This window comes from Aeromonas sp. ASNIH1 (assembly GCF_002934285.1).
In the GTDB taxonomy this organism is placed as follows: Bacteria; Pseudomonadota; Gammaproteobacteria; order Enterobacterales; family Aeromonadaceae; genus Aeromonas; species Aeromonas caviae.
Window position 1 is genome coordinate 1,442,501 of record NZ_CP026228.1, and the last position, 56,643, is coordinate 1,499,143.

The window sequence follows — 56,643 nt, forward strand, 5'->3', positions numbered from 1 at the left end:
ATACTCCCGCCCGGCGCCAATAGAAAAGGCCCTGCCAATGGCAGGGCCCCTGATTTTTCAGATCCAGACAAGGGGATCAGAGTGCGTAGTCCACCGTCACATAGTAGGCACGCTCGTCAGCCGGGTAACCCACCGAGGTCTGGTACTCCTTGTCCAGCAGGTTGCTGATCTTGCCGGAGACCTTCCAGGACGGTGCAACCTGATAGCCCACCGCCAGGTTCCAAACGCTGTAACCGCCCAGCTGGGTGGTATTGGCCGCGTCACCATAACGCTCACCCTGGTAGATCCAGCTCAGGGAGCCATCGAACTGCTGCCACTGCGCCTGGCTCACCCACTTGGCCCCCTTGCGGGAGATCAGCTGCAACTGCTTGTCGGTGACCTTGTCCTTGGGATCCTTGTATTCGGCGGAAACGCGATGGCTCAGCCAGCCGGTCTCGAACTCCCCTTCCAGTTCAACCCCTTCAATCCGCGCCTTGCCGACGTTTTGCGGCGTCCACATGCCCTGGCTGTCCGGTGCCCACTGGATCATCTGCTCGAAGTCGTTGCGATAACCGGTCAAGCGCCACTCCACACCAGCGGTCTGTCCGTCCAGCATCAACTCGTGGCTTTTCGACTCTTCCGGCTTCAGATCAGGATTGCCGGACCCCGGGTAGTAGAGATCGTTGAAGGAGGGGGCACGGAAACCGGTGCCGTAGCGGGCACTGAGGCGATAATCCTCAACGAAGCGCCAGCCAGCGCCGGTTTGCCAGGTGTTGTGACGTCCGAACTGCTCGTTGTCATCGCTGCGACCGCTCAGCTCGGCCTGCCAGACCTGGTTGTCAAACTGGGCCAGGGCATAGAGCCCGGTGTTGTCACGCTCATCGGCGTCACTCGGGAAGGCGACGCCAGAGGAGCGGGAACTATCGTCCAGCATGTCGCGCTGCCAGTCGGCGCCGCCCCCCAGGGTCCAGCTCTCGTCCAGTTTGACGCTGTTGACCCAGTTCAGGGTGTATTGACGGGTATAGAGTCGATCAGCGGACTGATCGCGGCCGCTGGTATCCGGGTAGTCGTAGGCATCCTGTTTGGAGAAGGCGCCGCGCAGTTCGCTCAGGTAGCGCTCGTCATGATAGCGGGAGCCGAGCTGGTAGCTCTGGTTCTCGGTCCAGGTCTCGTTGCGTTGATGGAACGCCGGGCCCCAGGCGGAAGCGGCAGAGGATCTGTCGTACTGGGCAATGTTGCGGAACCAACGGGTCGTACCGAACAGATCCCAGTTGCTGGCCAGCGCCTGCTGATAATCCACCATGGCGTTGTAGCCCCGGTGGCCATGCTTGTCGCCATCGTTCACCCCGACGATGGGGTGCACGTTGTAGCCGGTCTCGTCATCGAAACCACCAGCGACCTTGATCTGACCCGCATCACCCACCTGGCTGGCGCTGCTGAAGGCGGCCTGACGCTGCTTGTGGGAGCCCGCACCCAAGTTGAACTTGTGTTGATTGGTCCCCTGATCCGGGCGAGTGATGATATTGATGACCCCACCGATGGCATCGGATCCATAAATGGTGGCGTGCGCACCGCGGATATATTCGATCCGCTCCACCTGGTTGAGGGGCAGGTTGTTGAGCTCGGTCATCCCGGCGGTCAGAGAGGCGCTGCGCACCCCGTCCACCAGCACCAGGGTCTGGGAAGAGGTGCCACCACGTACCCGCAGCGAGCTGAGCTGGCCGCGGCCGCCGTTGCTGACCACTTCCACGCCGGGCAGGGTCTTGACCACGTCGGTCACGGTCTGGGCTTGCAGGCGATCGATCTCGTCACGGGTCACCACGTTGACGGGAGCCAGCACACTGGAGGCAGGCTGGGCGACACGGGTAGCGGTCACCACCATGGTGGGATTGACGGGGATGGTCAGTTGTTGGGCAAAGGCCGCCGTTGGCAACAGGGCAGCCGCCAATAATGTCTTGGACATGAGAGATCCTTAAGTTCGCGTAAGCATCTACTTCGTGGCCGGTTTTTCTCGGCCCGAAATACGAACTTTGGCAGGTCTTCGGGCTTGGGGGCTGATGGCCTACGGCGACGGCTTCCCACCTGACGGCAGTGCCCTGATGTCGCTTCGTTCCCCCTTACCGCTGCGCGCCAGCTCCGGATTCTCACCGGATTCCCTTTTAAGCATGATGCGCCAAAGCGGGGGGATTATAGGCAGAGCTGTCTTGGATGTATAGCCATCTGGATTTCTAATGTCGTTTTTACCCAAAGTCGGTGCCAAGTGGCGCAGATCCTCGCCCCCTCTCGTACCTTGAGGCTCGTTGACCGTCATTCGAGCGGGTCAAACACAAGAAATGTTGAGCCAGATCCCACGGCTTTTTGGTAACATGCGGCAAACGTTTGACATCCGAGGAAGCCGTAATGACGACCCCCCCTATGATCGGCCTGGTAATGGGCTCCGACTCTGACTGGCCCGTGATGCAGGCCGCCGCCCGCATCCTCAAGGAGCACGGCGTGCCCTATGAAGCGCGCGTCGTATCCGCCCATCGCACCCCGGATCTCCTGTTTGAATATGCCGCCAGTGCGCGCGATCGTGGTCTGCGCGCCATCATCGCTGGCGCCGGCGGCGCAGCCCACCTGCCGGGCATGCTGGCCGCCAAGACCACGATCCCGGTGCTGGGCGTGCCCATCCCCACCCGCCAGCTCAAGGGGATGGATTCCCTGCTCTCCATCGTGCAGATGCCCAAGGGCGTGCCGGTCGCCACCTTCGCCATCGGCGAGGCGGGTGCCGCCAATGCCGGTCTGTTCGCCGTGTCCCTGCTCTCTGTCGCCCAGGATGGCGACGCTCCCCGTTATCACCAGCAGCTCGACGGCTTCCGCGCCAAGGAGCGCGACCGGGTGCTGGCACTCACCCTGGAGGAGCCAGCATGATACTGCCCCCCGCCACTTTGGGTATGCTCGGTGGCGGCCAGCTCGGCCGCTACTTCGTGATGTCTGCCCACCGTCTCGGCTACAAGGTGATCGTGCTGGACCCGGACCCCATCAGCATCGCCGGTGCAGCCGCCGACGAGCAGATCGTTGCCGCCTATGACGATGCCGATGCCCTGCGCGATCTGGCCAGCCGCTGCGACGCCATCACCTGCGAGTTCGAAAACGTGCCCGCCGCCTCCCTGGCCCTGCTGGAGCAGTACAAGCCGGTGCGCCCGGCCGCGAGCGCAGTACGTGTCTGTCAGGATCGCCGGGAAGAGAAAGCCTTCCTGACCCGCGCCAGCGTACCGGTCGCCCCGAACCTGACCCTGCTGCCCGGCGAGCCGCTGCCCGCCCTGCCCAGCGACCTCTTCCCCGCCATCCTCAAGACCGCCCGCGAAGGCTACGATGGCAAGGGGCAGTGGACTATCCACAATGCGGGCGAATTGCCAGCGGCCCTGGCCGCCAGCGGTGTCCCTTGCGTGCTGGAGAAGCGCCTGCCGCTGGAGGGGGAGTTTGCCCTCACCCTGGCCCGCAGTCCGAGCGGTGCCATCAGTGCCCTGCCCCTGGTGCAGAACTGGCACAGCGGCGGCATCCTGGATCAGACCCGCTCCCCGGCCAATGTGCCCGCCCTGGAGCGCGAGGCCCAGCGCATCGCCGAGCACATCATCGCCGCCCTCGACTATGTGGGTGTGCTGACGGTGGAGTTCTTCCTAGTCGGCGGTGAACTGCTGGTCAACGAGATGGCCCCCCGGCCCCACAATTCGGGTCATCCCAGCATCGACAACGCCGGTTGCAGCCAGTTCGAGTTGCAGGTGCGCGCCCTGTGCGATCTGCCGCTGCCGGCGCAGGCTGAGGTGCAGCCCGCCATCCTGCTCAACCTGCTCGGGGATCTGTGGCAAGACGGCACGCCGGACTGGGCTAGCGCCCTGGCCCTGCCCGGGGTGCACCTTCACCTCTATGGCAAGGGCGAAGCCCGCCCCGGCCGCAAGATGGGCCACGTCACCGTCACTGGCCGCGACTGGCCCGCCGTCGAGGCCACCGCGCACCAGCTGCGCGCCCTGCTGGGTCTGCCTCCGCGCTGAGTCCACCCCTTGACATGCAAAGACCCGGGCCAAGGCCCGGGTCTTTTTTTATGACTTGAGAAGCGAGAGGGGTCAGGCCCTGTCGACAGCCGCAACGGGAGCCGGCAGGCGGATGGTGAGAGAGAGCACCAGGGCCACCACCAGCAACACCAGGATCAGGTTGAAGGTCGCCATGAAGCCGCCGAACAGGGAGGCCACGATGGAGCCGATGATGCTGCCCAGACCAAAGCCCAGATAGATGACGCCGTAGTTCTTGGTCAGGTTGTTGAGGCCGAAGAAGTCGCTCACCAGCGAGGGGTAGACGGTGATGGTACCGCCGAAGCTGAACGCTACACAGGCCACTGCCACGAAGAACAAGTTGGCATTGAGCGGCGCGAACAGCAGCAGCGCCATGCCCGCCAGGGTAATCAACTGGGCGATGGTGATGACCCGGATACGGGACATCTTGTCGGAGAGGATGCCCAGCACCAGCCGGCCGCCCAGGTTGGCCATGGCGATGATGGCGACGGCGTTGGCGGCGACCACGGCCGGCAGGCCCACCATCTTCTCGCCGATGTCCTTGGCCACGCCGATGACGTAGAGACCGCTCATGCAGGCGGTGAGGAACATCAGCGCCAGCATCCAGTATTGGGGCTTGCGCATCGCCTCGGCCAGGGTGAAGTCGCGGCTCTCGCTCTGCTGCACGGCGGCGGCCTGCTTGGGCGCATCCTTCATCAGCATGCCACCCACCAGCACCATGGACATGGCGATCAGCCCCCACAGCTGGAAGGTGGTCTCAAGCCCGTTGCTCGAAAGCAGCAGCAGGTTGATGTACTTGAAGCCCAGGCTGCCGAGACCGTAGGCACCGATGGAGCAGGCGGAGATGAGCCCCTTGCGCTCCGGGAACCACTTCACGCAGTTGGAGAGGGTCATCAGGTAGCCGGTACCGTCGGCAAAACCGACCAGGATGCCGGCACAGAGGTAGAGCATCGCCAGGTTGCTGGCATGAGCGGTGAGGAAGAAGCCGATGCCGAGCAGCACGCCGGCGCCCAGGGTGACGTTGCGCACCCCGAAGCGCTCCTGCAGCTTGCCCGCCAGGGAGGAGGCCACCGCCAGGGAGAGGCTGAGCAGGCCAAAGGCGAAGGCGACCTGGCTCACCGGCTCGTCCAGCTTGTCGGAAAGCTGGGCGTTGAACAGGCTCCAGGTGTACACGGATCCCAGCGCGAACTGGGTGATGATGGTCCCCAACAGGGTGAGGTAGCGGGTGCGATTCAGATCGATGGTCATGATGCGTCTCGAGGAATGGCCTTAAGGAAACTGGGGCCACTATAGGCAAGACGCCACTCCCGCCGACCGATTAAGGCATGAAATGCAGATCGGCGGGAATGAATGACAATCAGAGCCGCATCAGCTGACGGAATGCCTTGATGTTGCTGCGGCTGACCGGCACCTCGAACGGCAGGTCATGGAGCCGGATGAGATAGGTGCTGTTGAACCAGGGCACTATCTCGCGGATCTTGTTGATGTTGACGCAGTAGGAGCGGTGGCAGCGGAAGAACCCCTCGGCAGGCAACCGACTGACGAACTCGCTGAGGGTCATGGTCATCACGTAGCGATCGGTACGGGTGTAGACATGGGTCAGCTTCTCGTCGGCTTCCGCGTAGTAGATCTGCTCGCAGGGGGTGACGATGATGCGCTCCCCCTTCACCAGATTGACGGTGCGGTTCTGTGGCGTCCCGGACTCCGCACCCTGGGGCTGGGACTTGCCCGCCAGTTCGAGCTTCTGCAGCAGATTGATGAGGCGCGGCTCGTTGTAGGGCTTGAGGATGTAGTCGAATGCCTCCAGCTCGAACGCCTCCACCGCAAACTCCTTGTAGGCGGTGACGAAGACGATGTGGGGCGGGTGACTGGACTTGTGCAGGTTCTTGGCCAGCAGCAGGCCGTCGATGGCGGGGATCTGGATATCCAGAAACACCACGTCCACCTCGTGATCCTGCAGATACTTGAACGCCTCCAGCCCGTCCTCGAAGCTCGCCACTATCTCGATGTTGCTGTGCTGCCCCACCAGAAAGGCCAGCTCCTCGCGGGCCAGATACTCATCTTCCACAATGATCGCTTTCAGCATGACATTGCCCCCATAAGGAGCACAGGAGAGGCCAGCTCCTCCCGTATCAAACATTCGTCTTCCACTATGATGGCTTTCAGCATGGCATTGCCTCCTGATCAGGCAGATAGAAACAGACTTCGGTCCCCGGCTCCAGCCGCTTGAGGTGCAGGCCGTCGCCATAGAGCAGCTTTACCCGCTGATGCACGTTCATCAGACCGATGCTGCGGCTCTCCACCCGACCGGCGGCGACCCCGTCGATCACCGCCTGGCTGATGCCGTAGCCTGTGTCGCGCACCGCGACCCGGATGCCGCCCGCCAGCTGCTTCACCTCGATGGTGACCCGACCCGGCGCACTGCGGGGCTGGATGCCGTGCAGGATGGCGTTTTCCACCAACGGCTGCAACAGCAGGCTCGGCACCTGGATATGCACGTCGTCCACCTCGAACACCACCTCCAGCTTGTCGCCGAAGCGGGCCTGCTCGATGGCCACGTAGTCGCGCACCTGCTGCAGCTCCTCCTGGATGTCGATGAGGGTGTCCCCCTTGTTGAGGTTGTAGCGCAGGTAATCCGCCAGATTGGCAATGAGCTGGCGTGCCTGCTGGGGACGGATGCGGATCAGCGACGAGATGGCATTGAGGGCGTTGAACAGGAAGTGGGGGTTGATCTTGCTCTGCAGCGCGGTGAACTCCGCCTTGCGGGTCATCTCCTTGAGCTGCTCGATGCGCGACACCTCCATCTGGGTGGAGATGAGCTGGGAGAGACCCACCGCCATCTCCTTGAGGGAGCTGGTGATGCTGTGGGTGCGGCGATAGTAGATCTTGAGGGTGCCGCTGACGGCGCCGTTTTCCCGCAGCGGAATAATGATGACCGAGTGAAAATCGGAGAGGTGATACTGGCGCAGATCGTTGTTGATGATGATCTGGTCCAGCAGCACCGCTCTGTGGGTCATGTCGCTGATGGCGTGGTGCTCGTCCAGCTCGTAGTAATCCTTGCCCACCCCCACATAGGCCAGCACGTCGCGGGTATCGGTGATGGCCACCGCATCGGCGCTGATCTCGCTGCGAATGATGCCGCACACCTGGCTCAGGGAGTGGCGATCGATGTTCTGGAAAAACGGCAACGTCTTGTTGGCGATGTCGAGCGCCAGCTTGGCCTGCTTGGCGGCAATCAGCTCCTTCTCGTCGTCCAGGTCCTGCACCAGCTTGATGATGAGCCCGATACAGAGCGCCCCGGCGATCATGGGATAGGCAATATGACTGACTATCTCCACACCTACCGCATGGGGCTCGGTCAGTTGCCAGATAAGCAGCATGGTCAGCCCCTCGCAGGCCATCCCCGCCAGGATGCCATAGAGCCAGAGCCGCGACTTGCGACAGCGCAGGTGCAGCCAGGTGGCAAGCAGGCCGGCGATGATGCTGGTGATGAGACAGGGAATGGAGGTGTGGCCATCCATGTCGATGAGATAACGGTGCAGCCCCGAGATGACTCCGGCCGGAATGCCGACCCAGGGGCCGAACAGGATGCCGCCCGAGATGATGGCGATGATCCGCACGTTGATGAGGGCCCCCTCCACCGGAATGCCGGTGTAGGTGCTGAACACCGCGAACAGACAGAAGATGGCCGCCACCAGCACCAGCTCGGCCGGGGTGTGGTCACGCTTCTGGAACAGTCGCTGGAACGGCCGGGTGCGGGTGAGAAGAAAGAGCGTCATCAGCATCAGCGCCGCCCGCTCAAACACCGCCAACAACATCATCTGATTTTCGAGCATGGCTCTCCTCCGTCAATGGCATGGCGCCAGGGGGCGGATCATACCCCTTATCTGCCGCCGACTCATGGGCGAATCCGGGGAGAGCGGTTCAGCTTTCGGGGAAAACGCCGATAAGAGGAGGCCCTCGCCAAGGAGGGCCCAGTCCGACAAAGGAGATAACTATGTTTCAAAAAAGCATGGTGCTGGCAGTGATGATCGGTTGCAGCAGTGCCGCCGTTCACGCCAATACGCAGGTGAGCCAGCTGAACTGGCAGACCACCGCCAGCAAAGAGACCAACATGGAAGTAGCGCTTACCCACCCAGGCCTCCAGGCCATCAATTCGGATCCGGCACAGGCTCCCGTCCAGATCCTGGCAGCAGACCTGAGCCACCCGGATTTCAACACCACCTATCGTTTGCAAGCCCGCGCACTCTACGGCTCCCTGCCACAGCAGGATGATCTCCGGATCACGCTGGCGCTCAACGGACAACCCCTCGAAGCAAGCCGCGCCCTCCCCCTGGCGCAGGCGACCCGCTATTACCTCAGCTATCAGGCCCCGTCAGCCAGACCGGATCAGGTGGGCGACGCCGCCTATGAGTTGATGGTGTACTGGCTGGGCTGACCACAGGAGCCGAAGGCATGTTCCCATGCCTTCATTCCTCCCCGTCCATCACCTGTAGTTGGGTCGCTGCCAGCCGAACGACCTCGTACTCTTGCTGCAAACGGGCCAGCGCCTCGGGCAGCCTGGCCTGATCGAGCTCCCAGGATTCTATTTCGCTGCAGGTCGCCACCAGTTTCAGAGTGCCCATTATTCTGGCTCCCCCTTTCAGGCGATGTATGCGGTCGATGAACTGGCCAACATGCCCCTCCTCCGCGGCCCGTTGCAATCCCGCGATATCGTCGTCACTGGCCCGCACGAACTCCGCCAGCAGAGGCACCATCAGGGTCGACTGGTGTGCAGTCAGCGGCCCCAGATACCGCCGGATCTCCTCCATGCAGGCGGCCATGTCACTCTGCTCTTCCCGCTGCATGTGCCGACGCAGGCAGTGATCGAGCGCCTCCAGTCCGACGGGCTTGAACAGACAGTCATCCATCCCTGCCGCCTGCCCTTCATTGATCTGCTCCTGCCGCGCATCGGCCGTCAGCCCGAGGATCATGGTGCGTCGCCAGCCGTGCAGCCGCTCCAGCTCACGGCACTGACGAGCCAGCTCGAATCCGTTCATGCCGGGCATGTTGAAGTCGGTCATGACGACATCCACCCTGGCTTCGACCAGCCGCCGCAGCGCCTCTTCTCCCGACTCGACGGCCGTGGCGTCATGACCCAGATAGGCCAGCTGCTGGCTGACCAGCAACCGGTTGGCTGGATGATCATCCACGACCATGATCTTCAGTCGCCGCCCCGGCTCAACCACCGGCTCCTGTGCAGGCGCAGCGGGCATCGCCACGGCATCGGCCACCGGCAGCTTCATCTCGACACTGACCCGGGTTCCCTGCCCGGGCGTACTTTCCAGTTTCAAGGAGCCGCCCATCGTCTCGCACAGGGAGCGGGAGATCATCAGACCCAGGCCTGTACCCGACTGCTGGATTTTCTCGGGTTGGCTGGCCTGGCTGAAGGGCTCGAACAGCCTGGCCTGCTCGGCCTGATCGATGCCGATACCGGTATCCAGAATGGTGAGCTGCACGGTACACCAGCCATCGCTGACCCGGGAAGCCAGCGTCACCGTGACCGATCCGCAATCGGTGTACTTGATGGCGTTGCTGATCAGGTTGGAGACGACCTGCTTGTAACAAAGACCATCGATCTGCACCCAGGACGGATCGCCCGTGACGAGCTCCAGCCGCAGGTTTTTCTGCCTCGCCAGCGCAGTGAATACGGTGATGACCGACGCTGTCAGGGTCACGATGTCATGGGGCTCGGGGGCCAGTTCAAACCGGCCAGACTCGATCTTGGAAATATCCAGGATGTCGCCGATGAAGCTCAGCAGATCGCTGGCAGAGCCATGGACAATGGCGAGGGAGGCCTGATCCTCCTCATGCAGCCGACCCCGCTTGAGCGCCAGTTCCAGCAAGCCGATGATGGCATTCATGGGGGTACGGATCTCGTGGCTCATGGTCGCGAGGAAGGTGCTCTTGGCACGGTTTGCCTCCTGGGCCTCCTGGCTGGCCACCGCCAGCTCATCGAGCAGGCGTACCCGTTCGCTGACGTCAATCCAGCCTCCCACCCCCCCTGCACATTGCCGTCCAGATCGTAGTAAGGCTGAACCCAGTGATAGACGTCGACCCCGCCCGTCGGCAGGAGCAGACGGTGATCCCCCTCCTGGGCGAGGCGGCTGTCACAGGAAAGCACCAGATCCCCGTGCAGGGGAGCAAGAAAGGGCCAGCGCGTGCGCGCGTCGTCCAGGCCCGTGCCGAGCAGACCGACCTTGGGCTCGCCAAGGAAGCTGGCATAGCTGCTGTTGCACAGTACCAGGATCCCGTTCAAATCCCGCGCATAGATGGGGTGAGGTGTCCCGTCCACCAGATCGGCGATGAACTTGAGCTGGGTGCTCAACGCCCCCTCCACCAGCCGCCGCTCGCGGATCTGCTTGCGCAGGGACAGGCCCCACAGGCCAACCCAGATGGTCAGCAGCAAGATCAAGGCGATAAAGACCCCGAACTCCTGAATCAACTCCTGCCAGGAGACACTCTCCTGTTTGACATTGACCCGCCAGCGGTTGGAGAGCCCTTCCAGCTCATCCGGCGGAATGATGGCAATCACCTTGTCCAGAATGTCCCTCAGTACGGGATGCGCGGGGGTGACCGCAAACGCGGCACCGATGGGGATGGAATCGAACAGCTCTCCCGTGATGAGCAGGCTATCGGGGAATTTGCTGTTCACGTAGTACTTGGCCACCCGCAGCGGCAGTATGGTCACATCACACACTTCCGTCGCCACACAACGCATGGCGTCTTCAATCGTATCGAACTGCCGCGACGTCAGCTTGCCGTATTCCGCCTCGATGGCCTGGGTCGAGATAAAGCCTCTGACCATGGCCACGGTGCCGGTCTTGAGCAGCGATGCAGGGGGGACCTCCCGGTGGCGCAGCCCCACCACATAGGAGAGGGGATCGAGGACAAAGGCCCGGCTGAACAGATAGCGGTTCCTGCGCTCGGCAGAGGGGCTCAACACCCCCGCATCCACCTGGCCACTATCCAGCAACTGGGTCATCTGCTCCGGCGTCTTGGCAGGCACCACCTCGAGCTCCACTCCCAGCTTGGCTCGCATGACCTGCAGCAGATCGGCGACCACGCCGTGCATGGTACCGGTGACGTCATAGAAACTGAGGGGCGGGATGCCGCTGTTCACCGCAATCCGGATCTTCTCCCGTTTGCTCAGCCATTCCCATTGCTCGCGGCTCAGGTCGATTCTGCTGGCACCGATGGAGAGGCCCCCCCATTCCAGCGCTTGGCCACTTCCGCCCGCTTGCCCTCGAGGATCTCCCCCAGCGCGATATCCATGATCCTCTTGAGTCGCCGCTCCTTGGGATTGAGGGCAAAGGCAAAACCGGCGGTATCGATATAGAGCGGCTTCAATAATTGAATGCTGCTCTGATAGGGAAGGTGCGAATAAGCGGGGAAATTCTTCTCGGCTGACTCAGTCATTTCATTTTTTCAGTTTGAGCCGATCTTTTCTCCCGTAAATGCCTTGAATCAGCCTATTTAGACCGTTTCTTCGCCATTTAAGGCGTTATTCCCAGTTTTTAGTGAGATCTCTCCCACTGACGTATCATTTGGTCCGCCCGAAACAGGTTGGCCAGCGTGAATAACATCGCCAGTTGGTTATCGTTTTTCAGCAACCCCTTGTATCTGGCTTTCACGAAGCCGAACTGTCGCTTGATGATGCGAAACGGGTGCTCCACCTTGGCCCGGATGCTGGCTTTCATGTATTCGATGTTGATGGCCGTTTTGTTCTTGCGTGGATGCTGTTTCAAGGTTCTTACCTTGCCGGGGCGCTCGGCGATCAGCCAGTCCACATCCACCTCGGCCAGCTCCTCGCGCTGTGGCGCCCCTTGGTAGCCGGCATCGGCTGAGACAAATTGCTCCTCTCCATGCAGCAGATTACCCAGCTGATTGAGGTCATGCTCGTTGGCCGCGGTGGTGACTAGGCTGTGGGTCAGGCCACTCTTGGCATCGACACCAATGTGGGCCTTCATGCCAAAGTGCCACTGATTGCCTTTCTTGGTCTGATGCATCTGCGGATCGCGTTGCTGCTCTTTGTTCTTGGTCGAGCTGGGTGCCTCAATGATGGTGGCATCGACCAAGGTGCCTTGAGTCATCATGACGCCTGCTTCGGCCAGCCAGCGATTGATGGTCTTGAACAATTGGCGGGCCAGTTGATGCTGCTCCAGCAGGTGGCGGAAATTCATGATGGTGGTGCGGTCCGGCAAGGCGCTATCCAGGGATAACCGGGCAAACAGACGCATGGAGGCGATTTCGTACAGAGCATCTTCCATCGCGCCATCGCTCAGGTTGTACCAATGCTGCATGCAGTGAATGCGTAGCATGGTTTCCAGCGGATAAGGTCGCCGGCCATTACCAGCCTTGGGATAAAACGGCTCGATGACTTCCACCATGTTTTGCCATGGCAGAATCTGCTCCATGCGGGACAAGAAAATCTCTTTTCTGGTCTGACGGCGCTTACTGCTGAATTCACTGTCGGCGAAGGTGAGCTGATGACTCATGATGAACCCTTTTTCATGGCTCCAGATGACAAACATGATCTCATATCAGGGACTTGTTCGCACCTTCCCTTTCTATCCGGCAGGCTCCTTCGCACCTGAACAGGCCGTCCCCATCCCTACCAGGCTGGTATTCGATTCGGTGGTTCATGGCGCGGGTTCACGGCACGCCATTCGCTGCGATCGCACACCGGTGGATATTCGCACCCTCGGAATACAGGACAATCAACCACCGCAGGAGTGGAATGATCCCGTCAACGGCCAGGGCATCACCCGGTTTTACAAACTGGCGCTGGAATTCGACCTGACCGATCCCATGGTGCAGCGCACCATGGGCGACGAGATGTGGGAAGGCGAGGTGGAACAAAGCGGCACCATCACCATCAAGGGGACCTGGCGCTGACCATGGAGTACAACATGCATCGTCTACTTTGGCCCTTGCTGGGCGGCTTGCTGGCCTCACAGGCCGCCGCCCTCGACATCGGCGCCATGACTCTTGCCATGGCGCCAGAGCAGGAGTTCATTACCAGAACCCTGACCAACAACAGTGCTTCACCCAAGCTGTACGACATACAGATGGAAAAAATCAGCGATCCCACGGCCAGAGGCAGAACACTGCCCACCGTCCCCGGTGAGCTGCTGTTTGCCCCCAGGCGCTTCACCCTGCACGCCAGACATGCCCAGAACGTCAAGTTCTACTACAAGGGGCCCGCCGATGACCATGAGCGTTACTACCGCATCACCTTCACCGAGTCACCGGCAGCCCAGGTGGATGAAGGCAGCCAGACGCAGCACCGGGGAACCGTCGAGGTGAAGCTGGCCCTGCAGTCCATCCTGGTGGTGCGTCCGCGTCAGTCACGTTTTGCATACCAGCTGGACCCGGCACAGAGCACCATCACCAATACCGGCAACACCTATTTCGAGTTCATGGTGAAACGGGGCTGCCAGCAGGCGGACAGCGAGGCGGACAGCAAGTACCTGCTGCCCGGGGAGACCTACCACAATCCCGGGATCAATCAGCCGGGCAACCAGAAGCTCATCGTCTACCAGTCCCGCTTCATCCCCGTGGGCAAGGATTGCTGGCCAGACTAGGTGCCCGACACCGGACGGTCAGCAATCCCCAGGGTCAGGAGGAGAGCGTCGCCAGCCTGGCCGCAAACCCCATGAAGAAGAGGCCGATAAGGCCGTTGCCGAGACGGGCCGCCGTCTGGCGCTGACGGAAAAAGCGGGCCATCAGGGTACCGCCGAAGATCAGCAGGGTCAGGTAGACGAAGCTCATCGCTTCCAGCATGCCAGCCAGCACCAGGTAGGATATCCAGGTGTGGGCATAGCTGAAGTCGATGAACTGCACGAAGAAAGAGACGTAGAACAGAATCGCCTTGGGATTGGTGAGGCTCAGGGTGAGGGCCTTGGTAAAATAGCGCTCACCGGGATCCATCTCGGACGCCGGTCCCGCCTTTTTGGCGATGAAGTTCGCGTGCAGGATCTTCACCCCCAGATAAAGCAGGTAGATGGCGCCCAGATAGCGCACCAGGGTAAACAGTAATGGGGTGGTGCGAATGAGGGACGCGATCCCCAGATAGGCGCAGAAAATGAGGATGGCATCGCCGACGAAGACGCCGAGGGCGGCGCGATAACCCGGGCCTATGCCGCGCACGGCACCGGTTCGCAGCACGTAGAGGGAGTTCGGGCCCGGGGCGATGATGATGAAGAAGAGACCGACCAGATAGGTCCAGACGTTGATGACACCCAGGCTTTCGAACATGTTCCCTCCATGGCGGGTGATGGGCCGGATAACGGCGGCAGGCCTTCTATACTAATCCGCCCCGCGCCAAGCACAAGATCTGACCAGCCATCCACACGCCGTCAGCATGAACGGCCTGCGCGCCACGCGAACGCAATCCGGGCGTTCGCCCACTTTGGTTATGTCCAGATACGCCGGGATAGGGCATGGTAGAGGGAGTGATACCCCAGCCATGGACAAAACCTTGAGTACCGACACCCCGATCACCGCCCCGCCCGCGGTGGACAACTCGACTACCACCGCTTATCCGGTGATCGCCGCCATCAGCTTCTCGCACCTGTTGAACGACATGATGCAGTCGGTACTGCTGGCCATCTATCCCCTCCTGAAGCTGGGGCTCGATCTGTCGTTCACCCAGATAGGTCTCATCACCCTCACCTACCAGTTCACGGCCTCGCTGCTGCAACCCCTGATCGGCCTCTATACCGACCGCAGACCCATGCCCTACTCCCTGCCTCTGGGCATGGGCTTCACGCTGGTGGGGCTGCTCTACCTGTCGCAGGCAGGCAGCTTTGGCGCCGTGCTGTTGTCGGCCATGCTGATCGGCATGGGCTCCTCCGTCTTCCACCCGGAATCCTCCCGGGTCGCCCGCATGGCGGCCGGCAACCAGCCCGGTCTGGCCCAGTCTCTGTTCCAGATCGGCGGCAATCTGGGATCGGCCATCGGCCCCCTGCTCGCGGCGCTCATCATAGTGCCGAAGGGACAGGGTAGTGCGGCCTGGTTCTCGTTGTTCGCACTCATCGGGGTCATCGTGCTCAGCTTCGTCGGCCGCTGGTCCAGCCACCATGCCGCCAGCTTCCATCGGCGGATGAGGGCCCATGCCGGCACCGGCCTGAGCCGCCGCCAGATTGGCTGGTCACTGGCTATCCTCGGTCTGCTGATGTTCTCCAAGTTCTTCTACATGGCCAGCCTGAGCAGCTATTACACCTTCTACCTGATGGACAAGTTCCACCTGTCGCTGGAGAGCGCCCAGCTCTATCTGTTCGCCTTCCTGTTTGCCGTCGCGGCAGGGACAGTGCTCGGCGGGCCGCTCGGCGATCGCATCGGTCGCAAGCGGGTGATCTGGATCTCCATCCTCGGCGTCGCTCCCTTCACCCTGCTGCTGCCCCACGTCGACCTGTTCTGGACCTCGGTGCTGTCGATCGTCATCGGCCTCATCCTGGCGTCGGCCTTCTCCGCCATCCTGGTCTACGCCCAGGATCTGGTACCCGGCAAGGTCGGCACCATTTCAGGCCTCTTCTTCGGCTTCGCCTTCGGCATGGGAGGGATAGGGGCCGCCCTGCTGGGCAAATTGGCCGATGCCACCAGCATCGAAACCGTCTATCAGGTCTGCGCCTATCTGCCCCTTATTGGCCTGCTGACCGCCTTCCTGCCCAATATCAGGAGAGGCTAGAGGCCAACCAGCGACCGACCATAAAAAACGCGGCCTGAGCAGGCCGCGTCTGGTTCCATCACTCGGGCCGCCTGACACGGCCCGATCCGCTCGGACTCATCCGCTGAGCCTCTTTGTCAGCAGTACGGCCTCTCCCCCAGCCCGACGACCGGGCCCACTGGAAGTTGTCACCCGAGAGGCCGCTGACGGGACTATTCACAGCAAGGATGCGGCATCCCTCAGCAGTACTGGCCTGCCACCCAGCCCGACGACCAGGCCCACTGGAAGTTGTAACCACCGAGCCAGCCGGTCACATCGACCACTTCGCCGATGAAGTAGAGGCCGGGCACGGTGCGCGCCTCCATGGTCTTGGAGGAGAGCTCGTTGGTATCCACTCCCCCCAGGGTCACTTCGGCGGTGCGATACCCTTCGGTGCCGTTGGGCAGGATCTGCCAATCCCCCAGCAGGGTGGCCACCGCCTCCAGCTCCCGTTCGTTGTACTGGCGCATCGGCTTGCTCACCAGCCATCCCAGCTCCACCAGCTTGTCGACGAAGCGCTTGGGCAGCTCGCGCCCCAGCACGGTTTTCAGCTCCTGGGCAGGATGGGCCTGGGCCCAGGTCTTGAGGGTCTCTGGAATGTCGAGATCCGGCAGCAGGTTGATGTGAATCTTCTCCCCCGCCAGCCAAAAAGAGGAGATCTGCAGGATGGCGGGGCCGGAGAGGCCGCGATGGGTGAACAGCATGGCCTCCTTGAAGCGGGTGCCGTCCTCGGCGGTCACCGCCACCGGCAGGCTGACCCCCGCCAGATCGGCGAAGGCCTCCTTGTCGGCCTGATGCAGGGTAAAGGGCACCAGCCCGGCGCGAGTCGGCAGCACGGTGAGGCCGAACTGCTCCGCCAGCTTGAAGCCGTAAGGGGTAGCACCGAGTTTCGGCATGGAGAGGCCGCCGGTGGCGACCACCAGCGACGAGCAGGCGATCTCCCCCTTGCTGGTGTCGAGCACGAAGCCTTCATCTGTCTTGCTGACGGTGAGGATCTCGGTCTGGAACTGCAGGGTCACGCCAGCCCAGTCGCACTCGGTCAGCAGGATGTCGACGATATCCTTGGCGCTGTCGTCGCAGAAGAGCTGGCCCAGCGTCTTCTCGTGGTAGTTCAGGCCATGCCTGTCCACCAGATCGATGAAATCCTGCTGGGTATAGCGCGCCAGCGCCGATTTGCAGAAGTGGGGGTTGGCCGAAAGGAAGGCATGGGGACCCGCCTGATGATTGGTGAAGTTGCAGCGACCGCCGCCGCTGATGAGGATCTTGCGGCCCGGCTTCTTGGCGTTGTCGAGCACCAGCACGGAGCGACCCCGGTAGCCAGCCTGGGCCGCACACATCAATCCGGCCGCCCCGGCACCGATCACCACCACATCCACCTGTTTCATCGTCACTCACCCATCAAAAGAAAAACGGCCCCTTTACCTTAAAGGACCGTCATTGTACCCGGCAGACACCAGCACAGCGGTACAAGGACACCTGCAAATAGAAAACGGCCCCTTTACAAGGGGCCGTCATTGTACTGACTGAACACTAAGTGTCCACGACTATCAGGCGTTGCCGTCCATGATGCTGGCCGGGGCGCCCTTGGCCAGCTCGGCCAGCTCCTTGTCGATGAAATAGAGGCCCTTGCCATCCTCGCCCACCAGGCTCAGACGGTCGACGATGCTCTTGAACAGCTTCTCCTCTTCGTGCTGCTCGGCCACGTACCACTGCAGGAAGTTGAAGGTGGAGTAATCCTGGGTGGTGAAGGCGACGTGGGCCAGACCGTTGATGCACTTGGTGATGTGATACTCGTGCTCCAGGGTGGTGCGGAAGATGTCACCCAGGGACTTGAATTCGTGGGGAGGCGCTTCGATGGCCCCCAGCACCGGCATGGCGCCGGTCTCGCTCACGTAGGTGAACAGGCGCTCCATGTGCTGGCGCTCCTCGACCGCATGCTGGCGCAGGAAGGTGGCGGCCCCCTCGAAGCCCTTGTCCTCGCACCAGGCGCTCATCTGCAGGTAGAGGTTGGAGGAATAGAATTCAAGATTAATCTGCTCGTTCAACTTCTCGATCATGGCTTTGGCCAACATGATGATTCTCCACTGTGATTTGCCCACGATTGTCGCCACTGTTGCATCCTGACGCAACCAGAGACAACCGACGCACCCCGCAGTTGCGACGACTTTTCACCTCATCCTCTCCCCCATACGGTTATAGAGAAGCAAAGAAACATGGTGTAGATGACATCAGCCATTATGATGGCGCCATTGGTCGGGGAAAGGATTCAATGAGATTCATAATGGCACTGGCGCTGCTCTGGATGACCCAGTTGCAGGCAGCTCCCTCCTTGCTGAAAGAGGCTGAATTGCAGGCGGCGCGCGATCCCGTCGGCTATCTGCAGCGCCTCGACGCCAGTCCCCAGCAGGATATGGAACTGTTCTACGCCAGGTCCCTGGCCCAGGCAGCCCTTGGCCGCTATCCCCAGGCACAGCGCGACAATGCCCGCGCCCGCGGTCTGGCCAATGCCCAGCAGGAGACCCTTCGCCTGCTCGACTTCCGGTTGCAGCAGATTGCCCTGACCCTGGATGCCGATACGCCGGATCAGGCGCTCGAGCTGCTCACCCAGCTCTGGCCGGCGGTCCGGCATCACCCCAGGCAGGTCTCGGAGTGGCATGCCCTCAACGGGCTCGCCCTCTACCGTACCCAGCAGATGAAAGAGGCGATCCTCGAGCTCAAGACCGCCTATCACCTCAAGCAGAAAGAGCCGGGTTCCGTCCTCTCCACCTTGCAGTGCGGCCGTCTGCTGATGACCCTCGGCAATCTCTATGCGGACCTCAATCTCTACCGTGAGGCCGAGACCTATTATCAGGATGCCCTCGGCCAGATGGTGCAGCTCAACGAACCCAACAGCCAGGCCATCATCCGGGCCAACATGGCCAGGCTCTACATCGACATGGGCCAGCCTGCCAGAGCCAGCCAGTTGCTCGATACCCTGCTGGCCACGCCGAGCCTGTCACCCCACTATCGTGCCATCGTCCTCGGCTACCAGGCCATGGTGTTCAACGCACGGGCGGACTGGCACTCAGCCTGGCGCAGCCTGGAGGAGGCACAAGCCATCTATGACAGGCTGGATAGCCCGCAGGCGGCCTCCCGTCTGACCGAGATCAGGGCAAGAACCCTGCTGGGTCGTGGCGAGAAGCAGCTGGCCCTGCAACTGCTGATGGAGCACACCGCCCCTCTCTCCATGGATGGTCGGGCGATGCAGGCCAGGTTACTGGCCGATCTGGGCCGCTACCCCGAGGCCTACGGGGCCATGACCCGCTACATGCAGTACTACAAGCAGCACTTCAACCAGACCCTGAGCCAGCACGCGGCCGCCTTCCAGGTCGAGATGGATCTGGCTCGCAGCGAGGCCAGCAATCGCGCGCTGCAGCAGGAGAACGAGAACAAGCGCCAGCAACTGCTCTACCAGCAGAGTGCCCGCTACTACCAATTGCTGCTGCTGGTGCTGCTGGCCGTCGCCCTGATCCTGCTCGGGCTCACCACCCGCAGGCTCCACCGCAGCTCGCGCCACCTCTACAAGCTAGCCACCTTCGATCAGCTGACCGGGCTGCCCAACCGACGCGCCCTGCTGGAGAGACTGGGTCAACAGTGGCTGCACGAAACGCCCCTGACCCTGCTCATCATCGACATCGATCACTTCAAGCAGATCAACGACAAGCATGGTCACCAGGCGGGGGATCAGGCTATCCGGCAGTTGGCCAGGGAGCTCAAGAACTGGGCACCGGACCAGCAATTGATCGGGCGCTGGGGCGGGGAAGAATTTCTGGTGGCCATGACCCAGGACGGGGCCACCTGCTGGCGGCTGGCGGAGCAGCTGAGAAGCCGGATCGCCTACCTGGCCGCCCCCCACATGACCATCAGCATCGGAGTGGCGGAACGCTCGACGCAGGATGACAGCCTGAGCCAGCTCATCCATCGGGCCGACATGGCCATGTATCAGGCGAAACGCCAGGGGCGCAACCAGACCGTGCTGGCCCAGTCTCCCCACCTTTCCCCTGAACTGGCCTGCAACGTCGCCTGATGCCCCTCGTGCGGGTGTCAGGGCGTCAGCTCAGTGAGTGACGCCACGTTCACCGGCGCACCGTAATCCACCCCCGGCAGCTCGAAGCCGTTGAGCTGCATGAACTCCTGGCGCAACCCGGCAAAATCCCCCAGGGTGCGGAAGTTCTCCGGCGTCACCTTGGGCCAGAGTGCCGAGACGGCGGCCTGCACCGCTGGCTCAAGCTCGTGGTCATCCATCCGGATCAGCCGGTTGCCATCGGCGACGACCCCTCTGGGCCCGTACATCTTGTCGGCAAACAGCCGCTGCATCTGCTCGATGCAGCCCTCGTGGACACCACGCTCCTTCATCACCCCCATCAACAGGCCCAGATAGACAGGCAGCACCGGAATAAACACGCTCGCCTTGGTCACCAGCGCCTTGCAGACCGACACCCAGGCATGACCGCCAATCCCGGCAAGTTGCAGGTTGATGGTCTCGGCGGTGGCGTGCAGGTGCTCCTTGGCATAGCCGATGGTGCCGTCCCGATAGAGGGGATAGGTGGACTCGGGGCCGATATAGGAGTAGGCAACGGTCCGGGCGCCGGGGGCCAGGCAATCCGCCTGCTGCAATGCCTGCATCCAGCGCTGCCAGTCCTCGCCCCCCATCACGGTGACGGTGTCGCGGATCTCCTCCGGGGTGGCTGGCACCAGCGACTGCTGCACCAGCGCATCGTGCTCCAGATCCAGCCCCCAGCCTTGCAGCGGCTGGCCTGTGGTCTTGAGCACCGAGCGTACCTGTGTGCCATCCGGCATCACCCTGACTCCGCTCGCCAGCGAATAGACCACCAGATCCACCTGCCCGAGTCGCTGGCGGATGACGTCGATGGCCTGCTGGCGCATGGTGTCGGAGAAGGCATCTCCGATCAGGTTGACGGCGATGCGACCGGCTTGCTCCGCCGCCTGACGAAACCAGATGTTGTTGTACCAGCCAGCACTGCCGAGCCCCTTGTCGGAGGGACCCCGCTCGAACGAGACGCCCAGGGTATCGGCCCCGGCGCCGAAGGTGAGCGCGATCCGGGACGCCAGCCCGAAACCGGACGATGCCCCCAGCACCAGCACCCGTTTCGGCCCGTTGAACGGCCCCGCCGCCCGCACCTGTTCGATCTGTTGCAGCACGGCGGCGCGACAACCCATGGGGTGGCAATTGCGGGCAACACAACCCTGGATCTGGGGATGAATGATCATGAAGGACTCTCCGGTGCATCGGTGGGACATGAGAAACGGCCATGACAGCGTCACCCGGTTGCAGGTGAGGAGCCCTGGTCGTTTTGCCAAGGGAACTGGCTACAGCATAACCAAGGGGGGCACGATTACCTTGATGTCGGACGGGATATGGACTGGAAGAGGGCAGAAAAACAAAAGGGAGCGCGAGGCTCCCCAAAGCGGTATTCAGATGCTTTTTGTTGTTTTGTGTTCATTGCGAAGCACGGGCACATCCTATTTCCCCACCTTCTCGGGGGCAATAGCACGCCTGTGACCGGCGTCAAACTCCTGTTCAAAATATGCACTCCCCGGCCACCTGCACCTCTACGCCTTCCGGTTCGGGGTCAGGCAAATCCTGAAACTGTGGCGACGATGCCGTTTTAGTTTCAGCAGACATTGGTATAGTGGACCCAGGATCAGTGAGGAGAACTCCCATGAATGGAACCTATTACAAACACGTACTGGCCGCGATCGACCTGTCGGAAGACAACCGCAAGGTGATCGAGAAGGCGGTCGACCGGGCCCGCTCCAACGGCGCCAAGCTGTCGGTGATCCATGTGGATGTGGACCTCAAGGATCTCTACACCGAGATGATCGACATCGACATCGACAACGTGCAGGACCAGGTGATCGCCGAAGCGAAGGAGAAGCTGGAAGCCTTCCTCGCCTCGGTGGACTACCCCATCGAGAAGAAATTGGTGATCTGCGGCGATCTGAGCGAGCGGGTCAACCAGGCGGTCAAGGACTACCAGATCGACCTGCTGGTGTGCGGCCATCGCCAGAGCTTCTGGAGCCTGCTCACCTCGAGCGCACGCCAGCTGATGAATACCGTGCCCTGCGACATGCTGGTCGTGCCCTTGCAGAAGTGATCGAACAGGCGTAGTGTGATTTGCCATGAATATGACCTCATTCAATCACAACTACTGGTGGTGCTGCTTCTAAACAGGCGGCACTGCTTTTCTATGTAAAATTTCCCAAAGAAAACACCGTGACCGCCGAGAGGCGGTCATTGTTTTCATCCCTTTGTCGCCTCCCGGCTCACCCCACTGGAGAGAGTGACATGCACAACCCCGTGATCCTGACCGGCGACCGCCCCACCGGCAAACTGCACATCGGCCACTACGTCGGCTCCCTGCGCCAGCGCGTGGCCGCCCAGCACCATTACCGCCAGTTCGTCATGATCGCCGATCTGCAGGCGCTGACCGACAACGGCCACAACCCGGCCAAGGTGACCGACCACGTGCTGGAGGTGATGGCCGACTACCTGGCCGCCGGCCTCGACCCGGCCAAGACCACCTTCTGCCTGCAGAGCGCCCTGCCCGCCCTCGCCGAACTCACGACCTACTACCTCAACCTGGTCAGCGTCGCCCGGCTGGAGCGCAACCCCACGGTGAAGGCCGAGATCCAGCAAAAAGGGTTCGAGCGCAGCCTGCCCGCCGGCTTCCTCGTCTATCCGGTCAGCCAGGCCGCCGACATCACCGCCTTTCGTGCCACTCACGTGCCGGTGGGCGAGGATCAGCTGCCCATGCTGGAGCAGACCAACGAGATAGTGCGCCGCTTCAACACCCTGGTTGGCAAAGAGGTGCTGACCGAGTGCCAGCCCATCCTGAGCGACACCGGCCGCCTGCCCGGCATCGACGGCAAGGCCAAGATGTCCAAGTCCCTTGGCAACACCATCGAACTCGGCATGTCGAGCGACGAGATCAAGCAGGCGGTGTTCGCCATGTATACCGACCCCAATCACCTCAAGGTGAGCGATCCGGGTCAGGTGGAGGGCAATACGGTGTTCGCCTATCTGGATGCCTTCCACCCTGACAAGGCCCTGGTGGCCGAGATGAAGGCCCACTACCAGCGCGGCGGTCTGGGGGACATGCGCTGCAAACAGGTACTCAACGACTGCCTGCAGGCCCTGCTTGCCCCGATGCGGGAGCGGCGCGAGGCGGCCATCGCCGACAAACGTCAGCTGCTGCGCCTGTTGCAGCAGGGCACCGAGCAGGCCCGGGCCCTCACCGACGAGGTGCTGGCCGAGGTGAAGGGGGCGATGGGGCTGGACTACTTCTCCGGATTGGCGTGATCTGCCCCCTGCGGCGTGGGATGGCCGAGCGCATCCGCGCCGTAGCGCTCCCTCGCCAGCCGGTGCAACAACCCCTTGAACCAGCCGATCGCCTCGTCATGGGCACTGAGCGGGTGGCCCGCCATCAGGTAGACGATGGGGATGGCGGGTTCCAGCTGGTGCAGGCGCAACGGATAGTGGCGACAGAAGTGGCGCCCGATCATCTCGGGCACCACCACCAGGTAACGGCCGGTCGCCATCAGCGGCGGTACCGCCATAAAGCTCGGCAGCCTGACCCCCAGCTCCCGCTCCACCCCGAAACGGGCCAGCCAGAGATCCACCATGGCCTGGCTGTGGCCCCAGCTGGAGGTGTGGATGTGGGGCCGGCTGACCAGTTCTCCCGGCCCCAGCATGTCGGACAGAGCGCTGCCGAGGGGAGACAAACAGACCAGCGGATTGCTGAACCACTCCTCGCGCCACAACCGGGGCGAGAGGTGGTTGGCACCGGCAAACCCGATCACCAAATCCAGTTCCCCCTTCTCCAGCTCCCGCTCGTAGTCGCTGTCCGCCAGCTCGCACACTTCCAGTCGGCAGTGGGGAGCCTGCTGCACCATCCACTCCACCAGCACCGGCACCAGGCCGTGCTCCACCGAGCCCGGGGTGGCGATGCGAAAGATCCGCCGCGCACTTGCCGGGTCGAATCCCTTGGCCTGACGCAGCCCCTGCTCCAGCATGGCCAGCGCCTGGCGCACCGGGCTCGCCAACGCCTTGGCCCGTTCGGTCGGCATCATCTCGCGCCGACTCATCACGAACAGCGGGTCATCCAGCGCCTGGCGCAAGCGCCCCAGCGCATGGCTGACGGTGGACTGGGAGAGGTGCAGCCGTTCGGCGGCACGGGTGACGTTGCGCTCCTGCATCAGCATGTCGAACACGGTGAGCAGGTTGAGGTCGAGGCGGGAGAGGGGCAGTTCCATCGATATTGGCCATAGTTGAATGACGACAATTCATTTTTGGCATAGTAGCAGATTGCATAGAATGCGCAGGCGAATTACATCGGAGATTCAAATGCGTAGCTATCTGTTGTTGCTGGCGATCGGCCTGTTGTGGGGCTCCCAGTTCATTTTCATGCACCAGGCCGTGGCTGAACTGCCCCCCATCATGGTGGCCGCCGGACGCGCCCTGTGTGGCAGCCTGACCCTGGGTCTGCTCTGCCTGTTCATGCGCCTCAAGAGTGAACACACGCCCTGGCGAACCTATATGCTGATCGCCCTGCTCGACGCCACCATCCCCTTCATCATGGTGGCCTGGGGACAACAGTATGTGGACAGCGCCATCGCGGCCGTGGTCATGGGTTGTATCCCCTTTGTGACCATTCTGGCGGCTCCCTTGTTTATTTCTGGTGAAAGAATCACCAAGGGCGGCCTCGTCTCCGTGATCATCGGCTTCATCGGCGTGCTGGTACTGTTCTGGCCCAAGCTGACCAGCGGCATGAATGCCGGCCTGCTCGGTGCCATGGCCATCCTGTTCGGTGCCAGCTGCTTCGCCATCGGCCTGCTGATGATCAAGCGCTTCGCCAAGGACCATCCTGTGGTCGTGGCCCGCAACATCCTGATCTCCTCGGCCATCCAGCTGCTGCTGGCCGCGCCCTTCGTTGCCGACCTGAGTAGCCTCACCCTGCCGAGCCAGCAGGCCATGGGCGCCGTCGCCATGCTGGGGATCTTCTGTACTGGCCTGGTCTACTTCCTCTACATGGCGCTGATCCAGAAGGCGGGCCCGACCTTCGCCTCCTTCAGCAACTACCTGGTGCCGCTGTTCGGCGTCATGCTGGGAGCCCTGTTCCTCGGCGAGCAGATCCAGTCCACCACGGGCGTGGCGCTGGCCCTGATCCTGGGTTCAGTCGCCCTCAACCAGTGGGCACAGCAGCGCCGCCAACAGCGGGAGGCTGCCCTATGTCAGGCATCCTGACCACCCTCTGCGGCGGTCTGGTACTGATAGCCGGCTGGCAGTATCGCCACCGGCTGGCCGGGGTGCTGGGTCTGCTGATGCTGCTGCTGCCCTGGTTCTTCGACAGCAAGCTGCAAGCCATGCTGAACTATGCACTGAATGCCTGAAGACCCTCTCTGCGTGTGTGACGAGAGTGTATCTCTCCTGTTTTTGGGACCGTTTTAACAAAACCTCCGATTTGTCCCCTCTACCGGCGCCCTGCGCCGGTTTTTTTATCTCTGCGCCTCTGCTCCGTAGCGATAACTCAACCACTCGTTCTTGCGCGGCCCCGTTATCTGCCAGGCGAGCAGGAAACCCTCGCCGGTTTCGGTCAGCTCGGCGCTGTAGTGATCCTGCCCGCACAGGTGAGGCTCGGCCGTGACCCAGTGCCCGTCCCCCCGGGGCAACAGCTCGAACAGCATCACCGGCTGCTCGTAGCGCAGGTGGGAGAGCATGATCCCCCGTGCGGTGCGCTGCCACCAGAAGCGGTTGTGCATGGTCAGCTCCCGGCCATGGGGCGTGGTGTAGCGACCCGTCTCGGCATACAGCCACCCCCCATGGTGATCGGTCACCACCACGGCACCCTCCCCGCGACCGCACCAGTCGGTGGCGGATCCGACCCCGTTGCTCGCCTCGAAGGCAAATGCTCCGATCTGTGACAACCCTTCCCATAAACGCTGGATCGCGCCTTCCAACTCGGCCATCATAGCGCCCTCCAAATTGACAACTGACGACAATTCAATCACATGAACTACTTGATAGGGGTTACCCTGCTCTGGTCCTTCTCCTTCAGCCTGATCGGGGTCTACCTCGCCGGTCAGGTGGATGCCTACTTCTCGGTACTGACCCGCATCGTGCTCGCCAGCCTGGTGTTTCTGCCCTTCCTGCGCCGTCGCTGGCTGCGCCCCGATCTGGTGGCCAAGCTGATGGCCCTCGGTGCCATCCAGCTCGGCATCATGTATCTCTTCTACTACCACTCCTTCCTGCTATTGACAGTACCGGAAGTGCTGGTGTTCACCATCTTCACCCCCATCTATGTCACCCTGATCCACGACCTGCTGGAAGGGCGCTTCAAGCCTGTCTATCTGTGGGGGGCCCTGCTGGCGGTGCTGGGGGCGGCCGTCATCCGTTTCGACGGCCTGACCGAAAACTATGTACTGGGATTCCTGGTGGTGCAGGGCGCCAACGTCTGCTTCGCCCTGGGCCAGGTAGGCTACAAGGTGCTGCTGGCCCGGGAGGCTGAGCAGCCGCCCCAGCTGGCGGTGTTCGGCTGCTTCTATCTGGGCGCCCTGGTGATCGCCCTGCCCGCCTGGTGGCTGCTGGGCAAACCTCAATATCCCGCCAGCTCCCTGCAATGGGGCATCCTCTTCTGGCTGGGGGTCGGGGCATCCGGGCTCGGCTACTTCCTGTGGAACAAGGGGGCGACCCTGGTCAGCAGCGGCGTGCTGGCCATCATGAACAACGCCTTGATCCCCGCGGGTCTGCTGGTCAATCTGGTGCTCTGGGGAAAGGATACCGACCTGCTCAGGCTCGGTCTGGGCGCCCTGCTGATGCTGGCTTCTCTCTGGGTCTGCCAGCGTCAGCAGGTCAGTGAGCGCTGACTGAAAACCATTGACGCTGATGGGTCCATCGGCGTCAATGGGTTCGCGGACAGTGACTGGCCATCAGCCGACCACGGCGTTGTGTTCCCGCTTCGCCTGACCGTGGCAGGAGGCCAACCGGGCCAGCAGGTGATCGAGCTGCTCGGCACTCTGGCTCTGCACCAGGCCGATGCTCACGGTCACCGGGCGCTGGGGCAGCAGGCTGGCGTCGGCGATCTCGAGACGCAGCCGCTCGGCAATCTCCAGGCCGCTCAACCGATCGGTCTGGGAGAGCATCAGGATGAAGCCGTCTTCGTCCCAACGGGCGAAGGGATCTTCCCGGCGCAGCTCGCGGCGCACGATGCGGGCCAGCTTGGCCAGCATGGCGTCGCAGGCCGCCTCCCCGAACAACTGCAGGATCTTGCTGCGGTGATCCACGCTGAACTGCAGCAGACAGAAACTGCCGCTCTCGCTGGCCAGCCGTTCATCCAGCAACAGCTCGAAGTGGCTGCGGCTCTCGAGGCCGGTGAGGGGATCCGTGTCATGGCGATCCTCCAGGGACGCCATGGCGGCATCCAGATGGCGAACCACCCCCAGCAGTTGACCCCCTTCGTCGCGACGGACCCGCTCCTCCAGCCGGATGTAATGGCCCTGATGGTGCAGGATGCGGTACTCGAGTCGAAGCCCGTTGCTGCGCCCATGCTGACAGGCCTCCAGGGCCTCTGCCAGACGGGGAGCATCATCCGGATGTACCCGATCCAGCCAGCCGAGATCTCCCAGCTCGCCCCCCTCCAGACCCAGCAGTTGCAGACAGGAAGGGTCCCGCCTCAGACCCTGCCCGGCCGACCAGGTCCAGATCCCGGCCTCCAACATCGCCATGGCCTGTGCCATCAGCGTCACCTCAAGGGGAGTGGTGACCTCAACCCCGGGAGTCTCATACCTTTCCATCACGCGCCTCGAAACCGGATCTGAATATCTGTCCAAGCAATCACACTCAATAAGTAACATTGGTGCTGGCGCCGAGCAACCGCGCCAGCATCGCTGGCCTCGCACCTCTCGCCTCTGGTGGTCCGCCATCAGGGCTTGCTACGAAGTGAAGCCCGACGTCACGCCACCTTGCCCTGATAGCCTGCCATCAGCGCTTGCCAGTTCTCCGGCACGAAGTGGAAGCTGGTGTGCAGTTGCGACTCCTTGTTAAAGGAGCGCAGCAACCGCTCCAGGTTGGCCTGCTGCCAGTTGCCGGGGGAGCGGATGGCTCCTTTGTCGAAGTCGATCACCCACACCTTGCCCTCCTTGTCGAGCAGCAGGTTGTGGCTGTTGAGATCCGCATGATAGACCCCTGCATCGTGCAACTGGCGCACCGTTTTGCCTATCTTGTGCCACACCTCACCGGCGATCGGCCCCTGCTTGAGCAGGGCCACCAGATCCTTGGCGCCGCGAATGCGCTCAATCAGGATGTCGGCCCGATAGAAGGGCCCCTGCTTGACCATGCGGGCCGCAAAGGGGCGCGGCACCGGCAGCCCCTGTTCACTCAGAGTCGCCAGCAGACGATATTCAGCCATGGCTCGGCTGCTCTCCACCCCCTCAAACCAGAACCGGTCACGCACCAGCTTGCCCACCATGCCGCCACGGTAGTAGTGACGCAGCACCAAGTGGCGGGATTCATCCTTCACGAACCAGGTCACCCCGCGGCCGATGGAAGAACCCACCACCTGGCGATGGGTCTGCCACCAGACAGGATCGAACAAGGCAGGGGAAGGATCGCGGAAGACTCCGTCGGCATACCAGCAGACCTGGTTGTGGGTGGTGTGTGTCAGCATGATGAGAATTCCGGTCGATAGTGGGTGCAGGGCATCCATTCAGAAAGCCGTGCCGGTCGGGCAACCGGCGCAATTTTACAATCCACAGGGGAGTTTGCATAATGCCATCCATCCATTTTGCCATCGTTGCGCCACATCATGCCGCTGTTCCAAACGCCGCCCTCCTCCATCTGCATCCTGCGGCTCTCCGCCATCGGAGATTGCTGCCACGCGCTGGCGCTGGTACGCGTCATCCAGCGGGAGTGGCCCCAGACCCGCATCACCTGGATCACCGGCAAGATTGAGGCGACCCTGTTCGCCGATCTGCCGGGGGTCGAGGTCATTCCCTTCGACAAGAGCAAGGGGTGGCGCGGCTATCGCGATCTCTGGCAGACCCTCAAGGGGCGCAGGTTTGATGCCCTGCTCCACCTGCAGGCCGCCATGCGCGCCAGCATCGCCACCCTCGGCATCAAGGCCAAGGTCAAACTCGGGTTTGATCGGGAGCGCGCCAGCGACGGTCAGTGGTTGTTCACCAACCATCGGGTCCCCTCACCCGCCTCCCCCCACGTGCTGGACGGCTTTCTCGCCTTCGCCAAAGAGCTCGGGATAAAGGATCTGACCCCGGACTGGCAACTGCCCATCAGCGCCGAGCACCAGACCTGGGCGAAGGAGAAAATTGGCGGCAAGCCGACCCTGCTCATCTGCGCCGCTGCCAGCAAGGCATTCAAGAATTGGACTGCCGCCGGCTACGCCGCGCTGGCGGATCACGCAACAGACAAGGGCTTTCAGGTCTATCTGTGCGGCGGACCGGCCAGGCTGGAGCGGGATCTCGCCGCCGAGATCCAGCGCCTCAGCCAGAGCAAGCCGGAAGATTTGGTGGGGCAGACCAGCCTCAAGCAATTGCTGGCGCTGATTGGCGAGGCGAGCCTGGTGCTGGCCCCGGATACCGGCCCTGCCCACATGGCCACCCTGGTGGGGACACCCGTGATCGGCCTCTACGCCCACCACAACCCCGCCCGTACCGGCCCCTATCTGTGCCGGGATTATCTGGTCAGCGTCTATCAGGAGCTGATTGAGCAGGAGACCGGCAAGCCGCTGGCCGAGCTCGGCTGGCGCACCCGCCTCAAGGATCCGGACGCCATGGCCAAGATAAGCCGCGAGCGGGTCATCGCCGCCTTCGACAGCCTCTGTACCGACAAGCATCTTCTACCAACCCAGGGCAACTCGGAAATTCCGAGCCCTGGCGCAGGGATAATCTGATGGCCCGGCCCCGGCTCCGTGGGCAGAATGGCCCTCTATGCGGGTAACGCCCGCACAGCAAGCTACGGATATTTTGATCGGCTGGAATATGATTCCGGCCGTTTTTTTATCCGCCCCCATCTGCTAAGATTCGCCGCCTTTACATCCTCCTGACTCTGATTCCTCCGCGCATTGCGAGCAACCGTCTCCCTTATCGGGCACAAGACGGCGGCCTCTGCTACAACCAAAGCGCGGATCATCGCTTAAAGGTACAGACATGGCGCAACAAGGCACTCTCTATATCATCTCTTCCCCGAGCGGGGCCGGTAAGTCCAGCCTGCTCAATGCCTTGCTGACCCAGCACAACGCCGCCGGCAAGATGCAGCTGTCGGTCTCCCATACCACCCGCGCCACCCGTCCCGGTGAAGAGCACGGGGTGCACTACCACTTTGTCAAGGTGGAAGAGTTCAAGGCGCTGATCGAGCGCGGTGACTTTCTGGAGTGGGCAGAAGTCTTCGGCAACTACTACGGCACTTCCCGCGCCGCCATCGAGGCCTGCCTGGCGCAGGGCATCGACGTCTTCCTCGACATCGACTGGCAGGGCGCCCGCCAGATCCGCGAACAGATGCCGACCAAGTCCATCTTCATCCTGCCTCCCAGCCGCGAGGAGCTGGAGCGCCGCCTGATCGGCCGCGGCCAGGACAGCGCCGAGGTGATCAAGGGCCGGATGGAGAAAGCCATTGCCGAAATGGTGCACTATGACGAGTATGACTATGTCATCATCAATGAAGACTTTGAGCTGGCACTGTTCCAGCTCAGGGCCGTCATCGAGTGCCAGCGCCTGGAAATGCGTCAGCAACAGCAGGCCCAGCAAAACTTGCTGAAACAGCTACTGGCAGAGTAAGCCAAAAACAAGTAAACTTTTGCGTCATTTTTAAACACCGCTTTTTCAATCACAGAAAGCCCAAACACTGGAGTCCCGCATGGCCCGCGTTACTGTAGAAGATGCTGTAAAACAGGTAGGTAACCGTTTCCTGATTACCCATGACCCTCAGCCAGCTTCAAGAGCCGATATGGCATCGGAGGGCTTGCCACGACTGCATGCCCCAATTCAACCAACATGCTCTTGAGGTCAAAACGATGATTAAACCGGAAGCAGTATTCCGCAAGATGCCTTGGTAAATGCTTCGCTCCGAGCGTATGGCAACTGCCCCGCAGCGAGTTTTTCACATTTCCTATCATCGTGTTTACCCAGTTGAATGCCGGATGATCCAGCCAGTCCAGGTTGCCCCCGGTGACAACACCCAGGTGCTCACAATTGGCCTCCTTGACCGCTTTGAAACAGGCCAATCCATCGGATATCACCGCGCTACCACTGGCAATATGCCGTTTTGCCCAATCAGCAACGGACTTGGTTTTGAAACCATCGACCACCGTCATCCGCATCTTGATTGGATGTCCTTCCTTGTTCAGGGCCACTGCTGCCACAAACGGCGTCTTGCCTGCCGCGCCCCGACCCCGTTTACCACCACGGCGCTCGCCACCCCAGTAGACATCATCGAGCTGAATGATGCCGCTGATGGGCTGCTTGTCATCGGACTCTTTCATGGCTTGCAGCAGCTTGTGCTTGAGCATCCAGGCGGTGTCATATTTGACGCCCAACTGGCGCTTTAGCTCCATCGCTGACAAGCCTGTTTTGGTTTGTGACAACAGGTGCATTGCCAGAAACCACTTGGTCAGTGGGAGCTTGGTGTTTGCGAAAATCGTGTTTCCAGTCAATGACATCTGGTGACGGCAGTGATTGCATTGCCACACACGTGGCCGCCTTCTCAGGCGACAACAGGTCTTGTTGGCACATTCAGGGCAGACAAAGCCGTTAGGAAAACGCCAAGTGAACAGCGCGTTTTCGCACTGAGCCTCAGTGCCATAGTCCTTGAGAAACTCAAACAGGCTGTAGCCTTTCTGGAATTGGATTTTGCTTTTGGCCATGATCTCGCACCTCGATAACTGTACGTAAGATCAGTATAGTTCGTGGTAACTGACTGCTAATCATGGGTAATCAGGAACCGTTTTGACCTGGTGCTGGTCGCCGCGCGCCGCGCCCGTCAAATCGCGGTACAAGGCAAGGATCCCCTGGTCGACGAAGAGAACGACAAGCCGACCGTGATCGCCCTGCGCGAGATCGAACTGGGTCTGGTCAACAACCAGGTGATGGATACTCAGGACCGCTACGAGCAGCAAGAGCAGGAAGCCGCCGAGCTGGCTGCCGTTGCTGCCATCGCAGAAGGTCGCGGCTAAGTCAGTCGCCTCCCATAGTCGGCACCCGCCCGGGTGCCGGCTGTTCTCCCCATTTACAACCGCTCGAAAACCTCGCAAACTCGAGGGCATACCCTCAATTTCACGGATTGCCGTTTAACCGCTGCGGGGACTGTCTTGTATTTATTTGAAAATCTTAAAGAAATAGCCAGTTCCTACCTGCCACCCGAGCAGGTTGAGAAGCTCAGGCAAGCCTATGTGGTAGCCCGTGATGCTCACCAGGGACAGATGCGTTCCAGTGGTGAACCCTACATCACTCATCCCGTTGCCGTGGCCCGCATCCTGGGCGACATGCGCCTCGATCACGAGACCCTGATGGCTGCCGTGCTGCACGACGTCATCGAAGATACCCCTGTCACCAAGGACGATCTTGCCGAGCAGTTTGGCAACGCCGTCGCCGAGCTGGTCTCCGGTGTCTCCAAGCTCGACAAGCTGAAGTTCCGCGATCGCAAGGAAGCCCAGGTCGAGAACTTCCGCAAGATGATGATGGCCATGACCCAGGACATCCGTGTCATCCTGATCAAGCTGGCCGACCGCACCCACAACATGCGCACCTTGGGATCTTTGCGGCCGGACAAGCGCCGCCGCATCGCACGGGAAACCCTCGAGATTTTCGCCCCCATCGCCAACCGCCTCGGTATTCACACCATGAAGAACGAGCTGGAAGAGCTCGGCTTCGAGGCGCTCTACCCCATGCGCTCCCGGGTACTGCGGGAATCGGTACGCCGCGCCCGTGGCAACCGGCGTGAGATCATCGACTCCATCCAGAGCGAGATTGAGGGGCGTCTGCGGGAAGCCGGCATCGATGCCCAGGTGAGCGGACGCGAGAAGAACCTGTTCTCCATCTACAACAAGATGGAGAAGAAAGAACTGCAATTCCACGAAGTGATGGATATCTATGCTTTCAGAGTGAGAGTGAAAGACATAGACACCTGCTACCGGGTGCTTGGGCAGATGCACAGCCTCTACAAGCCGCGCCCCGGTCGCTTCAAGGATTACATCGCCATCCCCAAGACCAACGGCTACCAGTCCCTGCACACCTCCCTAGTGGGCCCCCACGGGGTACCGGTGGAGGTGCAGATCCGCACCGAGTTCATGGACCAGATGGCCGACAAGGGCGTCGCCGCCCACTGGGCCTACAAGCAGGATGGGGACAGCTCGGGTACCACGGCCCAGATCCGCGCCCAACGCTGGATGCAGAGCCTGCTGGAGCTGCAACAGAGCGCCGGCAGCTCCTTCGAGTTCATCGAGGGAGTCAAGACCGACCTCTTCCCCGACGAGATCTACGTCTTCACACCGGAGGGCCGCATCATGGAGCTGCCCGCCGGCGCCACCCCGGTGGACTTCGCCTACACGGTGCACACCGACATCGGTCACGCCTGCGTCGGTTCCCGGGTCGACCGCCACCCCTATCCGCTGAGCAGCCCGCTGCACTCCGGTCAGACTGTGGAGATCATCACGGCCCCCGGCGCCCGCCCGAATGCGGCCTGGCTCAACTTCGTGGTGACCACCAAGGCGCGCTCCAAGATACGTCAGTTCCTCAAGAATCTGCGCACCGAAGAGTCCGTGGTGCTGGGCCGCCGCCTGCTCAACCATGCCCTCGGCGCCAAGAACATCGAAGACATCCCGGAAGCCCGCGTCAAGCAGGTGCTGGCCGACACCAAACACGAGAACCTGCAGGGGCTGCTGGCCGACGTGGGCCTTGGCAACGCCATGAGCGTCATGGTGGCACGCCGCATGCTCGGGGATGAGCTGCCGCCGGAAGAGCAACCCAAATCCACCAGCAAAAAGATGCCGATCAAGGGGGCCGACGGCATGCTGGTCACCTTCGCCAACTGCTGCCGCCCCATCCCGGGGGACGCCATCATCGCCCACATCAGCCCGGGCAAAGGACTGGTGATCCACCAAGAGTCCTGCCGCAACATCAAGGGCTACAGCCGCGAACCGGACAAATACCTGCCGGTGCAGTGGGAGGTGGACAAGGAGCAGGAGCAGGAATTCCGCACCGGCATCAGCATCGAGATCGTCAACCACCAGGGCGCCCTGGCGGAGCTGGCCAACGTGATTGCCGCCACCGGCGCCAACATCCACGCCATCAGCACCGAGGAGAAAGATGGCCGGGTCTATGTGGTCACCCTGCTCATCACCACCAAGAGCCGGATCCACCTCGCCAACATCATGCGCAAGATCCGGGTCATGCCCAACGTGCTCAGGGTGAGCCGACAGAAAAACTGAACACAGGCGGCGCAAGCCGCCTGCTGCTTTTCAAGAGATACCCAGGGCCCCATGCCGCAGGCCACCAGCCTTGTTGCATGCACCGGCCTCACGACATAGAAACCGACATGACTCCTGAACGCTTCAAACGCATTTCCGACATGCTGGCCCAGCGCCAGCTCGACCTGACCGTCTGCATGGAAGAGGTTCATAAACCTCACAACCTGGCCGCCATCGTGCGCACCGCCGATGCCATCGGCATCCACCGGGTGCACGCGGTCTGGCCCAAGAGCTGGATCCACAAGCGCAAGGGCACCGCCCGCGGCAGCCAGAACTGGGTGGACGTGAAGCTGCACCCGGACATCGGCAGTGCCGTGACCGAACTCAAAGCCTCCGGCATGCAGATCCTGGCGACCCACCTCTCCGATAGCTCCGTGGACTTTCGTGCCATCGACTACACCAAACCCACCGCCATCCTGGTGGGCCAGGAGAAGCACGGCATCGGCGAAGAGGCGCTGGCCCTGGCCGATCACCATATCGTCATCCCCATGGTGGGCATGGTGCAGTCCCTCAACGTCTCGGTGGCCGCCGCCGCCATCCTCTACGAGGCCCAGCGCCAGCGCGAACTGGCCGGCTGTTATCAGCGCGGCTGCCCACTCAGCCTGGAAGAGCAGAACACCATCTTGTTCGAGGGGGGCTATCCCGTCTATGCCCAGCTCTGCAAGGAGAAAGAGATGCCCTACCCCCAGCTCGGTCCGGCCGGCGAGATCCTGGCGGACGAACGCTGGTGGCAGCAGATGCAGCTGACCCGCAAGGGCTGGGCCGCCCAGCAATCGGATGATCCTTCGGAAGAGTACACTGATGAAGCTTAACCACCTGCCCCTGCTGGCCCTGACCCTGTTTTCTGCCGGAGCCCTTGCCGTGAGCAATCCTTACCAGCTGACCACTGAAGCCGACGTCCCCGCCCTCTATCAGCAGACCCTGCCCGACTTCTGGCGCGACCATGCCGCCCCGGGGGAGTTCAAGGGCAAGGACGGGGTCACCCTCCGCTATGCCGCCCTGCGCCAACCCAAGATCGATCGCGCCATCCTCATCGTCAACGGCCGGGTCGAGAGCTACCTCAAGTATCAGGAGCTGGCCTGGGATCTCTGGCGCCAGGGTTACAGCCTCTACCTCATCGATCATCGCGGCCAGGGAATGTCAGACCGCATGCTAGCCGACAAAGAGAAGGGGTATGTCGACCAGTTCGACGACTATGTCGCCGATCTCAAACAGTTTCATGACGAAGTGATTGTACCGGACAAGCCTGCCAAGCTGTTCCTGCTGGCCCACTCCATGGGGGGGGCCATCTCGGCCCGCTATCTGGAACGCTGGCCGAACGACATCCAGGCGGCGGTGCTCTCCTCCCCCATGATGGGCATCAACCTCGGCGGCCTGCCCAAGTGGCTAGCCAAGGGGTTGGCGGCTACCATCGGCACGGTCGGCGGCTGGGTGGGCGAGCCCCCCTACGGCCCGGGTCAGGGACCCTATGAGGATCACGGCTTTGCCGACAACGAGCTGACCCACAGCACGGCGCGTTATCAGGCCTTCCGCCAGATCTACGAACAGCATCCCCAGGTCAGGCTGGGGGGCGCCACCGCCCACTGGATCCATCAGGCCATCACAGGATCGGACGCGGCCGTGGCCGACGCCGGCGCCATCAAGACGCCGCTGCTGCTGCTGCAGGCCGGCGAGGACAGCGTGGTGGACAACGGCGCCCAGGAGGCCTTCTGCGCCAAGGCCCAATGTGAAGGGAGCAAGCCGCTGCGTATCGAAGGGGCCTGGCACGAGCTCTTCATCGAGGCGGATCCCCAGCGCCACGCCGCGCTCAATGCAACCCTGGCCTTCTTCGCGCGCTACTGACGCGACCAGAAGGGGCTGGTTATTTTTTGGATCCCTAAATAAATGGGGTGACGGCAGACGCTGGGGTACACTCCCCCGGCGTTCAATTGAAGTCGAGGTAATGATGTTCAAGGTAGTTGTGTCCGATCTCGATGGTACCCTGCTCAACGGGCAGCACCAGATCTCCTCCCGCACCCGGGATACCCTGCACCGCCTGGTCGACCAGGGCGTCAAGTTCGTGGTCGCCACCGGCCGTCACCATGTGGATGTGCGCAGCATCCGCGATGCACTGGGGCTGGATATCTACCTCATTACCTCCAACGGCGCCGTGGTACACGACAAGCAGGATCAACTGGTCTACAACCAGGCGCTACCGAGCACGGTGGCGGCCGAGCTGATCGCCATGGAACGCGACCCGTCCATCCACATCAACGTCTACTACGGCGACGAGTGGCTGGTGGAAGAGGAGCTGCCCTGGTTGCTGCAGTTCCATCACGACTCCGGCTTCAGCTACCGCATGGCGGATCTGGCCAACCACCCGAAGGACAGGGTCAACAAGGTGTTCTACATCGGCGACCACGACAAGCTGCTGAAGATAGAGGCGCACCTCAACCAGCAATATGGTGATCGACTCAACGTCACCTTCTCCCTGCCTGACTGCCTCGAGGTGATGCACGCCGGCGTGCACAAGGGCAATGCCGTGCGCGCCGTGCTGGAGCAGCACGGCCTGGAGATGTCCCAGGCAGTGGCCTTTGGCGATGGCATGAACGACTTCGAGATGCTGAGCATGGTGGGCCGCGGCGTGGTCATGGGCAACGCCCACGATCGCCTCAAACAGGCCCTGCCAGAGCATGAACAGACCCTCACTTCCGATGAAGATGGCGTTGCCGTCTATCTGGAGAAACTGTTCGCCTCCCAGACCCGCTGATAAGGCATCCCCATCGCGGATAGAAAAAGGGTGGCCCATGTGACCACCCTTTTTGTTTCTCGCCCTCTTGTCACCACGCCAGTGCCGGGTGCATCAGACGGTTCAACAGCGTGCCGGATGGCGTCCACTCAAAGCTCTGGTTGGCGCCGCCATAGCATTCGGCGAGGCGCAGGGGGACGGCCGGCTTATGACGGCGACCCGCCACATCCAGGCACAGCGACATCTGCCGATTGAACAGACGATCCCCCTGCCACAGCCATTGATGGCTCTCCTCCCGGCACACCTCCATCCCCAGACCATCTTCCCCTCTGGCGACCAGGCAATCCCCGGCCAGTTGCAGGGCGCCGACATCCCAGCTGAATGACTGGTTCGGTTGCTGATCGCAGGGCTGAGTCAGCAGACGGCCCTGCTCGCTCAGGGTCACGCAGAAGCCACCACTGGTCACCAAGGTGGCCTCGAGTTTGGCCTTTGGCTTGGGGGCGGCGCCCATCAGAAGATCATCCGGTTTCGGCTGCAGGGCGCAACCACCCAGCAGCAGTGCGGCCATGGCCAGCACGGAGAGTTGAAGAGAAGTGATATGGTGATGCATAGGCCTCGTATCTGGTCCGTGCCCGAGCGTCCCCTGTCTCGCGGCTCCGGGCCCCAGCATAGCGAACTCGTGGCGAACGGGCGCCTGAAGAAGTGTAAAAAGACGTGACAGGAAAAAGCGGAACAGAAACGCCAAAAAGCAAAAACCCCGCCTGAGCGGGGTTTTCAAATGTGGTCGGTGATAAAGGATTCGAACCTTTGACCCTCTGGTCCCAAACCAGATGCGCTACCGGGCTGCGCTAATCACCGAGGGGGTATTCCAAAAACACAAAGATGACCATCTGGTCATCCTCGTCATACAGCAAGTATGGTGCGAAGAGAGGGACTCGAACCCTCACACCCGGGGGGCACTAACACCTGAAGCTAGCGCGTCTACCAATTCCGCCACCTTCGCGTACCTGACAAGCTGTAAAATGGGGTGGCTGATGGGGCTCGAACCCACGACAACCGGAATCACAATCCGGGACTCTACCAACTGAGCTACAGCCACCACAGCTGCTTTCGTTCTTCAACACGCCCGTTTAACCGGCGCACTTTTGATGGTGCGCCCGACAGGATTCGAACCTGTGACCTCTGCCTCCGGAGGGCAGCGCTCTATCCAGCTGAGCTACGGGCGCTACGCTGTCGAACGGGGCGCATTATTGATGATGATGCCGACCTTGTCTACTCTTTTTTTGACACAAAGAATCAAGTGCCTGTTTTTCAATCACTTCCGACCCTTTTCAACTATTTTTGTTTTGTTCAGGCTGGATCCAGCAATTCCCCACTACTTTTTGAATCCCTCACCCCATAGGGTCAAAGATGATGGGCAATGCTTGACTTGCCTTTGCGCCCACCTAGAATGAATGAACGTTCATTCAGTCGTTGACCTCTGATAACCATGGATAAGAAAGAACGCATTTTCGAAGCAGCTCACGAGATCCTCGGCGAGCAGGGCTTCTACAGCCTTTCCATTGCCGTGGTCGCCAAGAAAGCCAAGGTGGCGGCAGGTACCATATATCGCTATTTCAGCGACAAGGATGACCTGATCCGCCAGCTCTATCAGCACACTATCCTCAAGTTTCATCCCCTGGTCATGGAAGGTGTGCAGATAGAAGAGGTGTCCTATGAGCAGTATCGGCGCCTCTGGCTCAACATCGATGCCATCTTCACCAGCTACCCCAATGCACTCAAGTGCAAATTGCAGTACGAAAGTTCTCCATTGGGGGCTGAATTGGAGCGGGATCCGGTCATAATGGCGACGTGGGCGCCACTTGAGCGCTTCTTTGAGCAAGGACGCCAACAGGGACTCTTCATCGATCTCCCCATTCTGGTGTTGCAAGCATTGAGTCTGGATTGCGTGGCCAACCTGGCACAGCAGCGCCGGGTTCACGATTTCGAATTGACGCAGGAACAGCTGGAGACGGTCATCCGGGCCAGCTGGAATGCCATTTTAAACCCTAATGTTTCCATCACAGGAGCCTGTTCATGAAAAAGTGGATGGCCATCATGTTGCTGATAGCACTCGCCCTGTTTGGCAGTGTCATCGGCTTCAATATGTTCAAGCAGAAGAAGATTGCAGAGTTCATGGCCAATCGGCCCGAGCCCGAGTTCCCGGTCACCGCCATGGTCACCAAGGCGCAGGACTGGGTCCCCACCATTGAAGCCATCGGCTTCATCGAGCCGAACCAGGGGGTCACCCTCTCCAGCGAGCTGTCAGGCACCATCGACAGCATCCGGTTCGAATCGGGGGCACATGTCAAAGCGGATCAACTGCTGCTGAGCCTGGACTCCAGTGTGGAAAAAGCCAATCTGAACTCCTCCCAGGCCAGACTGCCGGCAGCCAGGGCCAAGTTCGAGCGCTACAAGAACCTCTATCAGAAGAACTCCATCTCCCGGGACCAGCTGGATGATGCCGAGGCAAGCTACCGCTCCCTGGAGGCGGACATCGACAGTCTGAAGGCCACCATCGCCCGTCGTGAGGTGCGAGCCCCCTTCAGCGGTGCCGTGGGCCTGCGCAACGTCTTCCTCGGCCAGTATCTGGAACCGGGTACCCAGATTGTGCGCCTCGAAGACACCAGCGTGATGCGCCTGCGCTTCACCGTGCCCCAGACCGATATCTCCAAAATCACCCTGGGACAGACCATCAAGATCAACGTGGATGCCTATCCCCAGACCCAGTTTGACGGCCAGATCACGGCCATCGAGCCCGCGGTCAACTATCAGAGCGGCCTGATCCAGGTGCAGGCAGACATTCCGAACAACGACGGCCAGCTCCGTTCCGGCATGTTCGCCCGCGCCAGCATCATACTGCCCACGGTGAAAGACCAGATCGTGATCCCGCAGTCCGCCATCTCCTTCACCCTCTATGGCGAGAACGTCTACGTCATTCACGAGGCTGACGGCGTGAAACGCGCCAAGCAGGTGGTGGTCAAGGCAGGTGAGCGTCGTGGCAACGATGTCCATGTGCTGTCCGGCATCAAGGCTGGCGATCAAATCGTGCTGTCGGGTCAGGTTCGCCTGAGCAACGATACCAAGGTGCACGTGGTCGAGAACGATGCCCTTGCCGTTCCGGCACAAACCCCGATGCTGTAAGCGCGGAGAGCTGCGATGCGATTTACTGACATATTCATAAAACGGCCTGTGCTGGCGATCTCACTCAGCTTCCTGATAGCCCTGCTGGGCTTCCAGGCCATCTTCAAGATGCAGGTGCGTGAATACCCCGAGGTGATCAACACCGTCATCACGGTCAACACCAGCTACTATGGCGCCAGTGCGGACCTGATCCAGGGCTTCATCACCCAGCCCCTGGAGCAGGCGGTCGCCCAGGCCGACAACATCGACTTCATGACCTCCTCGAGCCAATTGGGCAGTTCCACGGTGACGGCGTACATGAAGCTCAACACCGATCCGAACGCCGCGCTGTCCGACATCCTGGCCAAGGTCAACTCGGTGCGTTCCCAGTTGCCCAAAGAGGCGGAAGACCCTTCAGTCACCTCCTCCACCGGCTCCACCACGGCGGTGCTCTACATGGGCTTCACCAGCCCGGAGCTCAACTCCAGCCAGATCACCGACTACCTGGAGCGGGTCATCAAGCCCCAGCTGTTTACCGTGGGCGGGGTCTCCAAGGTGGATCTGTATGGCGGTGTCGAATTCGCCCTGCGGGTGTGGCTGGATCCGGCCAAGATGGCCGCCTTTGACCTGACCTCAAGCGACGTGATGACGGTGCTCAACAGCAACAACTATCAGTCCGCGACCGGCCAGGCCACCGGCTATTTCACCCTGTTCAACGGCAACGCCGAGACCCAGGTCGGCAACATCGAAGAGCTCAAGCGTCTGGTGGTCGCCACCCGCGACAGCAAGGTGATCCGTCTCTCCGACATCGCCAAGGTCTCCCTGGAGAAGAGCCACGACATCTATCGCGCCAGCGCCAACGGCCGCGAGGCCGTAGTTCTGGCCATCAACGCAGCCCCGACAGCCAACCCCATCAACATCGCCCACGATGTGCTGGAGCTGCTGCCGAGCCTGAAGCGCAACATGCCGAGCACCATGCAGGTGAACGTCCTGTATGACTCCACCATCGCCATCAACGAATCCATCCACGAGGTCATCAAGACCATACTGGAGGCGGCCGCCATCGTACTGGTGGTGATCACCCTGTTCCTCGGTTCGTTCCGGGCGGTCATCATCCCCATCATCACCATTCCCCTGAGCCTCATCGGCGTGGTGATGATGATGGACATGTTCGGCTTCTCCATAAACCTCATGACTCTGCTGGCGATGGTGCTGGCCATCGGTCTGGTGGTGGATGACGCCATCGTGGTGCTGGAGAACGTCGACCGTCACATCAAGGAAGGGGAAGAGCCGTTCCGGGCCGCCATCATAGGTACCCGGGAGATCGCCGTGCCCGTCATCGCCATGACGGTCACCCTGGCGGCGGTGTATGCGCCCATCGCCCTGATGGGGGGCATCACCGGCTCCCTGTTCAAGGAGTTCGCGCTGACCCTGGCGGGCGCCGTGTTCGTCTCGGGCATCATCGCCCTGACCCTGTCGCCCATGATGTGCGCCAAGATGCTCAGGGCCAACGAGGAGCCCGGCAAGTTCGAGCGTACCGTACACGATCTGCTGGACCGGATGACGGCCCGCTACGACGCCATGCTCCATGCCGTGATGCAAAAGCGCATCGTGGTCATCCTGTTTGCCGTCATCGTGTTCGCCAGCCTGCCGCTGCTGTTCAAGTTCATTCCGAGCGAGCTGGCCCCGTCCGAGGACAAAGGCGTCATGGCGGTGCTGGGGACGGCGCCTTCCAACGCCAACCTGGACTACATCGAAAACACCATGGCGGACGTGAACAAAGTCCTGGACGACCAGCCGGAGATCGCTTACTCCCAGGTCTTCTCGGGGGTGTTCAACTCCAATCAGGCGTTCGGTATCGCCTCCATGGTGCCCTGGAGCCAGCGTGAAGCGAGCCAGAAAGAGGTGCTGGACCGGGTCGCCGGTCTGGTGAAGGACATCCCCGGGATGGCCATCACCACCTTCCAGTTCCCGGAACTGCCGGGGGCGTCGAGCGGTCTGCCCATCCAGTTCGTCATCACCACCCCGAACAGCTTCGAGAGCCTGTTCCTGATCGCGGGTGAGATGCTGGCGGCAACCCAGGCCAACGGCCAGTTCGTCTATTCGGATCTCGATCTGAACTACGACTCGGCCACCATGAAGATCAGCATCGACAAGGACAAGGCGGGTGCCTACGGCATCACCATGCAGGACATCGGCATCACCATGGGCACCATGATGGCGGACGGTTACGTCAACCGTATCGACCTGGATGGCCGCTCCTACGAGGTGATCCCGCAGGTGGAGCGCAAGTTCCGTCTCAACCCCGAGTCCCTCAAGGGGTACTACGTGCGTGCCGCCGACGGCAAGTCGATCCCGCTGGGCAGCCTGATCAAGATTGAAGTGAAGGGAGAGCCCCGTGCCCTGCCCCACTTCAACCAGCTGAACTCCGCCACCATCGGCGCCGTGCCGGCACCGGGCGTGGCCATGGGGGATGCGATCAACTGGTTCAAGGCGACCGCGGAAGAGAAGCTGCCCCAAGGCTATCGTTACGACTTCATGGGGGAAGCCCGCCAGTTCGTGACCGAAGGGAATGCGCTCTACGCCACCTTCGCCCTGGCCCTGGCCATCATCTTCCTGGTGCTGGCGATCCAGTTCGAATCCGTGCGTGACCCGCTGGTCATCATGGTGTCGGTGCCGCTGGCCATCAGTGGCGCGCTGATCGCCCTGGCGTGGGGCATGGCCACCATGAACATCTACTCCCAGGTCGGTCTCATCACCCTCGTCGGTCTGATTACCAAGCACGGTATTCTGATCTGCGAGGTGGCGAAGGAGGAGCAGCTGCTCCATGGTCTGAACCGGATGCAAGCCGTGATGCAGGCAGCCAAGGTCCGTCTGCGCCCCATCCTGATGACCACGGCGGCGATGATCGCAGGCCTTATCCCGCTGCTCTATGCCTCGGGTGCGGGGGCGGCACAACGCTTCAGCATCGGCATCGTCATCGTGGCGGGTCTGGCCATCGGCACCCTGTTCACCCTGTTCGTGCTGCCGGTCATCTACACCTTCCTGGCATCCGAGCACAAGCCGCTGCCGGAATTCGACGAATCCATCCCGGCAAAAGCCAAGGGCGGTCACTGATCCCAGCCCACACAAATAAGGCCCCGAAAGGGGCCTTGTTTTTATCCATTGGATGACACACGACATAAGTCCATGAAGCAGTTAAACTAAACCGCACTCAATCCAGACCGCAAGGACGCCATGTCAGGAATCTTCTCCAAGGCCGTCGGCCTTAACGGACTCTCTTATCGTCTGCTTTCCTACATTCTGATCTGCAGTACGGTGCTGGCACTGCTCATCACCGTGCTTCAGCTCGCCTGGGACTACAACAAGGATGTGACCGTCATCGAGGCCAGCATCGGCCAGATCGAAGCCTCCTTCCTGCAACCCATCTCGGCCAGTCTCTGGAATCTGGATGAAGAGCAGGTGAAGGTGCAGATCGAGGGCATCATGAACCTGCCCAACATGCAGTTCGTCATGGTCAAGGAGATGCTGGGCAATTCGGAAGTGCCCCTGCTCACCCAGGGGGTGGAGCAGCCCCAATACGACATCTCCCGCGAGTTCACCCTGAGCTACCAGGGGGAAGTGGTCGGCAAGCTGTTCGTCGCCGCCTCCCTGGAGCAGGTCTACCAGCGCCTCATCGAGAAATCCGTGCTGATCCTGGTCAGCCAGACCATCAAGACCCTGGTCGTCTCGTTCTGCATCCTGGTCATCATCTACTATCTGGTGATCCGTCACATCAACCGCATCGTCAGCTATGCCCAGAAACTGAGCCTGGATCGCCTCGCGGTGGAGCTGACCCTGGAAGGTCGCCCCCTGCCCCGCAAGTCCCCTGACGAATTCGATACCCTGGCCGCCACCCTCAACCAGATGCGCACCCGGCTGAACGACGAGTTCACGGCCCGCCATCAGGCCGCCGATCAGCTCCAGCAGGAGCGGGACTTCTCCGCCACCCTGATCAACTCCGCCAACATGGTCATCTGCTGCATGGAGCCGGATCTCAACATCGCCAGCATCAACCCGGCCGCCATCCTGCTGACCGGCTATCACCACCAGGAGCTGTTGCAGCACAACTGGCTGGATCTCTTCGTCAGCAAGGAGCAGCGTGACGAGCTGGCCGCCACCCTGGCCGATCAGGGCGCCCTGGAGGACAGGGAGATCACCATGCACGACCAGCAGGGCAACGAGCTGGTACTGCAGTGGACCTTCGCTCCCTTCTACGAGGGGCCCAACCTCAAGTACCTGATCGGCTTTGGCTATGACATCACCCCCCTCAAGAAGGTGGAGCGGGAGATCACCCTGTTCAACGAGCAGCTGGAAGGCAAGGTGGCTGAACGCACCCGCAGCCTGAGCGATGCCAACGACCAGCTAGGCAAGGCCTATGACGATCTCAAGCAGGCCCAGCAGACCCTGGTGGAGTCGGAGAAGATGGCCTCGCTCGGTTCTCTGGTTGCCGGGGTGGCCCACGAGATCAACACCCCCATCGGCATCAGCGTCACCGCCTCCTCCTACCTGCAGGAGCGGGTGGCCGACTTCAAGCAGCATATCGAGGCCAAGCAGCTCTCCCGCACCTACCTCAACGAATTCACCCAGAATCTCGACGAGTCGATGCAACTGCTGCAAGGCAACTTGAGACGCGCCTCAGAACTCATCGCCAGCTTCAAGCAGGTGGCAGTGGATCAGTCCTCCGAGGCCCGCTACAACTTCAGCCTCGCCGACAACCTGCATCAGGTGGTGGTCTCCCTCGGCTACAAGCTCAAGAAGGCCCAGTGCGAGGTGGACATCCAGTGCGATCCCAAGCTGAGCATCTACTCCTTCCCGGGCAGCTTCACCCAGATCTATTCCAACCTGATCCTCAACTCCATCCATCACGGTTTCGATGGCTGGGACAGGCCCAGAAAGATCACCATCCAGGTGGCGCAGCAGGGAGACGAGCTGGTCATCGACTACAGTGACAACGGCCGCGGCATCCCCCCGGAGATACTGCCGCGCATCTTCGATCCCTTCGTCACCTCCAAGCGGGGCCAGGGTGGCAGCGGGCTCGGCACTCACATCATCTACAACCTGGTGGTCCAGCTGCTGCGCGGCCGCATCCACTGCGCCAGCGAACCGGGCCAGGGCGCCCAGTTCCACATTCGCCTGCCCATCCAGCAGAACTGAGCACCGGCTCTTGTGGGCCGGCCGCTTTGTCCCCATCATGCTGTGACTGCATTCTTAACGAGCGGAGAACCTCGCAATGGCACAGCATTTTGACTACATCGCCATCGGTGGCGGCAGCGGCGGCATCGCCTCGGCCAACCGGGCAGCCATGTACGGCAAGAAAGTCGCCCTGATCGAAGCCAAAGAGCTGGGTGGCACCTGCGTCAACGTCGGCTGCGTACCAAAGAAGGCCATGTGGTATGCAGGCCAGATCGCCGATGCCCTGAAATATGGCGCCGACTACGGCTTCGACACCACGCTCAACCACTTCAGCTGGGCCAGACTGGTCGAATCCCGTCAGGCCTATATCGGGCGCATTCACCAGTCCTACCAGAACGTGCTGGGCAAGAACCAGATCACCGTCATCAAGGGCTTCGCCCGCTTCGTCGACAGCCATACCGTCGAGGTGAACGGCGAGCACTACAGCGCCGATCACATCCTGATTGCCACCGGCGGCCGCCCCGAGGTCCCGACCATTCCGGGCGCCGAACTGGGTATCGACTCCGACGGTTTCTTCGACCTGCAAAGCCAGCCCAAACGGGTTGCCGTGGTGGGTGCCGGCTATATCGCCGTGGAGATCGCAGGCGTGATGCAGGCCCTTGGCTCCGAGACCCATCTGGTGGTGCGCAAGCATGCGCCGCTGCGCAACTTCGACCCCATGATCCACGAGACCCTGGTGGAGATCATGGCGCAGGAAGGGCCCAAGCTGCACACCCACGCCATTCCCAAGGCCGTCATCAAGAACGCCGACGACAGCCTGACCCTGCAACTGGAAGATGGTCGCCACCTCACCGTGGACTGCCTCATCTGGGCCATCGGTCGCGTGCCCGCCACCGACAACCTCAATCTGGCTGCCACCGGCATCACCCTGGACGAGAAGGGCTTCATCCCCACCGACAAGTTCCAGAACACCGACGTCGCCAACCTTTATGCCGTCGGTGACAACACCGGCCGCATCCAGCTCACCCCGGTGGCTGTCGCGGCAGGCCGCCGCCTCTCGGAGCGGCTGTTCAACAACAAGCCGGGCGAGCACCTCAACTACGATCTGGTGCCGACCGTGGTGTTCAGCCACCCGCCCATCGGCACCATCGGCCTGACCGAGCCGGAAGCCGTCGCCGAATACGGTGAAGATCAGGTGAAGGTCTACCGTAGCCAGTTCACCGCCATGTATTCGGCACTGACCCAGCATCGCCAGCCTACCCGGATGAAACTGGTCTGCGTCGGGCCGCAAGAGAAGGTGGTCGGCCTGCACGGCATCGGCTTCGCCATGGACGAGATCCTGCAAGGCTTCGGCGTCGCCATGAAGATGGGGGCCACCAAGACGGACTTCGACAACTGCGTTGCCATCCATCCGACCAGTGCTGAAGAGTTTGTGACCATGCGATAAGCGGGGTTGAAGCTGGCCTGTCATTATCAGACCAGCTTCTACAACTGTGTTTCCACTCTCCATCCGACCAGCGCGGAAGAGTTCGTGACCATGCGATAAGCGGGGTTGAAGCTGACCTCATCACCATCGGGTCAGCTTCCACCACTTGCTACCAAAACCCGGCCCTGGCCGGGTTTTTTGTGCCTTGCCTGTCCACCAGCCAACAAAACCTGCCTTCTTTACGCCGATTTTACGCCAGCCAAATTGGGCTTTATGGCGCCTTTACGCCCGTTTTACATACCCTTTCAGCGTCAATGAGCCCCATGGGATCGACACGGATATGCATCGATCCCTGACGCTAATTACCTCAACGGAGTCGTTATGAATTGGCTATATCTGCTGCTGGTCCTCGCCCTCGCGGGTTATCTGCTGCGCGCTCTCGCGCGCACCCATGAGTGAGGAACCGGATATGTGGCAAGAGATCATCTATCCCGTCGCGTTCGTGCTGCTGGTGCTGCTGCCGGCGCCTCTGCTTGGCAACTACCTCTATCGGGTGTTTGAAGGCAAGAGTCGCTGGCTCGCCCCGCTTGAGCGCGCCACCCTGGCCTGCTGCGGCACGGACGGGCGCGAGCAGGACTGGAAGTCCTACGCCCTCAGCCTGCTGGCTTTCAACGGCGCAGGCTTCGGCCTGCTGTTCCTGATCCTGCTGGCGCAGGGTCTGCTGCCCCTCAACCCGCAGCAGCTGCCCGGACTGAACTGGCAACTCGCCTTCAACACTGCGGTCAGCTTCATGACCAACACCAACTGGCAGGCCTACTCCGGCGAAGCCAGCCTCTCCTACTTCAGCCAGATGGTGGGGCTCACCACCCAGAACTTCGTCTCCGCCGCCACCGGCGCCGCGGTCGCCATCGCCCTGTTTCGCGGCATCGCCCGCCAGCAGACCACCCACCTCGGCAACTTCTGGCAGGATCTGGTGCGCTTCTGCCTCTACGTGCTGCTGCCGATGGCGCTGATCCTGGCGCTGCTGCTGGTCTGGCAGGGGGTGCCCCAGAGTCTGTCGGCCTACCTGCCGTTCCACGCCCTGGAAGGCCAGGAGCAGCTGCTGCCGCTCGGCCCGGCCGCCTCCCAGATCGCCATCAAGCAGCTCGGCTCCAACGGCGGCGGCTTCTTCGGCATCAACTCGGCCCATCCGTTTGAAAACCCCACCGCCCTCTCCAACTGGCTGGAAATGGTCGCCCTGCTGACCCTGGCCGCCGCCATGGTCTGCACCCTGGGCCGTTACGTGAAGGATCTGGCCCACAGCCGCGCCATCCTCATCGCCATGACCATCATGCTGGTGCTGGGGCTCTGCCTCGCCATCGGCCAGGAGCTGAAACCGGATCCCGCCCTCGCCCACCTCACCAGCGAAGCCGGCAACTGGGAAGGCAAGGAGAGTCGCTTCGGCCCCGTGCTGTCCAGCATCTGGGAAGTGGCCACCACCGCCGCCTCCAACGGCTCGGTCAACGCCATGCACGACAGCTTCACCCCCCTCGGCGGCATGGTCGGCATGATCAACATGCTGCTGGGTGAAGTGGTGTTCGGCGGCGTCGGTGCCGGCATCTACGGCATGATGCTGTTCGTGCTGCTGACCGTGTTCCTGTGCGGCCTGATGGTGGGGCGCACCCCAACCTATCTGGGCAAACGGCTCGGCATCACCGAGATGAAGTGGGTGGTCGCCAGCATGCTGGTGATGCCGGTCGGGGTATTGGTGATCGGCGGCATTACCCTGCTGATGCCGAACTCCGCCACCGTCATCGGTCACGATGGCCCCCATGGCCTGTCACGACTGATCTATGCCTACGCCTCGGCCGCCGGCAACAACGGCTCCGCCTTCGCCGGCTTTGCCGCCGCCGACAGCTGGCAGTGCATCGCCATCGGGCTGGCCATGCTGCTCGGCCGCTTCGGCTACATCATTCCGGTGCTGGCCATCGCCGGCCAGCTGGCCCGCGCCCCGCGTCAGGAGCGAAGCGAGGGGGACTTCCCCGTCAGCGGCCCGCTCTTCATCACCCTGCTGATCGTCACCGTGCTGCTGATGGGGGGTCTCTCCTTCCTGCCGGTGCTGGCGCTGGGCCCGGTGGCGGAACACCTGAGCCTGCTGGGAGGAGCCTTCTGATGCTGCACCTCCGACTGATCTGCGTGACCAACTACTCGATGCAGGGAGCTTTCCAATGAGCAAATCCGCTTCAATGAGCACCGACACCATTCAGGTGAAGGGCAAGAAACAGAAATCACAGATCCTGCAGGCCATGGTGGAAGCCCTCTATCGCTTCAATCCCAGGGCGCTGTTTGGCAGCCCCATCCTGTTCACTCTCTGGCTGGCGGCCGTGATGGCGACCCTGGAGTCGCTGCTGGGGCAACCGCTCTCCGGCGTCGCTCCTTCTCTGGCCTGGCAGCTGACCGCCTGGCTCTGGCTCACCCTCTGGTTTGCCAACTTCGCCGAGACCCTGGCCGAGGGGCGCGGCAAGGCGCGGGCCGACAGTCTGAAGGCCGGCATGAGCCAGCTCAAGGCTCGTCGGGTCACCAGCCCGCAGGATGACAAGGGCGAGTGGGTACCGGCCACCAGCCTGCTCAAGGGCGATCTGGTGCTGGTGCGCAGCGGCGAAATGATCCCCGCCGACGGCGAAGTGGTCGCCGGCATCGCCTCGGTCAACGAGGCGGCCATCACCGGCGAATCCGCCCCCGTCATCCGCGAGTCCGGCACCGACCGCAGCGGCGTGACCGGCAACACCACTGTCGTTTCCGACGAGATCTGGGTGCGTATCACCAACAACCCGGGCGAAAGTACCCTGGATCGCATGATTGCCCTGGTGGAAGGGGCCAAGCGGCAGAAGACCCCCAACGAGATGGCGCTGGACGCCCTGCTGGTAGGGCTGACCCTGATCTTCCTGCTGGTGGTGGCCACCCTGCCCTGGTTCCTCGACTACAACGGCACCCAGGTACCCCGGCTCTATCTGCTGGCGCTGTTCATCACCCTGATCCCGACCACCATCGGCGGCCTGCTCTCCGCCATCGGCATCGCCGGCATGGACCGGCTGGTGAAGCTCAACGTGATCGCCAAGTCGGGCCGGGCGGTGGAGGCCGCCGGCGACGTGCGTACCCTGCTGCTGGACAAGACCGGTACCATCACCTTCGGCAACCGGATGGCGGACGAGCTGATCCCGGCCCCCGGTGTGGACCCCTCTTTGCTGGCCCAGGCCGCCATGCTGGCCTCGCTCGGCGACAACACTCCGGAGGGCAAATCCATCCTGACCCTGGCGGGCAAGAGCCACACCAGACCGAGCCAGCTGGAGAGCGACATCATCATCCCCTTCAGCGCCGAGACCCGGCTGAGCGGGCTGGATCGCAACGGCCATCACTATCGCAAGGGCGCGGTGGACGCGGTGCTGCGCTACCTCTCGCTCGATCGCAAGGCGGTGCCCGAGCTCATTCTCAAATCGGTGGACAACATCGCCCGCCAGGGCGGTACCCCGCTGCTGGTCTGCACCCACGAGAAGCTGTTGGGGGTAGTGTTCCTCAAGGACATCATCAAGCCGGGCATCAAGGCACGCTTCCAGATCCTGCGCCACATGGGGATCCGCACCGTGATGATCACCGGTGACAACCCGCTGACCGCCGCCGCCATCGCCGCCGAGGCCGGGGTGGACGACTTCATCGCCGAGGCGACGCCGGAGAAGAAGCTGGCCTACATCCGTCAGGAGCAGGCCGACGGCCGGCTGGTCGCCATGTGCGGGGACGGCGCCAACGACGCACCAGCGCTGGCCCAGGCCGACGTGGGCCTGGCCATGAACGAGGGGACCCAGGCCGCCAAGGAGGCTGGCAACCTGGTGGATCTCGACTCCAACCCCACCAAGCTGCTGGACGTGGTGCTGGTGGGCAAGCAGCTGCTGGTGACCCGCGGCGCCCTGACCACCTTCTCCATCGCCAACGACGTTGCCAAGTACTTCGCCATCCTGCCGGCCCTGTTTATCGCCGCCTATCCGCAGCTGGGGGTGCTGAACCTGATGCAGCTGGGCAGCCCCGAGAGCGCCATCCTGTCGGCCATCATCTTCAACGCCCTGATCATCGTCGCGCTGGTGCCGCTGGCCCTGCGCGGGGTCAGCCTGAAGGGAACGGCGGCCAGCCTGCTGCGCCGCAACCTGCTGATCTACGGCGTCGGCGGCCTGATAGTGCCCTTCATAGGCATCAAGTTGATCGACCTGGTCATCACCGGCCTGGGGCTGGTGTAACGGCATCACCGGATGCGGGGCAGGCCCGCATCCACCCAACACATTTGGAGCAAACACATCATGATCGCAATCAGAACCATGCTGACCCTGACCCTGCTGCTGGGGGTGGCGTATCCGCTGGCCGTCACCGGGCTGGCCCAGCTGCTCTTCCCCTGGCAGGCCAACGGCAGCCTGCTCACCAACGCCAAGCAGCAGGTGGTCGGCAGCGCCCTGCTAGCCCAGAAGTTCGAGCGGGCCGACTACTTCCACTCCCGCCCCTCCGCCAGCGATTTCGCCACCATAGGTGGCGGAGGAAGCAACCTGGGGATGAGCTCGCCGCTACGGGCCGAGTTTGCCGCAGCGGCGGCCAGGGCGCAGCCGGAAGCCAGGGTCCCCGCCCTGCTGACCCGCTCCGCCTCCGGCCTCGATCCCCATCTGCCCCTCGATGCAGCACTGGCCCAGGTGGATAGGGTCGCCGGGCAACGGGGGCTGGATCCCGTTCAGTTGACGGAGCAGGTCAAGTCGGCGGCACAAGCTGGTATCCTTGGCCCGCAGGTGGTCAACATTCTCCAGTTGAACCTGCAACTCGATCATCAAAAGGGCGCCTGAGGGCGCTCCTTGCCGTTCGGGAAGGCTCCCTTTCGACAACGGGGACAAGCATGAGCAATGAGGTCACGGCCGCAGTTCGGCCGATGCAACGGGAGCACGGGGATGCGTGATGAAGTGAGGGCAGACGCCCTGCTGGCGAGCCTGGAGCAGGAGCACAGGGGCAAGCTGAAGGTGTTTCTCGGCGCGGCCCCCGGCGTCGGCAAGACCTACGCCATGCTGCAGGCGGTGCGGGAGCAGGCCAGGGAGGGAGTCGACATCCTGATCGGGGTGGTGGAGACCCACGGCCGCCAGGAGACCCTGGCCCTGCTCGACAAACTCGCCATCCTGCCGCGCACACTGCACCTGCACCGCCAGCAGCGGCTGGAGGAGATGGATCTGGACGGTCTGCTGGCGCGCAAGCCCGCCATCGCCGTGGTGGACGAGCTGGCCCACAGCAACGCCCCCGGCAGCCGCCACGAGAAGCGCTGGCAGGATGTGGAGGAGTTGCTCGGCGCCGGCATCGACGTCTACACCACCCTCAACGTGCAGCACCTGGAGAGCCTCAACGATCTGGTGTGGCAGCTGACCGGGGTCAGGGTCAAGGAGACCCTGCCGGACCAGGTGCTGCTGGAGGCCGACAGCCTGGTGCTGATCGACCTCCCCCCCAAGGAGCTGCTCGGCCGCCTCAAGGAGGGCAAGGTCTATGTGCCCCACCAGGCCAAGGCCGCCCTGCAGTCATTCTTCTCCCTCAACAACCTGACCGCCCTGCGGGAGCTGGCGATGCAGACCGCCGCCAGCCACGTGGAGGGGGATCTGCAGTTGCAGTGGCAGGCCGCCGGCAAGACCACCTTGCCGCTGCGGGGCAAGCTGATGGTCTGCATCGGGGATGAGCACGGCGCCGCCCTGGTGCGTTACGGCCACCGCTTCGCCCAGCGCAGGCAACTGCCCTGGCTGGTGGTGCACATCGACAGCAGGGGGCAGCGCTCCCCCGAGCTGGAGCAGGCGCTGGCCCTCGCCTCCCAACTGGGGGCCAGGGTGCTGACCCTCTCCAGCCCGGCCGTGGCCGATGCCCTGCTGGAGACCGCCGAACAGCAGCAGGTCTCCCAATTGTTGCTCGGCAAATCCCGCAACCCGCCCTGGCGTCGATCCCTGGTACAACACCTGCTCAAACAGGCGCAGGGATTCGAGATCACGCTGGTGGATACCGAGAAGCGCAAGCCCGGCCTGACCCTGCCAACGGCAGGCCCGGGTGAGCTTCGCCAGAGCCTGCTCGCGGTGGCCATCATGGGGGGGACCTCGGCCGCGGTCTGGGCCCTCTCCCACTGGCTGCCCCCCGCCTCCCTGCCCATGCTGTTCGTGCTGGGGGTGCTGGCCACCGCGCTCACCACCAGCCTGGTCCCCGCTATCCTGGCCGCCGTGCTGGGATTCGTCGGCCACAATCTGCTGTTCACCTTCCCCTACTTCTCCCTGAGCGTGGCCAGCCACAGCGACCTGCTCACCCTGTTCGTGCTGCTCATCGTCGGCATCGCGGCCGGGCGCCTCGCCTCCCGCCAGCGTCAGCAACTGGTCAGTCTGCGCGAGACCCAGCAACTGGGTAACGCCCTGCTCTCCCTGAGCCAGGGGCTGGCCACCGCCAGCAGCCCGGTGGACGTGCTGAGACAGGGAACCCAGGCCATCGCCCTCGCCCTTGGGCAGCCCGTGTTCGCGCTCGATGGGGATTACCAGTACCGGGCCGGTGACACCCAGACCGGGCCGGGCCAGACCGACAAGGCCGCCATTGACTGGTGCCTGGCCCAGAAGCAGAGCGCTGGTGCCCATACCGCCACCCTCAACGCCGCCGAGGCCCAGTATCATCACCTCGGCGATGACCTGGTGCTGGGCATCCGGCTGGCCAGCCCGCTCACCTCCGCCGCCGAGCACCAGCTACAGGCCCTGCTCACCGATATCCGCGCCGCCCTGGCGCGGATCGATCTCAACGAGCGGCTGGCGGACAGCCAGTTGCAGGCGGAGACCGACCGGATGCGCGCCGCCCTGCTCTCCTCGGTCTCCCACGACCTGAAGACGCCGCTGGCCACCATCATGGGGGCTGGCAGCACCCTGCTGGAATACGGGGACCGGATAAGTGCGGAGGACCGCATCGAACTGCTGCACTCGGTGCAGGACGAGGCGCGCCGCCTGCACGGCTATGTGCAAAACCTGCTGGACATGACTCGCATCGGCTCACCGGACTTCCAGTTGAAACGGGACTGGGTCGACCTGGCGGATCTGGTGGAGAGCGCCCGCCGCCGGCTCGACTCCTCCTGGCGCCAGCACAAGCTGCTGGTGCACTTCGATCAGCAGATCCCCCGGCTCTATGTGCACGGCGCCCTGATCGAGCAGGTGCTGGTCAACATCCTCGACAACGCCTCCCGCTACTCGCCGGCCGGCACCCCCATCGAGTTCAAGGTGATGCTGGCGGACCCAGACCTCATCATCGACATCATCGATATCGGGGTCGGCATCGCCGAGTCGGATCGGGACAAGATCTTCAATCTGTTCTACACCCAGCCGGTCGGCGACTGCGGCAGCCGCGGCACCGGGCTTGGCCTCGCCATTTCCCGCGCTATGATAGAGGTCCACGGCGGCCGCATCTGGGCATTCGCCGGCCCCAACGGCAACGGCACCTGCATGCGCATCTCCCTGCCGCTGGCCCTCAACGCACCGGCGGCCTGATGGTCGCCGCCCTTTTCAATCAGCAAACGGGAGGCTGAATGGCTCACATACTGGTCATCGACGACGAGGCGGCCATCCGCCGTTTTTTGCGGATCAGCCTGATCGCCGAAGGACATCAGGTGAGTGAGGCGGTCGGCGTCACCGAGGGGATGGCGCAGTATCGCCACCTCAACCCCGACCTGGTGATCCTGGATCTGGGCCTGCCGGACGGTGATGGCATCCAAATCCTGCACGCCATCCGCGAGCACCACGCCAATCCCGTGCTGGTGCTCTCGGCGCGGGACTCGGAGCAGGAGAAGGTGCGGCTGCTGGATGCGGGGGCCAACGACTACATGAGCAAGCCGTTCGGCGTCGGGGAGATGATGGCCCGTATCCGGGTGCTGCTGCGCCAGCGGGTCGGCGCCACCAGCGGCGAATGCCGCCACTTCCCCCAGTGTGGCCTGACCCTGGACAGCAGCAGCCACAAAGTCACCCTGCAGGGCGAGGAGATCCCCCTCTCCCGCAAGGAGTTCGCCCTGTTGCAGGCGCTGGTGTGCCACCCCGGCAAGCTGGTACAACAGACCCAGCTGCTCATCGACATCTGGGGACCGAGCCACAAGGAAGATACCCACTACCTGCGCATCGTCATCGCCAGCCTGCGCAAGAAGCTGGGAGATAACCCCCAGCAACCCACCCTGATCGAAACTGAAGCCGGCATCGGCTACCGTTTTATCGGCAGCTGATGTTTCACGTGGAACGACGCCAACCGCAGCACAAGGCCAGCAGACCGCATCCCCCGAGCAGCAGCCCGAGATCCTGCAAGCTGGCGGCAACCGCCAACCCCAGGCTGAGCAACAGGTAGTAACCGAGCCCGAACAGGGCCCCGGCACTGCCCGCCACCTCCCGATAGGCCAGCAGCGCCTGGCTCAGCACATTGGGGATCGCTAGCCCGAACGCCACCACCACCCCCATCATGGGCAGCAGGAACCAGAGCGAAGTCTGACTGGCCCACACCAGCCAGCCGGACCCCAGCGCCAACGCGGCAGCGAGCCGGATCAACGAGGCAGGCGACCAGTCATGCCCCAGCAGGCGCTTGTTGAGCAGGCTGCCCCCCAGGGTCGCCAGCGCCAGCACGATGCCGGAGTAACCGAACTCCCCCGCACTCAACCCCAGCCCGGCAAACAGAAAGGGAGCCAGGCTGTAGTAGCCAAACAGCATGGTGTTGAACAGCGCTACCAGTGCGGCGCTGCGCCACAAGGCTGCATCACGCGCCATCCGTTGTGCCAGCGGCCAGAGTGCCACCCGCTGGGTGATGGCCGGCCGGGTTTCCGGCAGTTGCCAGCAAGTGACCAGCAGCAATCCGACTGCCAACACCAGCAGGGCGCTGAATACCCCCAGATAGCCGAACCCGCTCGCCAACTGGCCGCCGCTCACCAGCCCCAGCACCGGACTGAGGGAGAGTGCGATGCCCATCACCGAAAAGACCCGCGCCAGATCGCTGCCCTGATAGCTGTCGCGCAGCATGGTCTGGGTCACCACGGAACCCACGGCGGCGCCGAAGGCCGCGATGACCCGGGCCAGCAGCAGGGTTTCAAATTGAGTGGCCAGCAACGCCAGCAGGGTGCCGGCGCCATAGGTCAGCAACCCCGCCAGCATGGCGGGACGCCGCCCGATGAGATCGCACACTCGGCCCCAGCAGACCACGCCCGCCGCAAACGCCAGAAAATAGACCGACAGGGTCTGGGACGCCTGCCCCTCGCTCACCCGAAACTCAGTGGCGATATGGGTCAGCACCGGGCTGTAGATGGTCTCCACTATCTGGGGAAACATCATCAATCCGACCACCAGCCAGCGCGGTGGCAACCTGTTGTTCATGACACACCTCCTTCACAAGAGGTCGCCATTCTAGAGAGGGATAACTTGTCCGATTACAATAAGGCGGACTATAAACAGCAAGAATCGGACACATGGCCTTTATTCTTCCCGATCACCCCTTTGATCCGGACCAGCACGACGGCAGCGCCATCGGTATTGCCGCCGCCCTCGGCTGGCACGACTCCGGCCGCCATCAGCACCAGCGCCACCAGCTGCTGTTCGCCCAGGCAGGCTGCATGACCATAGAGCTGGACGATCAGGTCTGCCTGCTGCCGCCGACGCGAGCAGCCTGGTTGCCAGCAGGCCTGCCCCACCGGGTATTGATGCGCGGGGTAGTGGCCTATCGCTCCCTCTACTTCCAGCCGGAGCCCGCGTTGCCAAACGAGATGGCGGTGCTGACGGTCAACCCGCTGCTGCGGGAGATCATCGAGCGGATGGCGCTCT

General features: G+C 62.3%; 49 protein-coding genes, 4 tRNA genes and 1 riboswitch (1 of these 54 running past the window's edge). Of the genes, 30 read left to right on the forward strand and 23 right to left on the reverse strand.

Annotation, left to right across the window (positions count from 1 at the left end; translation table 11 throughout):
* Positions 1-76: 76 nt before the first annotated feature.
* Positions 77-1,942 (reverse strand): TonB-dependent receptor domain-containing protein, encoded by a 1,866-nt coding sequence (locus tag C2U37_RS07035; RefSeq protein WP_104452060.1) that lies wholly within the window; start codon positions 1,940-1,942, stop codon positions 77-79.
* Between the two features lie 52 nt (positions 1,943-1,994).
* Positions 1,995-2,172, reverse strand: a riboswitch (cobalamin riboswitch).
* 207 nt (positions 2,173-2,379) lie between these two features.
* On the opposite strand from C2U37_RS07035, the gene purE reads away from it, so the two are divergent.
* On the forward strand, positions 2,380-2,889 hold the full coding sequence (purE, locus tag C2U37_RS07040; RefSeq protein WP_029313402.1) for a 5-(carboxyamino)imidazole ribonucleotide mutase: 510 nt from the start codon (positions 2,380-2,382) through the stop codon (positions 2,887-2,889).
* A complete protein-coding gene (locus C2U37_RS07045; RefSeq protein ID WP_103859126.1) occupies positions 2,886-4,010 on the forward strand; it encodes a 5-(carboxyamino)imidazole ribonucleotide synthase in 1,125 nt (374 codons plus the stop codon). Before purE ends, C2U37_RS07045 begins: the two co-directional genes overlap by 4 nt.
* A 72-nt stretch (positions 4,011-4,082) precedes the next feature.
* Here the strand turns inward: C2U37_RS07045 and C2U37_RS07050 are convergent, their stop codons facing one another.
* From C2U37_RS07050 to C2U37_RS07060, 3 genes are all read right to left on the reverse strand, one after another.
* Positions 4,083-5,276: an L-lactate MFS transporter gene (locus C2U37_RS07050; RefSeq protein WP_181023129.1), complete on the reverse strand. Its 1,194-nt coding sequence runs from the start codon at positions 5,274-5,276 to the stop codon at positions 4,083-4,085.
* Between the two features lie 109 nt (positions 5,277-5,385).
* Positions 5,386-6,114 (reverse strand): LytR/AlgR family response regulator transcription factor, encoded by a 729-nt coding sequence (locus tag C2U37_RS07055; protein ID WP_039040685.1) that lies wholly within the window; start codon positions 6,112-6,114, stop codon positions 5,386-5,388.
* Between the two features lie 76 nt (positions 6,115-6,190).
* Positions 6,191-7,864: a sensor histidine kinase gene (locus C2U37_RS07060; RefSeq protein WP_199770516.1), complete on the reverse strand. Its 1,674-nt coding sequence runs from the start codon at positions 7,862-7,864 to the stop codon at positions 6,191-6,193.
* Positions 7,865-8,025: 161 nt separating this feature from the next.
* On the opposite strand from C2U37_RS07060, the gene C2U37_RS07065 reads away from it, so the two are divergent.
* On the forward strand, positions 8,026-8,466 hold the full coding sequence (locus C2U37_RS07065; protein WP_041212096.1) for a hypothetical protein: 441 nt from the start codon (positions 8,026-8,028) through the stop codon (positions 8,464-8,466).
* Between the two features lie 31 nt (positions 8,467-8,497).
* On the opposite strand, the gene C2U37_RS07070 is transcribed toward C2U37_RS07065, so the two are convergent.
* From C2U37_RS07070 to C2U37_RS07080, 4 genes are all read right to left on the reverse strand, one after another.
* The gene (locus C2U37_RS07070) at positions 8,498-10,066 is read right to left on the reverse strand and encodes an ATP-binding protein (RefSeq protein WP_233768459.1); all 1,569 of its coding nucleotides are present in this window, start codon (positions 10,064-10,066) and stop codon (positions 8,498-8,500) included.
* Positions 9,952-11,190, reverse strand: coding sequence for a transporter substrate-binding domain-containing protein (locus C2U37_RS25020; protein WP_233768460.1), 1,239 nt, complete (start codon positions 11,188-11,190; stop codon positions 9,952-9,954). The genes C2U37_RS07070 and C2U37_RS25020 overlap by 115 nt, the downstream gene beginning before the upstream one ends.
* 50 nt (positions 11,191-11,240) lie before the next feature.
* Entirely contained in the window at positions 11,241-11,486 is a 246-nt protein-coding gene (locus tag C2U37_RS24580; protein WP_139739353.1) for a hypothetical protein, read from the reverse strand.
* Between the two features lie 98 nt (positions 11,487-11,584).
* A complete protein-coding gene (locus tag C2U37_RS07080) occupies positions 11,585-12,565 on the reverse strand; it encodes an IS5-like element IS5 family transposase (protein ID WP_026141915.1) in 981 nt (326 codons plus the stop codon).
* Positions 12,566-12,599: 34 nt separating this feature from the next.
* On the opposite strand from C2U37_RS07080, the gene C2U37_RS07090 reads away from it, so the two are divergent.
* Positions 12,600-12,965: a hypothetical protein gene (locus tag C2U37_RS07090; RefSeq protein ID WP_233768461.1), complete on the forward strand. Its 366-nt coding sequence runs from the start codon at positions 12,600-12,602 to the stop codon at positions 12,963-12,965.
* A gap of 14 nt (positions 12,966-12,979) precedes the next feature.
* Positions 12,980-13,654, forward strand: coding sequence for a fimbria/pilus periplasmic chaperone (locus C2U37_RS07095; protein ID WP_223931213.1), 675 nt, complete (start codon positions 12,980-12,982; stop codon positions 13,652-13,654).
* A 34-nt stretch (positions 13,655-13,688) separates the two neighbouring features.
* On the opposite strand, the gene leuE is transcribed toward C2U37_RS07095, so the two are convergent.
* Entirely contained in the window at positions 13,689-14,327 is a 639-nt protein-coding gene (gene leuE / locus C2U37_RS07100) for a leucine efflux protein LeuE (protein WP_010672336.1), read from the reverse strand.
* A 211-nt stretch (positions 14,328-14,538) separates the two neighbouring features.
* Here leuE and C2U37_RS07105 point away from each other — a divergent pair, with 211 nt between their 5' ends.
* Positions 14,539-15,759, forward strand: coding sequence for an MFS transporter (locus C2U37_RS07105; RefSeq protein WP_103858756.1), 1,221 nt, complete (start codon positions 14,539-14,541; stop codon positions 15,757-15,759).
* A gap of 218 nt (positions 15,760-15,977) precedes the next feature.
* Here C2U37_RS07105 and C2U37_RS07110 read toward each other — a convergent pair whose 3' ends face one another.
* Both C2U37_RS07110 and ftnA read right to left on the reverse strand, forming a co-directional pair.
* On the reverse strand, positions 15,978-17,162 hold the full coding sequence (locus tag C2U37_RS07110) for an NAD(P)/FAD-dependent oxidoreductase (RefSeq protein WP_053287975.1): 1,185 nt from the start codon (positions 17,160-17,162) through the stop codon (positions 15,978-15,980).
* Between the two features lie 162 nt (positions 17,163-17,324).
* Positions 17,325-17,849, reverse strand: a complete 525-nt coding sequence (ftnA, locus tag C2U37_RS07115; protein ID WP_010672333.1) for a non-heme ferritin — start codon at positions 17,847-17,849, stop codon at positions 17,325-17,327.
* A 209-nt stretch (positions 17,850-18,058) separates the two neighbouring features.
* Here ftnA and C2U37_RS07120 point away from each other — a divergent pair, with 209 nt between their 5' ends.
* Complete coding sequence (locus C2U37_RS07120) at positions 18,059-19,843, forward strand: GGDEF domain-containing protein (RefSeq protein WP_104452061.1); 1,785 nt, start codon at positions 18,059-18,061, stop codon at positions 19,841-19,843.
* Positions 19,844-19,860: 17 nt separating this feature from the next.
* Here C2U37_RS07120 and fabV read toward each other — a convergent pair whose 3' ends face one another.
* Complete coding sequence (fabV, locus tag C2U37_RS07125; protein ID WP_039040675.1) at positions 19,861-21,048, reverse strand: enoyl-ACP reductase FabV; 1,188 nt, start codon at positions 21,046-21,048, stop codon at positions 19,861-19,863.
* A gap of 452 nt (positions 21,049-21,500) precedes the next feature.
* Between fabV and C2U37_RS07135 the strand changes: the two genes are divergently transcribed.
* On the forward strand, positions 21,501-21,935 hold the full coding sequence (locus tag C2U37_RS07135; RefSeq protein ID WP_010672329.1) for a universal stress protein: 435 nt from the start codon (positions 21,501-21,503) through the stop codon (positions 21,933-21,935).
* Positions 21,936-22,126: 191 nt separating this feature from the next.
* The gene (gene trpS / locus C2U37_RS07140; protein WP_103858753.1) at positions 22,127-23,140 is read left to right on the forward strand and encodes a tryptophan--tRNA ligase; all 1,014 of its coding nucleotides are present in this window, start codon (positions 22,127-22,129) and stop codon (positions 23,138-23,140) included.
* On the opposite strand, the gene C2U37_RS07145 is transcribed toward trpS, so the two are convergent.
* Positions 23,119-24,093, reverse strand: a complete 975-nt coding sequence (locus C2U37_RS07145; RefSeq protein ID WP_104452063.1) for a LysR family transcriptional regulator — start codon at positions 24,091-24,093, stop codon at positions 23,119-23,121. The genes trpS and C2U37_RS07145 overlap by 22 nt on opposite strands.
* A 91-nt stretch (positions 24,094-24,184) precedes the next feature.
* On the opposite strand from C2U37_RS07145, the gene C2U37_RS07150 reads away from it, so the two are divergent.
* On the forward strand, positions 24,185-25,084 hold the full coding sequence (locus C2U37_RS07150; RefSeq protein WP_041212088.1) for a DMT family transporter: 900 nt from the start codon (positions 24,185-24,187) through the stop codon (positions 25,082-25,084).
* Entirely contained in the window at positions 25,069-25,230 is a 162-nt protein-coding gene (locus C2U37_RS07155) for a hypothetical protein (RefSeq protein ID WP_103858752.1), read from the forward strand. Before C2U37_RS07150 ends, C2U37_RS07155 begins: the two co-directional genes overlap by 16 nt.
* A gap of 105 nt (positions 25,231-25,335) precedes the next feature.
* Here the strand turns inward: C2U37_RS07155 and C2U37_RS07160 are convergent, their stop codons facing one another.
* On the reverse strand, positions 25,336-25,806 hold the full coding sequence (locus C2U37_RS07160) for a DUF6314 family protein (protein ID WP_103858759.1): 471 nt from the start codon (positions 25,804-25,806) through the stop codon (positions 25,336-25,338).
* A 42-nt stretch (positions 25,807-25,848) separates the two neighbouring features.
* Between C2U37_RS07160 and C2U37_RS07165 the strand changes: the two genes are divergently transcribed.
* A complete protein-coding gene (locus tag C2U37_RS07165; protein ID WP_053287971.1) occupies positions 25,849-26,703 on the forward strand; it encodes a carboxylate/amino acid/amine transporter in 855 nt (284 codons plus the stop codon).
* A gap of 63 nt (positions 26,704-26,766) precedes the next feature.
* On the opposite strand, the gene C2U37_RS07170 is transcribed toward C2U37_RS07165, so the two are convergent.
* Positions 26,767-27,630, reverse strand: a complete 864-nt coding sequence (locus C2U37_RS07170) for a GGDEF domain-containing protein (protein ID WP_181023105.1) — start codon at positions 27,628-27,630, stop codon at positions 26,767-26,769.
* A 158-nt stretch (positions 27,631-27,788) separates the two neighbouring features.
* Positions 27,789-28,502 carry a 3-deoxy-D-manno-octulosonic acid kinase gene (locus C2U37_RS07175; RefSeq protein WP_010672321.1) on the reverse strand — a complete coding sequence of 238 codons (714 nt, stop codon included), beginning with the start codon at positions 28,500-28,502 and terminating at the stop codon, positions 27,789-27,791.
* A gap of 138 nt (positions 28,503-28,640) precedes the next feature.
* On the opposite strand from C2U37_RS07175, the gene C2U37_RS07180 reads away from it, so the two are divergent.
* Together C2U37_RS07180 and gmk are read left to right on the forward strand one after the other, a co-directional pair.
* A complete protein-coding gene (locus C2U37_RS07180; protein ID WP_103858758.1) occupies positions 28,641-29,741 on the forward strand; it encodes a glycosyltransferase family 9 protein in 1,101 nt (366 codons plus the stop codon).
* A 256-nt stretch (positions 29,742-29,997) separates the two neighbouring features.
* Positions 29,998-30,624, forward strand: coding sequence for a guanylate kinase (gene gmk / locus C2U37_RS07190; RefSeq protein ID WP_039040668.1), 627 nt, complete (start codon positions 29,998-30,000; stop codon positions 30,622-30,624).
* Between the two features lie 134 nt (positions 30,625-30,758).
* Here gmk and C2U37_RS07195 read toward each other — a convergent pair whose 3' ends face one another.
* Entirely contained in the window at positions 30,759-31,709 is a 951-nt protein-coding gene (locus tag C2U37_RS07195) for an IS1595-like element ISKpn3 family transposase (RefSeq protein WP_005342491.1), read from the reverse strand.
* A 69-nt stretch (positions 31,710-31,778) separates the two neighbouring features.
* Here C2U37_RS07195 and rpoZ point away from each other — a divergent pair, with 69 nt between their 5' ends.
* The 5 genes from rpoZ to C2U37_RS07220 all read left to right on the forward strand — a co-directional run bounded on the left by rpoZ (position 31,779) and on the right by C2U37_RS07220 (position 37,059).
* On the forward strand, positions 31,779-32,018 hold the full coding sequence (rpoZ, locus tag C2U37_RS07200; RefSeq protein WP_104452064.1) for a DNA-directed RNA polymerase subunit omega: 240 nt from the start codon (positions 31,779-31,781) through the stop codon (positions 32,016-32,018).
* 135 nt (positions 32,019-32,153) lie between these two features.
* Complete coding sequence (spoT, locus tag C2U37_RS07205; RefSeq protein WP_039040667.1) at positions 32,154-34,271, forward strand: bifunctional GTP diphosphokinase/guanosine-3',5'-bis pyrophosphate 3'-pyrophosphohydrolase; 2,118 nt, start codon at positions 32,154-32,156, stop codon at positions 34,269-34,271.
* A gap of 107 nt (positions 34,272-34,378) precedes the next feature.
* Positions 34,379-35,122 carry a tRNA (guanosine(18)-2'-O)-methyltransferase TrmH gene (trmH, locus tag C2U37_RS07210; RefSeq protein ID WP_162540507.1) on the forward strand — a complete coding sequence of 248 codons (744 nt, stop codon included), beginning with the start codon at positions 34,379-34,381 and terminating at the stop codon, positions 35,120-35,122.
* Positions 35,112-36,152 (forward strand): alpha/beta fold hydrolase, encoded by a 1,041-nt coding sequence (locus C2U37_RS07215; RefSeq protein ID WP_103858749.1) that lies wholly within the window; start codon positions 35,112-35,114, stop codon positions 36,150-36,152. Before trmH ends, C2U37_RS07215 begins: the two co-directional genes overlap by 11 nt.
* Before the next feature lie 103 nt (positions 36,153-36,255).
* A complete protein-coding gene (locus C2U37_RS07220) occupies positions 36,256-37,059 on the forward strand; it encodes a Cof-type HAD-IIB family hydrolase (RefSeq protein WP_103858757.1) in 804 nt (267 codons plus the stop codon).
* A gap of 70 nt (positions 37,060-37,129) precedes the next feature.
* Here the strand turns inward: C2U37_RS07220 and C2U37_RS07225 are convergent, their stop codons facing one another.
* The 5 genes from C2U37_RS07225 to C2U37_RS07245 all read right to left on the reverse strand — a co-directional run bounded on the left by C2U37_RS07225 (position 37,130) and on the right by C2U37_RS07245 (position 38,264).
* Entirely contained in the window at positions 37,130-37,648 is a 519-nt protein-coding gene (locus C2U37_RS07225) for a ricin-type beta-trefoil lectin domain protein (RefSeq protein WP_103858748.1), read from the reverse strand.
* A gap of 171 nt (positions 37,649-37,819) precedes the next feature.
* Positions 37,820-37,896 (reverse strand) — tRNA-Pro (locus C2U37_RS07230).
* A 59-nt stretch (positions 37,897-37,955) separates the two neighbouring features.
* Positions 37,956-38,041, reverse strand: a tRNA-Leu gene (locus tag C2U37_RS07235).
* 20 nt (positions 38,042-38,061) lie between these two features.
* A tRNA-His gene (locus C2U37_RS07240) sits at positions 38,062-38,137 on the reverse strand.
* Between the two features lie 50 nt (positions 38,138-38,187).
* Positions 38,188-38,264: transfer RNA gene (locus C2U37_RS07245), tRNA-Arg, on the reverse strand.
* A gap of 263 nt (positions 38,265-38,527) precedes the next feature.
* On the opposite strand from C2U37_RS07245, the gene C2U37_RS07250 reads away from it, so the two are divergent.
* The 10 genes from C2U37_RS07250 (at position 38,528) to C2U37_RS07300 (ending at position 55,067) form a co-directional block, all read left to right on the forward strand.
* Positions 38,528-39,118 (forward strand): TetR/AcrR family transcriptional regulator, encoded by a 591-nt coding sequence (locus C2U37_RS07250; protein WP_104452065.1) that lies wholly within the window; start codon positions 38,528-38,530, stop codon positions 39,116-39,118.
* On the forward strand, positions 39,115-40,221 hold the full coding sequence (locus tag C2U37_RS07255; RefSeq protein WP_039040661.1) for an efflux RND transporter periplasmic adaptor subunit: 1,107 nt from the start codon (positions 39,115-39,117) through the stop codon (positions 40,219-40,221). Before C2U37_RS07250 ends, C2U37_RS07255 begins: the two co-directional genes overlap by 4 nt.
* Before the next feature lie 15 nt (positions 40,222-40,236).
* Positions 40,237-43,317, forward strand: coding sequence for a multidrug efflux RND transporter permease subunit (locus C2U37_RS07260; protein WP_103858747.1), 3,081 nt, complete (start codon positions 40,237-40,239; stop codon positions 43,315-43,317).
* A 120-nt stretch (positions 43,318-43,437) separates the two neighbouring features.
* Complete coding sequence (locus C2U37_RS07265; RefSeq protein WP_010672308.1) at positions 43,438-45,396, forward strand: ATP-binding protein; 1,959 nt, start codon at positions 43,438-43,440, stop codon at positions 45,394-45,396.
* A gap of 76 nt (positions 45,397-45,472) precedes the next feature.
* Entirely contained in the window at positions 45,473-46,822 is a 1,350-nt protein-coding gene (gene gorA / locus C2U37_RS07270) for a glutathione-disulfide reductase (protein WP_104452066.1), read from the forward strand.
* A 448-nt stretch (positions 46,823-47,270) separates the two neighbouring features.
* On the forward strand, positions 47,271-48,953 hold the full coding sequence (kdpA, locus tag C2U37_RS07280; protein WP_103858065.1) for a potassium-transporting ATPase subunit KdpA: 1,683 nt from the start codon (positions 47,271-47,273) through the stop codon (positions 48,951-48,953).
* A 55-nt stretch (positions 48,954-49,008) separates the two neighbouring features.
* Entirely contained in the window at positions 49,009-51,066 is a 2,058-nt protein-coding gene (gene kdpB, locus C2U37_RS07285; RefSeq protein ID WP_103858066.1) for a potassium-transporting ATPase subunit KdpB, read from the forward strand.
* Between the two features lie 60 nt (positions 51,067-51,126).
* Positions 51,127-51,654: a potassium-transporting ATPase subunit C gene (locus tag C2U37_RS07290; protein WP_103858067.1), complete on the forward strand. Its 528-nt coding sequence runs from the start codon at positions 51,127-51,129 to the stop codon at positions 51,652-51,654.
* Between the two features lie 102 nt (positions 51,655-51,756).
* Positions 51,757-54,345, forward strand: coding sequence for a sensor histidine kinase (locus tag C2U37_RS07295; protein ID WP_010672298.1), 2,589 nt, complete (start codon positions 51,757-51,759; stop codon positions 54,343-54,345).
* 38 nt (positions 54,346-54,383) lie between these two features.
* On the forward strand, positions 54,384-55,067 hold the full coding sequence (locus C2U37_RS07300) for a response regulator (RefSeq protein WP_042879730.1): 684 nt from the start codon (positions 54,384-54,386) through the stop codon (positions 55,065-55,067).
* Between the two features lie 4 nt (positions 55,068-55,071).
* On the opposite strand, the gene C2U37_RS07305 is transcribed toward C2U37_RS07300, so the two are convergent.
* The gene (locus C2U37_RS07305; protein WP_103858068.1) at positions 55,072-56,199 is read right to left on the reverse strand and encodes a multidrug effflux MFS transporter; all 1,128 of its coding nucleotides are present in this window, start codon (positions 56,197-56,199) and stop codon (positions 55,072-55,074) included.
* 92 nt (positions 56,200-56,291) lie between these two features.
* On the opposite strand from C2U37_RS07305, the gene C2U37_RS07310 reads away from it, so the two are divergent.
* On the forward strand, positions 56,292-56,643 hold the 5' portion of the coding sequence (locus C2U37_RS07310; RefSeq protein WP_103858069.1) for an AraC family transcriptional regulator. The gene runs 473 nt beyond the window's last position; only the first 352 of its 825 coding nucleotides appear in the window; the start codon lies at positions 56,292-56,294; the stop codon falls past the right edge of the window.

Bases quoted from the DNA above. Each gene is read 5' to 3' on its own strand.
- C2U37_RS07035 (WP_104452060.1), bottom strand. From the start codon at position 1,942: ATGTCCAAGACATTATTGGCGGCTGCCCTGTTGCCAACGGCGGCCTTT.
- purE (WP_029313402.1), top strand. From the start codon at position 2,380: ATGACGACCCCCCCTATGATCGGCCTGGTAATGGGCTCCGACTCTGAC.
- C2U37_RS07045 (WP_103859126.1), top strand. From the start codon at position 2,886: ATGATACTGCCCCCCGCCACTTTGGGTATGCTCGGTGGCGGCCAGCTC.
- C2U37_RS07050 (WP_181023129.1), bottom strand. From the start codon at position 5,276: ATGACCATCGATCTGAATCGCACCCGCTACCTCACCCTGTTGGGGACC.
- C2U37_RS07055 (WP_039040685.1), bottom strand. From the start codon at position 6,114: ATGCTGAAAGCGATCATTGTGGAAGATGAGTATCTGGCCCGCGAGGAG.
- C2U37_RS07060 (WP_199770516.1), bottom strand. From the start codon at position 7,864: ATGCTCGAAAATCAGATGATGTTGTTGGCGGTGTTTGAGCGGGCGGCG.
- C2U37_RS07065 (WP_041212096.1), top strand. From the start codon at position 8,026: ATGTTTCAAAAAAGCATGGTGCTGGCAGTGATGATCGGTTGCAGCAGT.
- C2U37_RS24580 (WP_139739353.1), bottom strand. From the start codon at position 11,486: ATGACTGAGTCAGCCGAGAAGAATTTCCCCGCTTATTCGCACCTTCCC.
- C2U37_RS07080 (WP_026141915.1), bottom strand. From the start codon at position 12,565: ATGAGTCATCAGCTCACCTTCGCCGACAGTGAATTCAGCAGTAAGCGC.
- C2U37_RS07090 (WP_233768461.1), top strand. From the start codon at position 12,600: ATGATCTCATATCAGGGACTTGTTCGCACCTTCCCTTTCTATCCGGCA.
- C2U37_RS07095 (WP_223931213.1), top strand. From the start codon at position 12,980: ATGCATCGTCTACTTTGGCCCTTGCTGGGCGGCTTGCTGGCCTCACAG.
- leuE (WP_010672336.1), bottom strand. From the start codon at position 14,327: ATGTTCGAAAGCCTGGGTGTCATCAACGTCTGGACCTATCTGGTCGGT.
- C2U37_RS07105 (WP_103858756.1), top strand. From the start codon at position 14,539: ATGGACAAAACCTTGAGTACCGACACCCCGATCACCGCCCCGCCCGCG.
- C2U37_RS07110 (WP_053287975.1), bottom strand. From the start codon at position 17,162: ATGAAACAGGTGGATGTGGTGGTGATCGGTGCCGGGGCGGCCGGATTG.
- ftnA (WP_010672333.1), bottom strand. From the start codon at position 17,849: ATGTTGGCCAAAGCCATGATCGAGAAGTTGAACGAGCAGATTAATCTT.
- C2U37_RS07120 (WP_104452061.1), top strand. From the start codon at position 18,059: ATGGCACTGGCGCTGCTCTGGATGACCCAGTTGCAGGCAGCTCCCTCC.
- fabV (WP_039040675.1), bottom strand. From the start codon at position 21,048: ATGATCATTCATCCCCAGATCCAGGGTTGTGTTGCCCGCAATTGCCAC.
- C2U37_RS07135 (WP_010672329.1), top strand. From the start codon at position 21,501: ATGAATGGAACCTATTACAAACACGTACTGGCCGCGATCGACCTGTCG.
- trpS (WP_103858753.1), top strand. From the start codon at position 22,127: ATGCACAACCCCGTGATCCTGACCGGCGACCGCCCCACCGGCAAACTG.
- C2U37_RS07145 (WP_104452063.1), bottom strand. From the start codon at position 24,093: ATGGAACTGCCCCTCTCCCGCCTCGACCTCAACCTGCTCACCGTGTTC.
- C2U37_RS07150 (WP_041212088.1), top strand. From the start codon at position 24,185: ATGCGTAGCTATCTGTTGTTGCTGGCGATCGGCCTGTTGTGGGGCTCC.
- C2U37_RS07155 (WP_103858752.1), top strand. From the start codon at position 25,069: ATGTCAGGCATCCTGACCACCCTCTGCGGCGGTCTGGTACTGATAGCC.
- C2U37_RS07160 (WP_103858759.1), bottom strand. From the start codon at position 25,806: ATGGCCGAGTTGGAAGGCGCGATCCAGCGTTTATGGGAAGGGTTGTCA.
- C2U37_RS07165 (WP_053287971.1), top strand. From the start codon at position 25,849: ATGAACTACTTGATAGGGGTTACCCTGCTCTGGTCCTTCTCCTTCAGC.
- C2U37_RS07170 (WP_181023105.1), bottom strand. From the start codon at position 27,630: ATGGAAAGGTATGAGACTCCCGGGGTTGAGGTCACCACTCCCCTTGAG.
- C2U37_RS07175 (WP_010672321.1), bottom strand. From the start codon at position 28,502: ATGCTGACACACACCACCCACAACCAGGTCTGCTGGTATGCCGACGGA.
- C2U37_RS07180 (WP_103858758.1), top strand. From the start codon at position 28,641: ATGCCGCTGTTCCAAACGCCGCCCTCCTCCATCTGCATCCTGCGGCTC.
- gmk (WP_039040668.1), top strand. From the start codon at position 29,998: ATGGCGCAACAAGGCACTCTCTATATCATCTCTTCCCCGAGCGGGGCC.
- C2U37_RS07195 (WP_005342491.1), bottom strand. From the start codon at position 31,709: ATGGCCAAAAGCAAAATCCAATTCCAGAAAGGCTACAGCCTGTTTGAG.
- trmH (WP_162540507.1), top strand. From the start codon at position 34,379: ATGACTCCTGAACGCTTCAAACGCATTTCCGACATGCTGGCCCAGCGC.
- C2U37_RS07215 (WP_103858749.1), top strand. From the start codon at position 35,112: ATGAAGCTTAACCACCTGCCCCTGCTGGCCCTGACCCTGTTTTCTGCC.
- C2U37_RS07220 (WP_103858757.1), top strand. From the start codon at position 36,256: ATGTTCAAGGTAGTTGTGTCCGATCTCGATGGTACCCTGCTCAACGGG.
- C2U37_RS07225 (WP_103858748.1), bottom strand. From the start codon at position 37,648: ATGCATCACCATATCACTTCTCTTCAACTCTCCGTGCTGGCCATGGCC.
- C2U37_RS07250 (WP_104452065.1), top strand. From the start codon at position 38,528: ATGGATAAGAAAGAACGCATTTTCGAAGCAGCTCACGAGATCCTCGGC.
- C2U37_RS07255 (WP_039040661.1), top strand. From the start codon at position 39,115: ATGAAAAAGTGGATGGCCATCATGTTGCTGATAGCACTCGCCCTGTTT.
- C2U37_RS07260 (WP_103858747.1), top strand. From the start codon at position 40,237: ATGCGATTTACTGACATATTCATAAAACGGCCTGTGCTGGCGATCTCA.
- C2U37_RS07265 (WP_010672308.1), top strand. From the start codon at position 43,438: ATGTCAGGAATCTTCTCCAAGGCCGTCGGCCTTAACGGACTCTCTTAT.
- gorA (WP_104452066.1), top strand. From the start codon at position 45,473: ATGGCACAGCATTTTGACTACATCGCCATCGGTGGCGGCAGCGGCGGC.
- kdpA (WP_103858065.1), top strand. From the start codon at position 47,271: ATGTGGCAAGAGATCATCTATCCCGTCGCGTTCGTGCTGCTGGTGCTG.
- kdpB (WP_103858066.1), top strand. From the start codon at position 49,009: ATGAGCAAATCCGCTTCAATGAGCACCGACACCATTCAGGTGAAGGGC.
- C2U37_RS07290 (WP_103858067.1), top strand. From the start codon at position 51,127: ATGATCGCAATCAGAACCATGCTGACCCTGACCCTGCTGCTGGGGGTG.
- C2U37_RS07295 (WP_010672298.1), top strand. From the start codon at position 51,757: ATGCGTGATGAAGTGAGGGCAGACGCCCTGCTGGCGAGCCTGGAGCAG.
- C2U37_RS07300 (WP_042879730.1), top strand. From the start codon at position 54,384: ATGGCTCACATACTGGTCATCGACGACGAGGCGGCCATCCGCCGTTTT.
- C2U37_RS07305 (WP_103858068.1), bottom strand. From the start codon at position 56,199: ATGAACAACAGGTTGCCACCGCGCTGGCTGGTGGTCGGATTGATGATG.